59 protein-coding genes, 1 pseudogene and 1 riboswitch (1 of these 61 running past the window's edge) are annotated in these 54749 nt (G+C 75.0%); of the genes and pseudogenes, 27 read left to right on the top strand and 33 right to left on the bottom strand.

The window, feature by feature from the left end; translation table 11 throughout:
- Positions 1-851, top strand: partial view of a hypothetical protein gene (locus QSK03_RS00305; protein WP_285647967.1) — the 3' portion only. It extends 49 nt beyond the left edge of the window; the window shows 851 of its 900 coding nt (coding positions 50-900); the start codon falls outside the window, past its left edge; the stop codon is at positions 849-851.
- A gap of 81 nt (positions 852-932) precedes the next feature.
- Here QSK03_RS00305 and ligD read toward each other — a convergent pair whose 3' ends face one another.
- From ligD to QSK03_RS00280, 4 genes and pseudogenes are all read right to left on the bottom strand, one after another.
- On the bottom strand, positions 933-2360 hold the full coding sequence (ligD, locus tag QSK03_RS33070; RefSeq protein ID WP_352231924.1) for a non-homologous end-joining DNA ligase: 1428 nt from the start codon (positions 2358-2360) through the stop codon (positions 933-935).
- Positions 2361-2370: 10 nt separating this feature from the next.
- The gene (locus tag QSK03_RS00290; protein ID WP_285647966.1) at positions 2371-3399 is read right to left on the bottom strand and encodes an extracellular catalytic domain type 1 short-chain-length polyhydroxyalkanoate depolymerase; all 1029 of its coding nucleotides are present in this window, start codon (positions 3397-3399) and stop codon (positions 2371-2373) included.
- A gap of 14 nt (positions 3400-3413) precedes the next feature.
- A complete protein-coding gene (locus QSK03_RS00285; RefSeq protein ID WP_285647965.1) occupies positions 3414-3809 on the bottom strand; it encodes a ribbon-helix-helix domain-containing protein in 396 nt (131 codons plus the stop codon).
- Between the two features lie 57 nt (positions 3810-3866).
- Positions 3867-4199, bottom strand: a pseudogene (locus QSK03_RS00280) (dihydrofolate reductase family protein); the annotation flags it as partial.
- Between the two features lie 38 nt (positions 4200-4237).
- On the opposite strand from QSK03_RS00280, the gene QSK03_RS00275 reads away from it, so the two are divergent.
- The 5 genes from QSK03_RS00275 to QSK03_RS00255 all read left to right on the top strand — a co-directional run bounded on the left by QSK03_RS00275 (position 4238) and on the right by QSK03_RS00255 (position 9958).
- A complete protein-coding gene (locus QSK03_RS00275) occupies positions 4238-5674 on the top strand; it encodes a hypothetical protein (RefSeq protein WP_285647964.1) in 1437 nt (478 codons plus the stop codon).
- Complete coding sequence (locus QSK03_RS00270; RefSeq protein ID WP_285647963.1) at positions 5674-6216, top strand: UGSC family (seleno)protein; 543 nt, start codon at positions 5674-5676, stop codon at positions 6214-6216. Before QSK03_RS00275 ends, QSK03_RS00270 begins: the two co-directional genes overlap by 1 nt.
- A gap of 51 nt (positions 6217-6267) precedes the next feature.
- A complete protein-coding gene (locus QSK03_RS00265) occupies positions 6268-7203 on the top strand; it encodes a YihY/virulence factor BrkB family protein (RefSeq protein ID WP_285647962.1) in 936 nt (311 codons plus the stop codon).
- 113 nt (positions 7204-7316) lie between these two features.
- Positions 7317-8708, top strand: a complete 1392-nt coding sequence (locus tag QSK03_RS00260; protein WP_285647961.1) for an FAD-binding oxidoreductase — start codon at positions 7317-7319, stop codon at positions 8706-8708.
- An 11-nt stretch (positions 8709-8719) separates the two neighbouring features.
- Positions 8720-9958, top strand: a complete 1239-nt coding sequence (locus QSK03_RS00255) for an SAM-dependent methyltransferase (protein WP_285647960.1) — start codon at positions 8720-8722, stop codon at positions 9956-9958.
- Here the strand turns inward: QSK03_RS00255 and QSK03_RS00250 are convergent.
- A complete protein-coding gene (locus tag QSK03_RS00250) occupies positions 9906-10559 on the bottom strand; it encodes a sigma-70 family RNA polymerase sigma factor (protein WP_285647959.1) in 654 nt (217 codons plus the stop codon). The genes QSK03_RS00255 and QSK03_RS00250 overlap by 53 nt on opposite strands.
- 484 nt (positions 10560-11043) lie before the next feature.
- Here QSK03_RS00250 and QSK03_RS00245 point away from each other — a divergent pair, with 484 nt between their 5' ends.
- From QSK03_RS00245 to QSK03_RS00235, 3 genes are all read left to right on the top strand, one after another.
- Complete coding sequence (locus QSK03_RS00245; RefSeq protein WP_285647958.1) at positions 11044-12234, top strand: MFS transporter; 1191 nt, start codon at positions 11044-11046, stop codon at positions 12232-12234.
- 11 nt (positions 12235-12245) lie between these two features.
- On the top strand, positions 12246-13334 hold the full coding sequence (locus tag QSK03_RS00240) for an AbrB family transcriptional regulator (protein WP_285647957.1): 1089 nt from the start codon (positions 12246-12248) through the stop codon (positions 13332-13334).
- 70 nt (positions 13335-13404) lie between these two features.
- Entirely contained in the window at positions 13405-15639 is a 2235-nt protein-coding gene (locus QSK03_RS00235; RefSeq protein ID WP_285647956.1) for a protein kinase domain-containing protein, read from the top strand.
- A gap of 3 nt (positions 15640-15642) precedes the next feature.
- Here the strand turns inward: QSK03_RS00235 and QSK03_RS00230 are convergent, their stop codons facing one another.
- The 4 genes from QSK03_RS00230 to QSK03_RS00215 are packed head-to-tail and all read right to left on the bottom strand — an operon-like array spanning position 15643 to position 17823.
- Entirely contained in the window at positions 15643-16212 is a 570-nt protein-coding gene (locus tag QSK03_RS00230) for a Uma2 family endonuclease (RefSeq protein ID WP_285647955.1), read from the bottom strand.
- 32 nt (positions 16213-16244) lie between these two features.
- Complete coding sequence (locus tag QSK03_RS00225) at positions 16245-16652, bottom strand: hypothetical protein (protein ID WP_285647954.1); 408 nt, start codon at positions 16650-16652, stop codon at positions 16245-16247.
- 59 nt (positions 16653-16711) lie between these two features.
- Complete coding sequence (locus QSK03_RS00220) at positions 16712-17476, bottom strand: 5-formyltetrahydrofolate cyclo-ligase (protein WP_285647953.1); 765 nt, start codon at positions 17474-17476, stop codon at positions 16712-16714.
- 20 nt (positions 17477-17496) lie between these two features.
- The gene (locus QSK03_RS00215; protein WP_285647952.1) at positions 17497-17823 is read right to left on the bottom strand and encodes an antibiotic biosynthesis monooxygenase family protein; all 327 of its coding nucleotides are present in this window, start codon (positions 17821-17823) and stop codon (positions 17497-17499) included.
- Positions 17824-17883: 60 nt separating this feature from the next.
- Between QSK03_RS00215 and QSK03_RS00210 the strand changes: the two genes are divergently transcribed.
- Positions 17884-18342, top strand: a complete 459-nt coding sequence (locus tag QSK03_RS00210; protein WP_285647951.1) for a MarR family winged helix-turn-helix transcriptional regulator — start codon at positions 17884-17886, stop codon at positions 18340-18342.
- Here the strand turns inward: QSK03_RS00210 and QSK03_RS00205 are convergent.
- The 3 genes from QSK03_RS00205 to QSK03_RS00195 are packed head-to-tail and all read right to left on the bottom strand — an operon-like array spanning position 18311 to position 21328.
- On the bottom strand, positions 18311-19678 hold the full coding sequence (locus QSK03_RS00205; RefSeq protein ID WP_285647950.1) for a pyridoxal phosphate-dependent decarboxylase family protein: 1368 nt from the start codon (positions 19676-19678) through the stop codon (positions 18311-18313). The genes QSK03_RS00210 and QSK03_RS00205 overlap by 32 nt on opposite strands.
- A gap of 11 nt (positions 19679-19689) precedes the next feature.
- Positions 19690-20388, bottom strand: a complete 699-nt coding sequence (locus QSK03_RS00200) for a DUF998 domain-containing protein (RefSeq protein WP_285647949.1) — start codon at positions 20386-20388, stop codon at positions 19690-19692.
- A gap of 37 nt (positions 20389-20425) precedes the next feature.
- Positions 20426-21328, bottom strand: coding sequence for a hotdog family protein (locus tag QSK03_RS00195; protein ID WP_285647948.1), 903 nt, complete (start codon positions 21326-21328; stop codon positions 20426-20428).
- A gap of 98 nt (positions 21329-21426) precedes the next feature.
- Between QSK03_RS00195 and QSK03_RS00190 the strand changes: the two genes are divergently transcribed.
- Entirely contained in the window at positions 21427-22041 is a 615-nt protein-coding gene (locus QSK03_RS00190; RefSeq protein ID WP_285647947.1) for a class I SAM-dependent methyltransferase, read from the top strand.
- Between the two features lie 21 nt (positions 22042-22062).
- Here QSK03_RS00190 and QSK03_RS00185 read toward each other — a convergent pair whose 3' ends face one another.
- Entirely contained in the window at positions 22063-22860 is a 798-nt protein-coding gene (locus tag QSK03_RS00185) for an MmyB family transcriptional regulator (RefSeq protein WP_285647946.1), read from the bottom strand.
- A 49-nt stretch (positions 22861-22909) separates the two neighbouring features.
- Positions 22910-23656, bottom strand: coding sequence for a YqjF family protein (locus tag QSK03_RS00180; RefSeq protein WP_285647945.1), 747 nt, complete (start codon positions 23654-23656; stop codon positions 22910-22912).
- A gap of 92 nt (positions 23657-23748) precedes the next feature.
- On the opposite strand from QSK03_RS00180, the gene QSK03_RS00175 reads away from it, so the two are divergent.
- Both QSK03_RS00175 and QSK03_RS00170 read left to right on the top strand, forming a co-directional pair.
- A complete protein-coding gene (locus QSK03_RS00175; RefSeq protein ID WP_285647944.1) occupies positions 23749-24402 on the top strand; it encodes a GOLPH3/VPS74 family protein in 654 nt (217 codons plus the stop codon).
- A gap of 61 nt (positions 24403-24463) precedes the next feature.
- Positions 24464-25261, top strand: coding sequence for a DUF427 domain-containing protein (locus QSK03_RS00170; RefSeq protein WP_285647943.1), 798 nt, complete (start codon positions 24464-24466; stop codon positions 25259-25261).
- Here QSK03_RS00170 and QSK03_RS00165 read toward each other — a convergent pair whose 3' ends face one another.
- The 4 genes from QSK03_RS00165 to QSK03_RS00150 form a co-directional block, all read right to left on the bottom strand.
- Positions 25262-25828 (bottom strand): mycothiol transferase, encoded by a 567-nt coding sequence (locus QSK03_RS00165; protein WP_285647942.1) that lies wholly within the window; start codon positions 25826-25828, stop codon positions 25262-25264. It lies immediately after the preceding gene.
- Between the two features lie 59 nt (positions 25829-25887).
- On the bottom strand, positions 25888-26355 hold the full coding sequence (locus QSK03_RS00160; protein ID WP_285647941.1) for a MarR family transcriptional regulator: 468 nt from the start codon (positions 26353-26355) through the stop codon (positions 25888-25890).
- Between the two features lie 85 nt (positions 26356-26440).
- Positions 26441-27415 (bottom strand): type I pantothenate kinase, encoded by a 975-nt coding sequence (coaA, locus tag QSK03_RS00155; RefSeq protein ID WP_285647940.1) that lies wholly within the window; start codon positions 27413-27415, stop codon positions 26441-26443.
- Positions 27416-27509: 94 nt separating this feature from the next.
- Positions 27510-28253, bottom strand: a complete 744-nt coding sequence (locus QSK03_RS00150) for an SDR family oxidoreductase (protein WP_285647939.1) — start codon at positions 28251-28253, stop codon at positions 27510-27512.
- 52 nt (positions 28254-28305) lie between these two features.
- On the opposite strand from QSK03_RS00150, the gene QSK03_RS00145 reads away from it, so the two are divergent.
- From QSK03_RS00145 to QSK03_RS00100, 10 genes are all read left to right on the top strand, one after another.
- Positions 28306-28770 carry a PPOX class F420-dependent oxidoreductase gene (locus QSK03_RS00145; RefSeq protein WP_285647938.1) on the top strand — a complete coding sequence of 155 codons (465 nt, stop codon included), beginning with the start codon at positions 28306-28308 and terminating at the stop codon, positions 28768-28770.
- Positions 28771-28786: 16 nt separating this feature from the next.
- Positions 28787-30145 carry a hemolysin family protein gene (locus QSK03_RS00140; RefSeq protein ID WP_285648563.1) on the top strand — a complete coding sequence of 453 codons (1359 nt, stop codon included), beginning with the start codon at positions 28787-28789 and terminating at the stop codon, positions 30143-30145.
- Complete coding sequence (locus QSK03_RS00135) at positions 30142-31320, top strand: hemolysin family protein (RefSeq protein ID WP_285647937.1); 1179 nt, start codon at positions 30142-30144, stop codon at positions 31318-31320. Before QSK03_RS00140 ends, QSK03_RS00135 begins: the two co-directional genes overlap by 4 nt.
- Entirely contained in the window at positions 31317-32288 is a 972-nt protein-coding gene (locus QSK03_RS00130; RefSeq protein ID WP_285647936.1) for an NAD(P)/FAD-dependent oxidoreductase, read from the top strand. The genes QSK03_RS00135 and QSK03_RS00130 overlap by 4 nt, the downstream gene beginning before the upstream one ends.
- Positions 32289-32603: 315 nt before the next feature.
- The gene (locus QSK03_RS00125) at positions 32604-33380 is read left to right on the top strand and encodes a VldE C-terminal domain-containing protein (protein ID WP_285647935.1); all 777 of its coding nucleotides are present in this window, start codon (positions 32604-32606) and stop codon (positions 33378-33380) included.
- 128 nt (positions 33381-33508) lie between these two features.
- A complete protein-coding gene (locus tag QSK03_RS00120; RefSeq protein WP_285648562.1) occupies positions 33509-34813 on the top strand; it encodes an MFS transporter in 1305 nt (434 codons plus the stop codon).
- A gap of 114 nt (positions 34814-34927) precedes the next feature.
- On the top strand, positions 34928-36322 hold the full coding sequence (locus QSK03_RS00115; protein WP_285648561.1) for an APC family permease: 1395 nt from the start codon (positions 34928-34930) through the stop codon (positions 36320-36322).
- Positions 36319-37122: a universal stress protein gene (locus QSK03_RS00110; RefSeq protein ID WP_285647934.1), complete on the top strand. Its 804-nt coding sequence runs from the start codon at positions 36319-36321 to the stop codon at positions 37120-37122. Before QSK03_RS00115 ends, QSK03_RS00110 begins: the two co-directional genes overlap by 4 nt.
- Before the next feature lie 87 nt (positions 37123-37209).
- Complete coding sequence (locus QSK03_RS00105) at positions 37210-37425, top strand: helix-turn-helix domain-containing protein (protein WP_285647933.1); 216 nt, start codon at positions 37210-37212, stop codon at positions 37423-37425.
- Positions 37426-37447: 22 nt separating this feature from the next.
- On the top strand, positions 37448-38020 hold the full coding sequence (locus tag QSK03_RS00100) for a Clp protease N-terminal domain-containing protein (protein ID WP_285647932.1): 573 nt from the start codon (positions 37448-37450) through the stop codon (positions 38018-38020).
- Between the two features lie 96 nt (positions 38021-38116).
- On the opposite strand, the gene gcvP is transcribed toward QSK03_RS00100, so the two are convergent.
- From gcvP to QSK03_RS00060, 8 genes are all read right to left on the bottom strand, one after another.
- Positions 38117-41050, bottom strand: a complete 2934-nt coding sequence (gene gcvP / locus QSK03_RS00095) for an aminomethyl-transferring glycine dehydrogenase (RefSeq protein WP_285647931.1) — start codon at positions 41048-41050, stop codon at positions 38117-38119.
- A gap of 207 nt (positions 41051-41257) precedes the next feature.
- Positions 41258-41361, bottom strand: a riboswitch (glycine riboswitch).
- Positions 41362-41423: 62 nt separating this feature from the next.
- Positions 41424-42038 (bottom strand): MerR family transcriptional regulator, encoded by a 615-nt coding sequence (locus tag QSK03_RS00090; RefSeq protein ID WP_460378044.1) that lies wholly within the window; start codon positions 42036-42038, stop codon positions 41424-41426.
- A gap of 155 nt (positions 42039-42193) precedes the next feature.
- A complete protein-coding gene (locus QSK03_RS00085) occupies positions 42194-42667 on the bottom strand; it encodes a bifunctional nuclease family protein (protein ID WP_285647930.1) in 474 nt (157 codons plus the stop codon).
- Positions 42668-42916: 249 nt separating this feature from the next.
- Positions 42917-43819, bottom strand: a complete 903-nt coding sequence (locus tag QSK03_RS00080; protein WP_285647929.1) for a MerR family transcriptional regulator — start codon at positions 43817-43819, stop codon at positions 42917-42919.
- Positions 43816-44283 (bottom strand): glycogen accumulation regulator GarA, encoded by a 468-nt coding sequence (gene garA, locus QSK03_RS00075; RefSeq protein ID WP_285647928.1) that lies wholly within the window; start codon positions 44281-44283, stop codon positions 43816-43818. Before garA ends, QSK03_RS00080 begins: the two co-directional genes overlap by 4 nt.
- A gap of 263 nt (positions 44284-44546) precedes the next feature.
- Positions 44547-44933: a glycine cleavage system protein GcvH gene (gene gcvH / locus QSK03_RS00070; RefSeq protein ID WP_285647927.1), complete on the bottom strand. Its 387-nt coding sequence runs from the start codon at positions 44931-44933 to the stop codon at positions 44547-44549.
- Positions 44934-45017: 84 nt separating this feature from the next.
- A complete protein-coding gene (gene clsA / locus QSK03_RS00065; protein ID WP_285647926.1) occupies positions 45018-45599 on the bottom strand; it encodes a cardiolipin synthase ClsA in 582 nt (193 codons plus the stop codon).
- 72 nt (positions 45600-45671) lie between these two features.
- Positions 45672-46433 carry an SDR family oxidoreductase gene (locus QSK03_RS00060; RefSeq protein WP_285647925.1) on the bottom strand — a complete coding sequence of 254 codons (762 nt, stop codon included), beginning with the start codon at positions 46431-46433 and terminating at the stop codon, positions 45672-45674.
- A 25-nt stretch (positions 46434-46458) separates the two neighbouring features.
- On the opposite strand from QSK03_RS00060, the gene QSK03_RS00055 reads away from it, so the two are divergent.
- Positions 46459-47562, top strand: a complete 1104-nt coding sequence (locus QSK03_RS00055) for a glycosyltransferase family 9 protein (RefSeq protein WP_285647924.1) — start codon at positions 46459-46461, stop codon at positions 47560-47562.
- A 32-nt stretch (positions 47563-47594) separates the two neighbouring features.
- Here the strand turns inward: QSK03_RS00055 and selD are convergent, their stop codons facing one another.
- The 3 genes from selD to QSK03_RS00040 all read right to left on the bottom strand — a co-directional run bounded on the left by selD (position 47595) and on the right by QSK03_RS00040 (position 49904).
- Positions 47595-48596 (bottom strand): selenide, water dikinase SelD, encoded by a 1002-nt coding sequence (gene selD, locus QSK03_RS00050; RefSeq protein ID WP_285647923.1) that lies wholly within the window; start codon positions 48594-48596, stop codon positions 47595-47597.
- A 9-nt stretch (positions 48597-48605) separates the two neighbouring features.
- Entirely contained in the window at positions 48606-49277 is a 672-nt protein-coding gene (locus tag QSK03_RS00045; protein ID WP_285647922.1) for a DUF742 domain-containing protein, read from the bottom strand.
- A gap of 405 nt (positions 49278-49682) precedes the next feature.
- Positions 49683-49904 (bottom strand): RNA-binding S4 domain-containing protein, encoded by a 222-nt coding sequence (locus QSK03_RS00040; protein WP_285648559.1) that lies wholly within the window; start codon positions 49902-49904, stop codon positions 49683-49685.
- An 85-nt stretch (positions 49905-49989) separates the two neighbouring features.
- Between QSK03_RS00040 and QSK03_RS00035 the strand changes: the two genes are divergently transcribed.
- Positions 49990-50733 carry a sulfite exporter TauE/SafE family protein gene (locus QSK03_RS00035; protein WP_285647921.1) on the top strand — a complete coding sequence of 248 codons (744 nt, stop codon included), beginning with the start codon at positions 49990-49992 and terminating at the stop codon, positions 50731-50733.
- A 183-nt stretch (positions 50734-50916) separates the two neighbouring features.
- Here the strand turns inward: QSK03_RS00035 and QSK03_RS00030 are convergent, their stop codons facing one another.
- The 4 genes from QSK03_RS00030 to QSK03_RS00015 are packed head-to-tail and all read right to left on the bottom strand — an operon-like array spanning position 50917 to position 53209.
- On the bottom strand, positions 50917-51642 hold the full coding sequence (locus QSK03_RS00030) for an SDR family NAD(P)-dependent oxidoreductase (protein ID WP_285647920.1): 726 nt from the start codon (positions 51640-51642) through the stop codon (positions 50917-50919).
- A complete protein-coding gene (locus QSK03_RS00025; RefSeq protein ID WP_285647919.1) occupies positions 51639-52094 on the bottom strand; it encodes a GatB/YqeY domain-containing protein in 456 nt (151 codons plus the stop codon). Before QSK03_RS00025 ends, QSK03_RS00030 begins: the two co-directional genes overlap by 4 nt.
- 13 nt (positions 52095-52107) lie before the next feature.
- The gene (locus QSK03_RS00020) at positions 52108-52848 is read right to left on the bottom strand and encodes an SDR family oxidoreductase (protein ID WP_285648558.1); all 741 of its coding nucleotides are present in this window, start codon (positions 52846-52848) and stop codon (positions 52108-52110) included.
- 10 nt (positions 52849-52858) lie between these two features.
- On the bottom strand, positions 52859-53209 hold the full coding sequence (locus tag QSK03_RS00015) for a VOC family protein (RefSeq protein WP_285647918.1): 351 nt from the start codon (positions 53207-53209) through the stop codon (positions 52859-52861).
- Positions 53210-53298: 89 nt separating this feature from the next.
- Here QSK03_RS00015 and QSK03_RS00010 point away from each other — a divergent pair, with 89 nt between their 5' ends.
- Together QSK03_RS00010 and QSK03_RS00005 are read left to right on the top strand one after the other, a co-directional pair.
- Positions 53299-53859 (top strand): RNA polymerase sigma factor, encoded by a 561-nt coding sequence (locus QSK03_RS00010; RefSeq protein WP_285647917.1) that lies wholly within the window; start codon positions 53299-53301, stop codon positions 53857-53859.
- A complete protein-coding gene (locus tag QSK03_RS00005; protein WP_285647916.1) occupies positions 53856-54599 on the top strand; it encodes a methylated-DNA--[protein]-cysteine S-methyltransferase in 744 nt (247 codons plus the stop codon). The genes QSK03_RS00010 and QSK03_RS00005 overlap by 4 nt, the downstream gene beginning before the upstream one ends.
- Positions 54600-54749 lie beyond the last annotated feature (150 nt).

Below are 54749 nucleotides of genomic sequence, written 5' to 3'. Positions count from 1 at the left end.
TCCCCGACGACCTGCCGGCCTGGGCGCGCCGCGGCCTCGACGAGGCCCCCGAGGAGCTCGCGCCCTCGCCCGCCGCTCCGTCCGACACCGGTCGGCACCGCACGGCGGGTCGTGGCGGTCGCCGCCGCGCCGGGGCTGCCGCAGGGGCCGCCGGGGCCGCCGGCACCGGTGGCGCCCCCCGGCTCCGGGGCTGGGGCCTCGCCGCCGCCTCGGTCGCGGCCGCCGCGGCGGCCGTGCCGCTGGCCATCTCGACGCTCTCGCACTCGGGCGAGAACACCGCCCTGCCGCGCGTCGGCACGTTCCCGGTCGTCGCGCCGGGCGAGCTGCCCGGCGGACCCCAGGCCGCCCCGTCGCGGGCTCCGGGCAGCGCCGCGCCCGGCGGCTACGGCGACGCCACCGCGCTCCCGCCCCTGCAGGACCCGACCGCGGCGCCGCCCATCGTGCCCGCCCGGCCGCCGAGCCGGGAGACCGTCACGCCGCGCGCCATCGCGCGCGACGCCGACGAGAGGACCACCCGCACCTCCCGGCCGACCACCACGACCTCGGCCGACGACGACGAGTCCACCGGTGCCACCGAGACCCCGACGACCCGTGGCGACGATGACGACGACGGCGGCTCCTCGGGCGGCGGCTCGGGCTCCGCGGGTGGCGGCGGATCGTCCGGTGGCGGCTCCGGCAGCTCCGGCAGCTCCGGCAGCTCCGGCGGCTCCTCCGACGGCGCATCCGACAGCGGGTCTTCGGGCGGCTCGTCATCCGGCCGGTCCGGCGGCCTCTCGGGCGGCCTCGTGGGCACGGCGAACCGGGCGGTCGGCGGTGTCACCGGCGCGGTCGGCTCGGCGCTCGGCGGCTGACCGTCCCCGTTGCGGTGATCAACGGGGACTTCACGCGCGTAGAAGCAGCGAACAGCACGTTCGCTGCGACGACGCCGGTCCTCAGGCGCCCGACGGGCGCTCCGGCAGGTCGGGGCGGGTGACGCCGTCGCCCAGGGCCGCGGCGTAGAGGTCGCCGTCCCGGTCGATGCGGTCCAGCACGTCGGCGGGGGAGAAGGTCAGGTCCCGGACGTCGGCCGCCGCCTCGACCTCGTCCCAGGTCAGCGGGGTCGACACCGTCGGGGCGCCGTGAGCGGCACGGGCGCGCAGCGAGTAGGGCGCGACGGTCGTCTTGGCGGTGTTGTTCTGGCTCCAGTCGACGAAGATCTTCCCGCGGCGCCGCTCCTTGGCCATGATCGCGGTGACCGCCCGCGGGGTCTCCCGCGCCAGGTGCTCGGCCACGGCCTTCGCGTAGGCCGAGGTGCGGGCGGGGTCGTCGACGTGCACCGCCGCGCTGACCTGCATCCCCTTGCTGCCGCTGGTCTTGGGGCAGAGCTCGAGGCCGTCGGCGGCGAGCAGGTCGCGCACGCGGACCGCGATCCGGGCGCAGTCCACGACGGTCTGACCCTCGCCGGGGTCGAGGTCGAACACCAGCTCGTCCGGGGTCTGCACCCGGTCCTCGTCGTCGACCCGCCACTGCGGAACGTGCAGCTCGAGCACCGCGAGGTTGGCGAGGTAGACGAGCGTCGCCAGCTCCTCGACCACGATGAACGTCGCGGTGGTCGAGCCCCGGCTGCTCCCCGGCGTGGGCACGGTGACGCTGCGCATCCACTCCGGGGCCTTGGCGCCCGCGTTCTTCTCGTAGAACCACGGGGCGGCGATGCCGTCGGGGAAGCGGCGCAGCGTCAGCGGCCGGCCGGCGAGGTGGGGGAGGAGGGTGTCGGCGACGCGGGCGTAGTAGTCGATCACCGACGCCTTGGGGACGTCCGGGTAGAGCTCCTTGTCGAGGTTCGACAGCCGCAGGCTCCGCCCGCCGACCGCCACGCGCGGCGACTGGGCGGCCTTGTCCCGCGAGGGGGCGGCGGTGTCGTTCCTGCGCCGCTGGACGAGCCAGTCCTTGGCGTCGTGGTCGCTGCTCTCCGGACGGAAGAACACGAACCGGCCCTCGACCCGCTCGCCGTGCAGCGTCACGGCGACCTCGTGGTCGGACCACTTCTCGGTCTCGTACCGACCCGAGTCCCAGATCGTCATCTCCCCGCCGCCGTACTCGCCGGCCGGGATCTCGCCGTGGAACTCCAGGTACTCCATCGGGTGGTCCTCGGTGTGTACCGCGAGCCGGGGCGCCCCGGGCTTGTCGGGCAGGCCCTTGGGCACCGCCCAGCACACGAGCACGCCGTCGCGCTCGAACCGCACGTCGTAGTGCAGTCGCCGGGCGTGGTGCTCCTGCACGACGAAGCGGTCGCCGGTCGGCGCACCGGTGTCGACCTCCCCGAACGGCTCCGGCGTGCGCGCCGGATCGCGCTTCGCGTTGTACTCGGAGAGGTCGGGCATGACGAGAGGTCTACCCGACGCCCGCGCCGGGGGTGAAGCCGAAGAACGCGAGCATCGCCGCGGCCGCGTCGGGCCCCGCGGGATCGGCGTAGGCGGCGCCGGCGGGGCCCCCGGACCAGGCGTGGCCCATCCCGTGCACGGTCCACGACTCGGCGAGCACCCGCCCGCCGGGCTCCGACCACCGATCGCGGGTCCAGGCCCGGCCGGCGCGCCCGGTCGCCCGGCGGTGCTCGGTGCGCCCCGCACCGGTCAGCGCCGAGCGCACGACGGCGTGGCCGTTGCCGGGCGCCACGGTGCGGTCGGCGTCACCGTGCACGACCACGAGCGGCACCGGGCCACCGTCCGCCACGACGGTCGGCGGGGTGGACATCGCCGCGAACGCCGAGCCGACGTCGTGAGCGGCGCCGTGGGGCAGGCCGGAGTGCACGCCCGCGCCGCAGAACAGGTCGGGGTACGCGGCCGCCATCACCGCGGCCATCGCCCCGCCGGCGGAGAACCCGGCGACGGCCACGCGGGCCGGGTCGGTGTGCTGGTCGGAGGCCACCGCGCGCACCACGGCCGCGATCGACGCCGGCTCGCCCGCGTCGCGGGCCTGGTCGCCGGGCCGGAACCAGTTCCAGTAGCCCATCGGGTTGGCTGCGCGCGACTGCTCGGGGTAGACGACCACGACCCCGGCCCGCCCGGCGGCCTGGTCCATGCCGGTGCAGGCGGCGAAGGCGTCTGCGTCCTGGGTGCCGCCGTGCAGCATGACCAGCAGCGGCGCGCCCGACCCGACGCCGGCGGGGACGTACCGCCGATACGCGAGGCCGCCGGCGGCACCGCGGGTCACCGTCCCCGTCGCGCGGGACGACCCGGCACCCCCGGCGCGCGGGTCCGGTGCGGTCACGGGCGGGGTCGGCAGGGTCGGACCCCCGAGACGCTCCTGGATCGCGGCGGTCGCCTCGAGGAGCCGGCCCTGCCGCACGAGACGGGTGGCTTCCAGCGACCTGGGCGCGCCCGCCCGCAGGGTCTCGCGGATCAGCTTGCCGGTACCGAACACGGTGACCTCCGGGGTCAGACGATGCGGGGGCCGAGCGCGGCCTTCACGGCCCGGCTCGCGCGGAAGGCGCCGAGCACCTCGACCGACGCGATCGTGGCCAGCGCGAGGTCGGGCGGGACGTCGTCGGCCACGCTCGCCAGCCCGAGCACGCGGATGTGGACCTGCTCGCCCGCCTCCCGCAGCCGTTCGAGGTCGCGCCGCGCGAAGTGCTGCGTGCCGAGGACGAGCGTGCGGCGGGCGACCGTGTGCTCGATCGCCGGACCGCTCGCCGCGAGCTGGTTGCGCACGGCGGTGCGGATGAAGTCGGTGCGGTTGGTGAAGTGCCCCTCCTGCACGAGCAGGTCGATGCGCCCGAGGTCGACGGGACCGATGTTGATCGTGATCTTCTCCGTGCCCGGTTCGCCGACCATGGACCCTCCTCCCACCATCCAGTGGGATGGTGCACGGAAGGTCAGCCCGCTCGCAAGTCAGCCACGGGCGTCGTAGCGGTGCAGCACGAGCAACGAGTCCGGCAACGGGCGGGCGTCTATCAGGCGCAGCGGCACCCTGGTCGCCTCGCCGAGCAGGGGGAGTCCGTCCCCGAGCAGCGCCGGCCCGACCATGACGTGCAGCTCGTCGACCAGGCCCGCGACGAGCAGCGGGTTCCAGGTCGTGGTGCTCCCGAAGGCGAGGATCTCGGCGCCGTCGCCGGCCTTGAGCTCCGTGACCGCCGCCGCCGCGTCGGCCCGGGGCACCACGCGGGTGATGTCCGCCCACGGCGAGCCCGGGTCGACGACCAGCGAGTCGGAGACGACGACCTTCTCGAGCGAGTTGTGGAATCTGGGATAGCGTCCAGGACGTGAGCGCGCCCGCCGCGTCCTCGACGCTGCCCGACGACGGGCTCGTCGTGGTGGTGAAGCAGGACTGCCCGACCTGTCAGCTGGTCGCGCCCGTGCTCGGCGGGCTCGGCGCGGTGGTGTTCAGCCAGGACGACCCGGCCTTCCCCGAGGGCGTCGCGGTGCGCGACGACACCGACCTCGACGTCAGCCTCGCCCTGGGCATCGACGTCGTCCCGACACTCCTGCGCCGCACCGGCGGGGCCGAGACTGCCCGCGCCGAGGGCTGGGACCGCGAGCGCTGGCGGGAGCTCTCCGGCCTCGCCGACCTCGGCGCCGACCTGCCGGACTGGAAGCCCGGCTGCGGTTCGCGCATCCACGACCCGGCCGTCGCCGACGCGGTCCTGGTGCGCACCCGTGGCCACGAGCTGGCCGCCCGGCACATCGACCTGGCCGGGCTGGAGGACGAGGCCGAGGCCCTCTACGACCGGGGCTGGACCGACGGGCTGCCCGTCGTGGCGCCCACGCCTCCCCGGGTCCTGCGGATGCTGGCCGGCACGACCCGGGCGCCCGACCAGGTCGTCGCGGTCGTCCCGCCGAACCTCGTGCCCGCCACCGTCGAGAAGGTCGCCATCAACGCGGTGCTCGCGGGGTGCCGGCCCGCCTACCTCCCGGTGGTGCTCGCCGCGGTCGAGGCGGCGTGCGCCGAGGAGTTCAACGCCCACGGCCTGCTCGCCACCACGTGGGGCGCGGCGCCGGCGGTGCTCGTGCACGGGCCGGTGGCGCGCCGGATCGGCGTGAACGCCCGCGGCAACGTCCTCGGCCAGGGCGCGCGGGCGAACTCGACGATCGGGCGGGCCCTGCAGCTGGTGATCCGCAACGTGGGCGGCGGGCGCCCCGGCGAGGTCGACCGCGCGACCCTGGGCCAGCCCGGGAAGGTCGGGCTGTGCTTCGCCGAGGACGAGGACGGCTCGCCCTGGGAGCCGCTCTCCGTGTCGCGCGGCGTGCCGGCCGGGGCGTCGGCGGTGACGGTGTTCGCCGCCGAGGGCGCGCACGGGGTCGCCGACCAGATCTCGCGGACCCCCGGGTCACTGGCCCGCTCGCTCGCCGCCGCCCTGCGCGGCGTCGCCCACCCCAAGCTCCCGCGGGGGTTCGACGCGACGCTCGTGCTCAGCCCGGAGCACGTCGCCGTGTTCGCCGCCGCCGGGTGGGACCGGGCACGCTTCCACGCCGAGATCGACGAGCTGCTCCTGCTGCCGCCCGAGGAGCTCGCCCGCGGCGCCGGGGGCATCGAGGAAGGCGTGCCCGCCCCGTCGAAGCCGCTCCCGAAGTTCCGTCCCGGCGGCCTGCTGGTGGCCGTCGCGGGCGGGGGAGCGGGCAAGTTCTCCGCCGTGCTGGGCGGCTGGGTCGGGGGACCCGGCGGCAGCAGCCCGGTCACCCGCGTCATCGAGGAGGTCTGATGGTCCCGCAGGTCACGACCGTGCTCGACCCGACCGACGAGTCCCGCCCCGCGGCCCGCACCGTGGGCCCGCGGCCCGGCGACCTCGCCGGGCGCACCGTGGGCCTGCTGGACATCTCCAAGCCGCGCGGGGAGGTGTTCCTCGACCGGCTCGCGACGCTGCTCGGCGAGCACGGCGCGACGGTCCGGCGCTACGCCAAGCCGACCTTCACGAAGCCGATGCCCGCCGACCTGCGCGCGGAGATCGCCGCGGAGTGCGAGGTCGTGATCGAGGCCCTCGCCGATTGAGGCTCGTGCACGTCGTGCAGTGTGCACGACCTCGCCGCCCTCGAGGCCGACGGCATCGCCGCCACGTTCGTCGCGTCGACGGAGTTCGTGGCCGCCACCGACGCGCAGTCCCGGGCGCTCGGGTTCGCCGCGGTGCCCGCCGTCTACGTCGCGCACCCGATCCAGGACCGGACGGACGCCGAGATGTCCGCGCTCGCCGACGAGGCGCTGCCGCGGGTCCTGGCCGCGGTCACGGGGGACGCCGCCGGCGGCTGAGTGCGGGACCCCCGGTGCCGCGCCCGGACGTGGGCGTGGTTGCCTGATCGGATGGCACCGGCGGGGTGGCGGCGGCAGGTCCGCCGGCTGACGCCCCACCGGATGGCGCCGTCGTGGCGACGTCTGCGCGAGACCCGGCGGGTCTACCGCGCCCGGCACGGCGACCACCTCGCCGCGGCGGTCACGTTCTTCACCGTGCTCGCCCTGGTGCCCCTGCTGATGCTCGCCGTGTCGGCGGTCGGGTTCGTGCTGTCCTCCAGCCAGACCGTGTTCGCCCAGCTGGAACAGCTCCTCGCGGACGCGCTGCCCCAGCCGGTGAGCACCCAGATCGTCGCCGTCGTCCACGTCGTCGTCGCGGAGCGCGGCACCCTCGGCGTGCTCGGGCTGGCGGCCGCCGCCGTGACCGGGTGGAGCTGGATCAGCCACCTGCGCGACGCCGTCACCGCCCTGCTGGGACGGCCGATCCCGGAGCGCCGGCTGCGCCACGCGTTCTCCGACGCCGGGGCCCTGCTGGGCATCGGCATGGCGCTGGCCGTGTCGTTCGCGCTCGCCGCGCTGACCGGGGTCCTGGGGCGGTGGCTGCTCGACCTGCTCGGCCTCGCCGGGACGGGTGGCGCCCGGGCGCTGCTGTCGGTCGGCTCCCTCGTGATCGGGTTCGCCGCCAACTGGCTGGTGGTGGCGTGGTGCCTGGCCCATCTGCCGCGCCCGAAGCGCGCCCTGCACCCGTTGCTGCCGGCGGCGGCCGCGGCCGCCGTCGGACTCGTCGTGCTCCAGCAGATCGGCGGCCTGTACCTGCGCCTCATGGGCGGCTCACCCACGGTCACGGCGCTCGGCACACTGGTCGGCTTCCTGCTGATCGTCTACCTCGTCGTGCGCTGGTTGTTCCTGGTCACGGTGTGGACCGAGACGGACACGCCGGACGCCGTCTCGGACCGCAGCGAGGCCGGTCGCGCCGGGCTCGAGTTCGTGGCCGACCTCGTCGGCTGACCCGCTCCGTGCGCGTCGGTCGCCGTTCGGGTGGCCCACCCCACGGTGGAACACCGGTGCTCCCGGCTCACCGCAGGCATACGCTGCGGCCAGAACCGGGAGGAGGCACGCGGATGAGCGTCGCGGTTGACGCCGAGACCGAGCACCGCCAGGCGGTGGACGCGGTGCGGCGGGGCCTCGCCGCACTCCCGGCGGACGCGCCGGTGCGGCTGCGCAAGAAGACCTCCAACCTCTTCCGCTTCCGCGGCGGCGCGGGCGGTCTCGCCGTCGACGGGCTCGACCACGTCCTGTCCGTCGACCCGGTGGCCCGCACCGCCGACGTCGGCGGGATGACCACGTACGAGGACCTGGTGGCGGCCACGCTGCCGCACGGCCTGATGCCGCTCGTGGTCCCGCAGCTCAAGACGATCACCCTGGGCGGCGCGGTCGTCGGGCTCGGCATCGAGTCGTCGTCGTTCCGCGACGGTCTGCCGCACGAGTCGGTCGTCGAGGCCGACGTGCTCACCGGCACAGGCGAGGTGCTGTCCACGCGGGAGCACCCCGACCTGCTCGCCGGGCTGCCCAACTCCTACGGGACGCTGGGCTACGCGCTGCGCCTGCGCATCGAGCTGGCGCCGGTCCGGCCGTTCGTGCGGCTGCGCCACGTCCGCTTCGACGACGCCGACGACGTCGCGAAGGCGTTCGCCGAGGTCTCGACGTCGCGGAGCTGGGCGGGTGAGCGGGTCGACTTCCTCGACGGCGTCGTGTTCGGCGCGGACGAGCACTACATGACGGTCGGCGAGATGGTCGACACGGCGCCGTACCTGTCCGACTACACCGGCCAGGGCATCTACTACCGGTCGATCCAGCAGCGGGACGGCGACTACCTGACGATCCACGACTACCTGTGGCGCTGGGACACCGACTGGTTCTGGTGCTCGCGGGCCCTCGGCGTCCAGCACCCGGTGGTGCGCCGCCTGTGGCCCGCGCGGTACCGGCGCTCGGACGTCTACCGCCGGCTCGTGGCGCTCGACCGCCGCGTCGGGCTCTCGCAGTCGGTGGCGCGCCGCGGCGGGGCCGCCGGCGTCGAGCCGATCATCCAGGACGTCGAGGTGCCGGTGGACCGGCTGCCGGAGTTCCTCGCGTTCTTCCACGACGAGATCGGGATCAGCCCGGTCTGGCTGTGCCCGCTGCGGCAACGACGCACGGAGCGGAGCGGAGCTGCGCAGACACAGCGACCGTCGACATGGCCGCTGTATCCCTTGGACCCCGACCTCACGTACGTGAACGTCGGGTTCTGGTCGGACGCCGAGCTCGCCCCGGGCCAGGCGCCGGACCACCACAACCGGCGCATCGAGCAGGTTCTCCTCGGCATGGGTGGACACAAGTCGCTGTACTCGACGTCCAGCTACCCGCGCGAGGAGTTCGACGCGCTGTACGGGGGAGCGACATACGGCGAGCTCAAGGCCCGCTACGACCCGGACGGCCGCCTCCCCGACCTCTACACCAAGACCGTGACGGGTTAGGGAGGATCGCCGTGCAGGTCGCTGAGATGTTCCGGCCGGTGCTGGGGGAGCAGGCCCCCGTCGCCATCCGCGCGTACGACGGGAGCTCGTCGTCGCCGACGGGAGTGCAGCCCGTGGCCACCGTCGACATCCGGAGCGAGACGGCGCTGGCCTATCTGGCCGGCGCCCCGAACACGCTGGGGCTGGCGCGGGCGTTCGTGTCCGGCCACCTCGACGTCGAGGGCGACCTCTACGAGGCGCTCTCGGCGATGGGCGAGCTGACCGTCTCCGACGTCTCGCCCGCGACGCTGGTCAGCACCGCGGCGCGTCTCGCGCCGCTGCGGTTCAAGCACCGGGTCGCGCCGCCGCCCGAGGAGCACCGCCAGCACGGCCGGCGCCACTCCAAGGAGCGCGACTCGTCGGCGATCGAGCACCACTACGACGTCTCGAACCGCTTCTACGAGATGGTGCTGGGCCCGTCGATGGCCTACACCTGCGCGGTGTACCCCTCCGAGGGCGCGACCCTGGAGGAGGCCCAGTTCACGAAGCACGCGCTGGTCGCCGAGAAGCTGCACCTGGAGCCGGGGATGCGGCTGCTGGACGTCGGCTGCGGCTGGGGCCAGATGGCGATGCACGCCGCCGAGCACCACGGGGTGCAGGCGCTCGGGGTCACGCTCTCGCGCGATCAGGCGACCTGGGCGCAGAAGGAGGTCGCGCGCCGCGGCCTCGGCGACCTCGTCGAGATCCGTCACGGGGACTACCGGGACGTCACCGAGACAGGCTTCGACGCCGTCAGCTCGATCGGTCTGACCGAGCACATCGGCCGGCGCAACATCGGAGGCTACTTCCGCTTCCTCTACGGCAAGCTGCGCCCGGGTGGCCGGATGCTCAACCACTGCATCACGCGCCCGGACGCCCACCACCGCGCCGGCGCCGACCCGTTCATCAACCGGTACGTCTTCCCGGACGGCGAGCTCCTGCCGATCGGCTGGCTGATGTCGCGGATGAACGCGGCGGGCTTCGAGATCCGCCACGAGGAGAACCTGCGCGAGCACTACGCCAAGACGCTCGCGGGCTGGTCGGCGAACCTCGACGCGAACTGGGACGAGTGCGTCTCCGAGGCCGGGGAGGGGCGGGCCCGCGTCTGGCGGCTCTACATGCCCGCGTGCCAGGTGGGGTTCGACCTCAACAACATCCAGCTCCACCAGGTGCTGGGGGTCAAGCTCGGCCCCTCCGCGCGGTCCGGGTTCCCGCTGCGGCCCGCGTACTGAGGAAACCCCGGGCCGGGGTGTCGTCCGGGCCGGGCGGCACCTCCGGCTCGCCCAGCACGCCCCGCAGCTTGGCGACCGCCCGGTGCTGGGCGACCCGCACCGCACCGGGCGTCGAGCCGACCGCGAGGGCGGTCTCCTCGGCCGAGAGGCCGACGACCACGCGCAGCACGAGGATCTCGCGCTGCTTGGGCGGCAGCTGCTCGAGCAGGGCGCGCATCTCCTCGCTGGCCGACATCTCCAGCGCGGCCTGCTCGGGGCCGATCGCGTCGGCGAACCCTTCGGGGACGTCGTCGGTGGGCTCGGAGCGGTCGCGGCCGGCGTGGCGGTGCGCGTCGACGACCTTGTGCGCCGCGATGCCGTAGACGAACGCCAGGAAGGGCTTGCCCTGGTCGGTGTAGGTCGGCAGGGACTTGAGGACGGCCAGGCAGACCTCCTGGGCGACGTCGTCGGCCGCCACGCCGCCGCGCTCGGTGCCCAGCCGGGACCGGCAGTAGCGCACGACCAGCGGGCGCAGGATCACCAGGAGCTGGTTCAGCGCGCGCCGGTCGCCGGCCACCACCGCGGCGACCAGCCGGTCGATCTCGTCGGACTCCTCGGTCACCGGTGATCTCCACGCCGGGCCCGCGGCGCCCCCACCGCGTTGCGTCCTGACACCTCGTCCCCCCACGGTGTGCCCGGTCGGGGACCGAGCACGTCCACTGTCAGTGACCGGTCGATCACGCTCCGAACAGAGACGGTTCGATACGCGACCCGGTCGTGATCCCACCGTGCTCGATCAGGTGGCCCGTGGGAAGGAGGCGCGCGGTCGGCGGGCCGACGGGCCGCTCAGCGGCCGTTCGGACGGACACGATGCACCCTGCGTACGCCGTTCACCGGTCGCCTGCGGCCGCCGAGCGGATCTCGCTCACTCACGTGGAGCAGAGCGGGAGGGCCGGACCGCGGGCAGGCGTTGAGTGAGAGGAAACGCCACCGCGCACGATGTGCTCCGGCCCGCCCCGGCGGACCGCCCGCGCGATCCGATAATCGACATTATGTCACTTTGTCAGGAGGACCCCCGCCCCTAGCGTCCGTGCCGTGGAGATGCCGTGGTGACACGCAGCCGCTGGGCGGTGCTCGCGGCGTTCACGCTGCTCGTCGCGTCGACGCAGCTGCTGTGGCTCGGCTTCGCCCCGGTGACGTCCGAGGTCGGCCGGGCACTGATGGTCTCCGACGGCGCCGTCGGCAACCTCGCCGCCGTCAATCCCCTCGTCTACGTCCTGCTCGCGCTCCCGGCCGGCCGGCGGGCCGACAGACGGTTCGGCCCGGCGCTGGCCCTCGGCGCGGTGCTGACCGCGGGCGGCGCGCTGCTGCGCCTCGTCGACCCGGGCTCCTACGGCTGGGTGCTGGCCGGGCAGGTCGTGATGTCGTGCGGCCAGCCGCTGGTGCTCAACGCGACGACGAAGGTCGCTGCCCGGTGGTTCCCGCCCGGCGAGCGCACCACGGCGATCTCGGTGGGCAGCGCCGGGCAGTTCGTCGGCATCCTGGTCGCCGCGCTGTCCGGGGCGCCCGTGGTGGCCGCCGGCGGCGTGGGCGCGCTGCTGGTCGTGGGCGCGGCGGTGAGCCTGGTGGGCGCCCTGGCCACCCTGCTCGCGCTGCGGGTGCCGGCCGCGTTCGCCGACGGGACCGAGGGCCGCCGCGCGCTCCCCCGTGACCGCGTCCTCTGGCTGCTCGCCGGGCTGCTCTTCGTCGGTGTCGGGATCTTCAACGCCACGGCCACCTGGCTCGACGTGCTCCTCGCCGGCCTCGGCCTGCCCGACGCCGGCGGGCCGCTCATCGCGCTCATGACCGTCACCGGCATCGCCGGTGCGGCGATCGTCCCGGGGCTCGCCGCCCGCCACGACCGCCGCCGCGCCGCGCTGGTCGTCACCCCCGCCGCGCTCGTCGTCGCGTTCGCGGTGATCGCCCTCGGGCCAGGCCTCGCCGTCACCGCCGTCCTGCTCGCCGTCGCCGGGTTCTTCCTGCTGGCGGGGCTGCCGGTGGCCCTCGACTGGTCCGAGCAGCGCGTCGGCGCCGGCGACGCGGCCACCGCGACCGCCCTGCTCCTCCTGGCCGGCAACCTGGGCGGCGTGGTGCTCGTGGCGGCGATCGAGCCCCTCATCGACGTGCCCGTCGCCGGGCTGCTCGCCATCGCCGTCCTCGCCGTCCCGGGTCTCGTGCTCGCCGCGTTCCTCCCCGGCCGCCGCACCCCGGCTGTGACGCCGTCGGCGGGCCACGACGGACCGCCCGTCGACGCTTAGGCTTGCCAACGATGTCGGACCGCACCCCGGGCGCGCCGGCGCGCTGGGCGCTGCTGGCGGTGCTCACCGCCGCGGCCACCGTCGGGCTCGCCGCGCTGTCCGTGCCGTCGGCGGCGCTGTTCGCCGGGCTGGCGGTCGCGACGGCGCTGGCGCTCGCCGGGCTCGGCCCGGTCGCCGTGGACAAGCGCGCCACGGCCGGCGCCCAGGCCGTCATCGGCGTCGTCATCGGGCTGCTCGCGCGCCCGGAGACGCTCGGCGCGGTGGCCGCCGACTGGCTGCCCGTGCTGGCCATCAGCGTCGCCACCCTCGTCGCGAGCATGGGCGCCGGGCTGGCGATGGGCCTGCAGCGCGGCGTCAGCCCGCTGACCGGCATGCTCGCGCAGACCGCCGGCGGCGCCTCCGGTCTCGTGGCGATCAGCCGCGAGCTCGGCGGGGACGAGCGCGTGGTCTCCGTCGTGCAGTACCTGCGGGTCGGCCTGGTGACCGCCACGATGCCGGTGGTCGCCGTCGTCGGGTACGGCGCCGGGCACGTCGGCGCGGGCGGCGCCGGAGGTGCGACCGACACGGGCGGGACGGCACCGTGGTGGGTCGGGCTGCTCGTGGTGGCGGGCTGCTCGATCGTCGGCATCCCGATCGCCCGCCGGCTGCACGTGCCCGCCGGCGCGCTGCTCGGGCCGATGGTCCTGGCGGCCGCCCTGAGCCTGTCGGGCGTGCTCGTCGGGGTGAGCGTGCCGAGCCTGCTCGTCGACGTCGCCTACGCCGTCATCGGGTGGCAGGCGGGGCTGCGGTTCACCCGCCGGGCGCTCGCCACCGTGCTGCGCGTGCTGCCGCTCGCGACGGCGCTGATCCTCGCGGTGATCGCCGTCTGCGCGGGTCTCGGGCTGGTGCTGTCGTGGGCGACCGGCATGACGCCGCTCGAGGGCTACCTCGCGACGACGCCCGGCGGCGTCTACGCCGTGCTCGCCACCGCGATCTCCTCGGGCGTCGACGTGACGTCGGTCGTCGCCGTCCAGGTGCTGCGCGTCCTGCTGATGCTGATCGTCGCTCCCCTGCTGGCCCGGGTCGTCGGGCGCCGGACGGCGGGCACGCCGCCCGCCTGATTCGTCCGCCGGATCACGCCCACCGTCGTACTCGATCTCCTACGATGCGCACGGGCCGGAGGGGGGCGCGGTGCAGGGCGAGGAGTTCGGTCGATACCGCCTGGGACGGCTGATCGGCTCCGGCGGCATGGGCGACGTCTACGAGGCCGTCGACACCGAGCGCGACCGCGTCGTCGCGCTCAAGCTGCTCCCCCCGCTGTTCAGCGGGCACACCGAGTTCCAGGAGCGGTTCCGGCGCGAGTCGCGGGTGGTGGCCCGCCTGCGCGACCCGCACATCATCCCGATCCACGACTTCGGCGAGATCGACCAGCGCCTCTACATCGACATGCGCCTGGTCGACAGCGGCACCTCGATCGCCACGCTGCTGCGCGACGAGGGCCCGCTCGACCCCGCCCGGGCGGTGCACCTCGTCGGCCAGGCCGCCGACGCCCTCGACTCGGCCCACGCCGACGGGCTCATCCACCGCGACGTGAAGCCCTCCAACGTCCTCGTGACCTCCCGCGACTTCGTCTACGTCGTCGACTTCGGCATCGCCCACGCCGTCGGCCAGACGCAGTTCGGGCTGACGCTGACGGGGTCGACGGTCGGCACGCTCGACTACATGGCGCCGGAGCGGTTCACCAACGGCGCCATCGACCGCCGCGTCGACGTCTACGCCCTCGCGTGCCTGCTCTACCAGTGCCTCACCGCGCGGACGCCGTTCGAGGGCTCCGAGGTCCCGGCCCTCATGTTCGCGCACGTGCACACCGACCCGCCCGTACCGAGCGCCCTGTCCCCCGACGTCCCGGCGGCCCTCGACGAGGTCGTCGCGACGGGCATGGCGAAGGACCCCGACGCGCGCTACGCCACCGCGGGCGCCCTGGGCGAAGCGGCGTACCGGGCCCTCGGCGACGCCTCGGCCACCCGTCCGGCCCCGCGCCCCGTCGCGACGCCGCCGCGCCGGACGAAGCCGGAGACGGTCGACGAGCCGGGCGGCGGCACACCCGGCTCCCCCGACGACTCCCCCGCCGCGGAGCGCGCCCCCGAGCCCGCTGCGGGCGTTGCTGCCGGCGTTGCCGCCGGCGTTCCTGCGGGCGTCGCAGAGCCCGTCGCGCCGTCTGCGCCGGCCGGCCCGCCGCCGCCCGTCGACGGCCCGACCGAGCCGCACGCGATCGGCCCGCCGACACCCGCGCCACCCCCGCCACCGGTGCCGCCCCCGCCGCCGCCGTCGGGCGGTGCGGGCCGGGCACGGGCCTGGTTCACCGACCCCGGTCACCGCGTCCCCCTCCTCGTCGTGGCCGCGGTCCTGGTGGTGGTCGTGATCGCGGGGGTGATCGTGTCGCTGACCGGCGGCGTCACCCCGGCGGCCGCCCCCAGCGGGCACGTGCACGACCACGCACCCGTCACGCCGGCGGCGAGCGTGGCGACGCCCGCGGTGGTCGGCTCGGTGCCGACGCCGCCGACCCCCGGGACGTTCGCGGTCGCGCCGGGCGCCCGCGAGGGGTGGGTCGTCAACCGCGACCCGCGGGTGCTCACCGTCCTCGACCTCGCGACCGGGGCACCCGTCGCGACGATCCCGGTGCCGGACGCGCCGCCGCGGTTCATCACGTTCGCCGCCGACGGCTCGCGGGCCTACGTCAGCGCGTACACCGACGAGGACGCGGTCAATGTCGTGCACGTCGTCGACACCCGCACCCGGACCGTCGTCGCCACGGTCCCGGTCGACCGCCGCCCCTACGCGCTGGCCATGGCGCCGGACCAGCGCACGGTCTGGGTGCCCAGCCACGACGACGGGGCGATCGACCTGCTCGACACCGCCACGAACACCGTCACCCGGCGCATCCCGGTGGCCCCGAACCCGCACTACATCGCCTTCAACGGCGCGCGCGCTTATGTGGCCAACCACGAGTCGAACGTGGTCTCGGTGATGGACACGGCGACGGCGTCGGTGATCACGACCGTGCCGGTGGGCGTGAGCCCCCACGCGCTGGCGGTGTCCCCCGACGGCCGCCGCGTCGCCGTCGCGAACTACGACGGCGCCTCGATCTCGTTCATCGACACGGCCTCGAACCGCGTGGCCGCGACCGTGCCCGTCGGCCGCGGCCCCCAGTTCGTCTCCTACGCCGCCGACGGCCGCCACCTCTACACTGCGAACGTGCGGGACGGGACGGTCTCGGTGATCGACACGGGCACCGACGCCGCTACGGCCACCCTGCCCGTGTGCTCCTCCCCCACGAGCGTCGTGGTGGTGCCGCCCGACAGCGCGACGGTCCGGGTGTCGTGCCTCGACGAGTCCCGGCTCGCGGTGCTGCGGATCGCGGGCTGACCGTCAGGGCCGACGGAGGCCGGCCAGGAGGGCTGCCGGCGACACGGCAGCCGGGAACGGGCGGTGCACCTCGAGGATCCCGTCGCCCGCGGCCCGGGCGACCGTCGCGTACCGTCCGTCGGCGCCGAGCTCGAGCACGTCGAGCCCGCCGTCCCCGTCCGGGTCCAGGAGCCAGTACGAGGCGACGCCCAACCGCTCGTAGTGGGCCTTCTTGGTGTTCCGGTCGTGCAACCGGGTGCTGCGCGAGGCCACCTCGGCGACCATGACCGGCGCGACCGGCAGGTTCGCCCGCGTGAGATCAGCGAACCGTGCGACGAGGACGTCGGGCTGCACCTCGTCGACCTCGCTGGTCGTCACCCCGAACGGCGCGGCCAGGACGTGGAGCTCGGGCGGGCACGCCGCGTGCAGGAGCCGGTAGAGCGCGAGCCCCATCTCCTGGTGCGGCCAGCCCGGCGCCGGCGTGACGAACAGCATCCCGTCGATGAGCTCACGGCGCCGGCCGTCGTCCGGCATCGCGTGCAGGTCGGCCACGGTGTACTCCGCGGTCGAGGCCTGGTTGCTCACGAGCGCCATCGTCCCGCTCCTCCCCTGCCTCGGCCAGCGGACTACCGCACCCGGCGCACATCGACCGGCGTGCTGAGGAAGACCCCGAGCGACCCGAACCCGGCGCCGACGGCGGCGGCCGTGAGGGCCTCGGCCCACTCCTCGTCGGCGGGCTCGATCGCTGGCGTGCCGAGGCGTTCGAGGACGAACACGCACGATCCGGGGCCGGCGTCGGTGGTGAGGTGGTCAGTCAGGTGGGCGAGCATGTCCCGCAGGCCGTCGGCCTCCCGGCCGGGACGTCGGGGCGCGTCCTCCATCGGGATGAGCAGCGGCACCTGGCGGCGGTCACCGTCGACGAGCACCAACCAGACGCAGCGGTCCCGCACGGCGGGCCCGACGAGCGCCTCGACGCGTTCGTGCACGTCGGTGTCGGTGAGCAGGGGCGAGGCCGACTCGGGTGAGAGTGTCATGCGGCCACGGTGACGCCCAGCGCCGTCGCCGTGGTGCCGCTTCGCAGAAGCAACCGCGATCAGGGTCGCAGGCGCCGCAGCAGCGGGATCGCCGCGATCTTCTCCTCGGTGAGGTCGTCCCAGACGATGCGCCCGGGGTGGCGCGCCTCTCGGGTGCAGGTGATGACGCGGTCGGCGGTGACCAATAGGTCGAGGCGCACGTCGTGATCGGTCACCGGGATGTCGCCGACGGGCACCACCTGCTGCTCGTGCACCGTCGTCACCACCGGGGTGTCCGGCGCGACGAGCCCGGCCTCGCTCGCCACGGCGAACTCGAGGTCGGAGAACCCGCCGCCCTTGCCCAGCCGCGCGCCGTCCTCGGCGACCGCGACGCAGCCGGTGACGACGAGGTCGACGGGCTCGAGGTCCTCGACGGCGACGGTGCGCCCCGACGCGGAGGCGCCCTTGATCGACGAGGCCTTGCGGGGCGTGTCGGCGAGGTGCTCGGGGTCGAGCAGGAAGAACGGCGCCTCCTCGGCCAGGCGCGGCACCGCCATGTAGACGGTCTTGCCGTCCTCGAGCGCGCGCTGGCGCACCGGCCACTGCGCGGCGTCCGGGTTGCACTTGAGGGTGCGCGCCCGCTGCCAGACCTCGGTCCCCCGCAGCCGCTCGGCCGCGGCCTCGGCGCCGGTGACGTTCGGGATGCGGCCGTGGGCGCCCGGGAACCGCGCGAGCCCGCCGTCCTTCAGCGCGTCCCACACCCGCTGCCGGATCGCCGCCTTCGCCTCGTTGACCTCCGCCGAGCCGCCGGCGTCCGCGTCGTGCCGTCTCGGGGACCGTGCCACGCGTGCCACCGTAGGACGCGCTACGCGTGGTGCACCGAGGCGACCCGGTAGAGCCGCGGTTCCGCGGTCGCGAGCGCCAGCGCCGCGTCCATGTGCTCGCGACAGGCCGGGTCGGCCCACATCCCGCCGAGCGCCTCCTCGCTCTCCCACTGCGCGTAGTTCACGACGTGGGTGCCGTCGAGGCTCGCGTGCAGGTTCGCGGACACGAAGCCCGGGACGTGGCGGATGACGTCCTCGGTCGCCTTCTCCAGCAGGGCGACGAGCTCGGCCTGGCGCTCCGGCTCGACGGTGAAGTGGTTGATCAGCGTGGTGACGGTGGTCGCGGGGTCGATGGTCGACGTGGTCACGATGTCCTCCCTTGTGTCAGGTTCCTGACGAACAAATCCATGGTGTGTAAGGTTCCTGTCATGAGTCAAGCCCCGGTCGGCGACCGACCCGGCTACCGGGTCAAGCAGGTGCAGCAGGCGCTGCGGCACGCCGGCGACGCCGCGCTGCGCGGGATCGGGCTCTCGGTGAGCCAGTACGCGGCGCTGCGGGCGCTCGCGGATCAGCCCGGGGCCTCGTCCGCCGAGGTCGCCCGGCGCTGCTTCGTCACCCGGCAGTCGGTGGCCGACGTCCTCGCCCCCCTGCGGATCGCCGGGGCGGTGGAGGACGGGGAGCCGGGCCGGGGGCGGGCCCGGCCGATGACCCTCACCGCGGTGGGACGCGCGCGGCTCGCCGCCGCCGAGACCACGATGGCGGAGGTCGAGGAGCGCATGCTCGCGGGCCTGAGCGCCCGCGAGGTGGCGACGCTGACGGAGCTGCTCACCCTCTGCGCCGCGAACCTCGAGGACGTCAGCGCGACAACCGGTCCACCAGCGCCGTGATCGCGGCGGTCGACCGCGTGATGTCCTCGGGGGTCGTCGACCAGTTCGACACCGAGAGCCGCACGACGGAACGGCCGTGCCAGACGCTGGTGCCGGCCCAGCACGTGCCGTCCTCGGCGATCGCCCGGGCCAGCACGCCCGCGTCGACGTCGCGCGGCGCGACCAGGACCTGGTTGAGCTCGACGTCGTTGAGGATCGCGATCCCGGGGTGCCGGCCGAGCTCGTCGGCCGCCTGCCGGGCCAGGACGCAGCACCGCTCGACCAGGTCGGCGACACCGGAGCGCCCAAGGTGGCGCAGCGCCGCGTGCACCGGCAGGGCGCGGGCGCGCCGGGAGCTCTCGGGGACACGGCCGGACGGGTCGTCCGCGCCCATCGTGATGTAGGCGGCCGTGCTGGAGAACGCGGCGGCCAGCGCGGCGGGGTCCCGGACGACCGCCATCGCGCCGTCGTAGGGGACGTTGAGCCACTTGTGCGCGTCGACCGCCCACGAGTCGGCCCGCTCGACACCGGTGACGAGGTGCCGCCGCGCCGGGGCGGCCGCGGCCCAGAGCCCGAACGCCCCGTCGACGTGCAGCCAGGCGCGGGAGCGCTCCCCCACGACGTCGGCGACCGCGTCGAGGGGGTCGGACGCCCCGGTGTCGACCTGCCCGGCCTGGGCGCAGACGAGCACCGGCCCGTCGATCGCGGCGAGCAGGTCGCGCAGCACGTCCGGGCGCATCCGCCCCTGGTCGTCCGCCGGCACCCGGACCGCCCGGTCCGCGCCGAAGCCGAGCAGCCGCAGGGCCTGCAGCACCGTGGCGTGCGCGTGCGCCCCGACGAGGACGGTCGGCACCGGCGCGCCCGCGAGCCCGTCCGCCCCGACGTCCCAGCCCTCGGCGGCGAGCAGCGCGTGGCGTGCGGCGGCCAGGCCCGACACGGTGGCCATCTGCGCACCGGTGACGAACCCGACCGCGGCCTCGGCGGGCAGGCCGAGCAGGTCGAGCACCCATCCGGCCGTGACGTCCTCGATCGCCGCCATGGCCGGGGACATCACCCGCACCGCGACGTTCTGGTCGGCGGCGGCCACCATCCAGTCCGCGCCGAGCGCGACCGGCAGCGCCCCGCCGGTGACGAACCCGAAGTACCGGGGCCCCGCGCTCGCCACCAGCCCGGGCTCGAGCGCCGCCGCCAGCTCCGCGAGGACCGACTCGGCCGGCGCGCCGGCGTCGGGCAGACGGTCGTCGATCCGCGCCCGCATCGCCGTGTCCGCCACGGGTCGCCCGACCGGCCGCTCCCCCAGCCCGGCGAGCCAGCGGTCGGCGAAGCGCCGGGCCTCGTCGAGCGGCTCGTCCCACACCCGACGGGACGCTACGGGGCGCCGGCGGACTGTGCCGTGAGCGGCCGCGGCTCCGGCGGACCCGCCGCGGCGTCCCGGCGGGCGTGGGCCAGCGCCCACAGCCCGAGCAGGGCCACGACGACCACCTCGGCGAGGGCCAGGCCGCGCTCGAGCAGCCCGAGCGGGACGGCGCGCCACCACGGCACGCCGAGCACCCCGCGGAACGCGATGGCCCCGACGATCGGGAGGAACGAGGCCAGCGCCAGCCACGACAGCACACGCACCCCGAAACGGAACGGGCGCGCGTCGGGGTCACGACGACGGCGGCGGGCGATCAGCAGGGCCCCGACCGGCAGCGCGACGAACGCCACCAGGCTCGCGTAGCGATGGACGTAGCCCGAGACGCTGGGCCCGATCGACCAGTTCGTCTTCTCGAACGCCACCACCAGCAGCAGCCCCGCGCACCAGGCCCCGACCAGCGCCGAGGGCCAGGAGCGTGCCGGGACCATGCCCGCCGCGACGAGGGCGGCGAGCACCCCGGCCGACCCGAGCGCCAGGCCGACCACGGCGACGTCGAAGACCCATCCGCCCGGCAGCAGCGCGTACTCGCTGATCGTGCGGCGGACCGGGTCGACCCGCGAGGACGGTCCGACGAGGTGCATCACCCCGATCAGCACCAGCGCCAGGGCGACCGCGACCACGCCCATGCGGGCGCCGATCCTCGTCGTCACGACCGGGCCAACGTCCGGGGAGCCCGCGGCGTTCCGATCACGCCCGCCACGCCGAGCGGGGGCCCAGGCCGCGGCCGGCGAACGGGCCCGCCGCGCCGAACCCGTCGGCCAGGCCCACGCACCGCTCCCCCGCGAAGATGCCCGCGCGGTAGTGCAGCCCCCCGTCCGGGGCGGGGTCGACCGCCAGGGCGACGTCGTAGGTGCGCGGGTGGGCGACCTCGGCGACGAACTGCACCTCCCAGGCGGTCGCGGCGAGCTCCTCGGGCGGACCGCCGTCCGGGTCGTCGAGCCGCGCCGACTGCCACGCGGCCACGGCGTCGGCGTACCAGGACAGGACGGCGGCGTTGTTGACGTGCCGGTTGGTGTCGACGTCGCCGATGCGCGAGACCACCGCGTGGCCGACCGGGTAGCGCGCGCGCTCGTGGCGGGCGCTCTCCGGTCGCGGCGGGGCGCCGCCGGGCTCCTCGAGCACCAGCGCGGCGAGGTCGGTGCGCAGGGCGTCGGGCAGTCCCGACGGGCCCGACCCGGTCGCGAGCACCGTCACGGAGTCCGAGACCGCGACGCACCGGTCGCCGTCGAACACCCCGTGGCCGTAGGAGTACGAGGACCCGCCGATCCGCCGGACCCCGGTGCCGACCCGGTACTCCCCGCCGTGCGTCAGCGGCGCCAGGAGCCGGAGCCGCTGCGCGGCGAGCAGCACCCGGAACGGGGCGAAGCCGCCGTCGGAGACCAGCCGCCGGAACCGGGGCAGCGCCGCGGCGACCCGGGCCTCCTCGAACCAGCGGCTCAGCGCCACCGTCGTCACCCGGCCGTCGCCCCCGAGGTCGGCGTAGCGCGGCACCACCGGGTGCAGGACCGGGAACACGGCGGGATCGGTGAGCCCGGCGGCGTCCTCGGCCAGCGACGGGCCGGCGGGGAGCACCGGTGCGTGATCGGCCATGGGAGCCATGGAGACCATGGTCCCCACCGCGACCGGCCACGACCCCGTCGCGCCGCCCGGATCACATGTGACGGCCGACCGCGGGATACCCGGGGGCCGTGACCGACTTCCCGCCCGGGTTCTTCGACCGCGACGACGACGGCGACGACGCCCGCTTCTACGGCCCGCCGCGCCTCGTGCAGCACATCGACGACGGCGCGATCGCGGCGGTCGGCGCGTTCTACGACGAGGTCGGCGTGACCGGCGACGTCCTGGACCTCATGGGCTCGTGGGTCTCGCACCTGCGCACCCGGCCGCGGCACCTCACGGTGCTCGGGATGAACGCCGCCGAGCTCGACGCCAACCCGATGGCCGCCGCGCGGGTGGTCCACGACCTCAACGCCGACCCGACCCTGCCCTTCCCCGACGCCGCCTTCGACACCGCCGTCTGCACCGTCTCGGTCGACTACCTCGTCCGGCCGGTCGCGGTGTGCCGCGAGGTCGGACGGGTGCTCCGCCCGGGCGGCACCTTCGCGCTGACGTTCTCGAACCGCTGCTTCCCCACCAAGGCGATCCGGGGCTGGCTCGCGGCCGACGACCGGCAGCGGGCCGCGATCGTCGCGACGTACCTCCGGGACGCGGGCGTGTTCGACGAGCCGGTGGCCCAGCAGCGCGCGTCCACCGACGACCCCGTGATCGGCGTGTACGCCGTCCGGCGCCGGGCGGGCGGCTGACGCTCTGGAGAGGTCCCCGGATCAGCCCTCCCCCACGAGCCGCTCCAGCGCCGCGCGGGTCGCGGCGTCTGCCGGCACGAACGACTCGAGCGAGAGCTCGTCGAGGGTGACGTCCCACGCCGCCCCGAAGTGCGTGATCGTCGAGTAGAGGCGCAGGTCGCCGTGGGGGTGGGCGAGGTGCAGCGGCAGCATGACGTGGGCGGTGCGGGCGGCGGCACCCGTCGGGGCCGCCGGCGCGTACCCGGCGAGCTCCTCGCGCAGGGCGGCCAGGCGCGGGTCGCCCGTGAGGTCGGCGAGGCGCTCGAGGCGGTGCAGCAGGTGCCCGGCCCACTCGGGCAGGTTGCGGACGTGCGGGGCCAGGCCGTCGGGGTGCAGGCTGAGCCGGTAGATGTTCATCGGCGGCGCGAGCAGGGCCGGGTCGAGCCGCGCGAGCAGCGCGCCGACCGCCCGGTTGGCCATGACGACGTCGCCGCAGCGGTCGGCGACGAGCGCGGGGAACGGCTCGTGCCCCGCGAGGAGGTGCTCCAGCGCGCCACGGACGGCGTCGAGGGCCGACGCGTCGAGACGCGACTCGCTGTAGGTCGGGGCGAAGCCCGCGGCCAGCAGCAGGGTGTTGCGCTCGCGCAGCGGGACGTCGAGGTGCTCGCAGAGATCGACGAGCAGCTCCCGGCTCGCCCGCGACCGGCCGGTCTCGACGAAGCTCAGGTGCCGGGTCGACACGCCGACGTCGAGCGCGAGGTCCATCTGGCTGCGCCGGCGCCGGGTGCGCCAGCCCCGCAGCAGGTCACCCGGGGCCGGACGGTCGAGCGTGCTCGTCACACGGGCAGACGGTAGGCCCGCCGATGCACGGCGGCCATGACCTCGGAGGTCATGGCCGGCGTGACCCGGGGCGTCGCCAGGGCCGCGGGAAGCCGAAGCGCACCGACACCCCCGGCGAGCAGGTCACGTGGTCGGGCGGGCGGTCGGCGAGGTCCGCGAAGCCCGCGCGGGCGAGCAGGGTGTCGTCCAGCTCGAGCAGCTCGGCGCGGTGCAGCGGCCAGGGCTCGTGGACGTTCGGGACGTACCAGTCGACCCCGAGGTGGCGCTCGTGCAGCCCCCAGCGCGCGGTGAGGAAGTCCTCCAGCTCGCCCGACGCGACCGGTGCCCCGACGCGCACGCGCACCCGGCTCGCGTGGGGGCGCCGGGTCACGTAGGTCCTCTCCCCCGCCGTCTCCGCGATCGACATCGACGCCCAGCGGTAGGGCAGGCCGAAGGCCGCCCGCGCGCCCGCCACGACCGCCAGCCGGGTGGCGTCGAGGCTGCGGAAGACGATCCCGCGCACGCCGCGCGCGTCGACGGTGTAGAGCCGGACGTTGGTCTCGGGGAACGTCCCGAGCCACGGGATGGACGGACCGCGCAGCACGCCGGCGCCGACCATCCGGAACGGCACGAGCCCCACCCAGGTCGCGCCGTCGTGGACGTCGGGACGGACGCCGGGCGGCAGCAGCGGGGCCACGGTGTCCGGGTCGACCGCCCAGTGCAGGAAGGCGACGTCGCACCAGCGCTGGGTCATCATCGTCGGCCCGGTGTAGCCCGGGGCCGCGCGGGTCACGGGCTGGGTCCCGGGCTCGGTCACGTCCCCCGCATCCCCGCTGCGGAGGAGCGCCACGCCCGATCTCCGTCGCACGGAGGAGGCGGCGCCGTCGCGCCGGACGCCACGATGAGCCCATGCGCACCGCCGAGGACCTGGCCCTGCTCCTCCACGACCCCGCGACCGGCGCGCCGCTGGTCGACTCGACCGCCCTGCCCCGGGCCCTCGCGGGCGCGGTCGTCCTGCAGCTCGTCCTCGACCGCCGGGCGCACCTGGCCGAGGGCCGCTGGCGCACCCACCTGGTGATCGACGACCGCGGGCCGACCGGCGACCACGTCCTCGACCTCGCGCTGGGCCGTCTGCCCGACGACCTCGCCCCGAAGAGCGCCATCGAGAAGCTGCACGGGCGCGTCCGCGACCCGCTCATGGCCGGGCTGGTGCACGACGGGTCCCTGCGCGTCGAGGAGCGCTCGTTCCTCGGGATCCCGCGCAGCCCGCGCTACCCCGCGGCGGACACGACCCGGCGCGACGCCGCGATCGGGCGGCTGTGGGCCGTGCTCGTCGACGGTGTCGCCCCGAGCACCGACGACGCCGCGCTGGTCGCCCTCGTGCGGGCGGTCAAGGCCGAGCACAAGCTGCTCGAGGCCCCGCGCCGGGACCTGCGGGCGCGGAGCAAGGAGGTGGCCGAGGGTGAGTGGGCCGGCGAGGCGGTCCGCAAGGCGATCGCCGACATCCACGCGGCCGTCGCCGCCACGGCCGCGGCGGGCGCCGCGGCCGCCGGGTCGACGTGACGGGAACAACGCCGCCGACGGCCGGGGTTGTACCGTCTACGCCCACCCCGAGGAGGTCGTCATGGCCCTGACCATGTTCGGTGGCCCGCTGTCCCGGAAGCTGCCCGAGACGCGCACGTTCACGGTGGAGGGCCCGGCGCACTCGTTGCTGCTCCAGCCGTTCACCCGCCGGGTGCGCGCCGAGGTCGACGGGGTGACGGTGCTGGACACGACCCGCGCGAACCTGCTCTTCGAGACCGGGCTCCCGCCGCAGCTCTACGTGCCCGAGGAGGACTTCCGGGCCGACCTGCTCGAACCCAGCGACACCACGACCCACTGCCCGTTCAAGGGCGACGCGACCTACCGCAGCGTCCGGGTGGGCGACCGGGTCGTCGCCGACGCGGTCTGGGCCTACCCCGACCCCAAGCCCGACGCGGCGTGGCTCGCGGGCCTGGCCGTGCTCTCGCCGAAGGCCGCGGACCGCTGGCTCGACGAGGACGACGAGGTGATCGGACACCTCACCGACCCGTACCACCGGGTCGACCTGCGCCACACGAGCCGCCACGTCACCGTCGCCACGACCGACGGCGTGCCCGTGGCCGACGCCGCGGGCGGCGTCCTGCTCGGCGAGACCGGCCTGGTCGACCGCCTCTACGTCGCCCGGGACGCCGTCTCCGCGACGCTCGAGCCGTCCGGCACCCGCACGGTCTGCCCGTACAAGGGCCACGCGACCTACTACTCGGTGCGCCTGCCCGACGGGCGCGTGATCACCGACGCCGCCTGGTCCTACGAGGAGCCCACGGACGAGTCGCGCGCCATCGAGGACCTCGTCTGCTTCGCCCACGACGACCTGGTCGTGCGCGCGGACGTCACCGGCTGATCAGGAGGGGCTGAGGTCCTCGGGCGCCGGGGTCTCGAGCACGGCCGCGCGCAGCGTCTCGGCGCGCCCGGCGTGGCGGGCGGTCTCGGTGATGACGTGCAGCAGGATCCAGCGCAGCTCGATGTGGCCGCGCCGGTCGTCGCGCACGGTGTCGTCGAGCGACTCGGCGCCCGCCAGGGCGTCCCGCCCCTGCTCGCACACCGTGAGGTAGGTGCCGACGACCTCGTCGGCCGGCTCGGTCTCCGCGATGCGGTAGCCGGCGTCGTGGTCGTCGAGGTAGCTCGGGACATGCCGGCCGCCGCGCCCGCCCCAGCGCTCCACCAGCCAGGTGCGCTCGAGCTCGGTGAGGTGCTTGACGATCCCCAGCAGGCTCGGCCCGGCCTCCGCGGGGATCCGGCGGTGCAGGTTCGCCTCGTCGAGGTCGTCCAGGGCCAGCACCACGAGCGAACGGAAGTAGTCGAGCCAGCCCTCGAGGGCCTCGCGCTCGTCGGCCACCTCCGGCGGGGACGGACGGCGTTGCAGGGGTGCCTGGAACCGCACCGGCTCTCCCGGGGTCGTCGTGCTCACTCCTGACACACGGTGTGTCGTCGCCCGGACGCGCAGTGTTACTCCGTCCGGTCTCGCACCTACTCCTCCACGAGGATCTCGAGCGCCGGCAGCGCCGCCTCGAGCGCCGCGCGCTGCTCCGCGTCCAGACGATCCAGCCGGTGGGCGAGCGACGCCGTGCGCTCCGTGCGGATGCGGCGGATCGCGTCGTGCCCGGAGTCCGAGAGGTGGATGAGGGCGGAGCGGGCGTCCTGCGGGTCGGGCGTGCGCACGAGCAGACCGGCGTCGTCGAGCGCGGCGAGGACGCGGCTCATGGTCGGCGGCGTCACCGCCTCCCGGCGCGCGAGCTCGGAGAGCCGCAGCGGCGCGTGGTCCTCGAGCGTCGCCAGCACCGACGTCTGCAGCGGCGGCAGGGCGGCGGCGGTGTCGACGCGGATGCGGCGGTTGAGACGGCCGATGGCCAGCCGCAGGCGCGAGGGGAGGTCGGGATCGGACGATCCGGACCCACCGGACGGCCCGGCCTGCGTCCCGGTGGCGGAGGTGGTCATGCCTCATGGTCCCATCCGGGCGCCCCTCACGGACGGGTAGTGGCCGAGGGTCACCCTTGCGACCTGCTGACGACGGCCGGACGGGTCAGAGTTTCCGGAGCCGGATGCGCCGGACGGAGTGGTCACCACCCTTGGTGAGCACGAGCCCGGCCCGCGAGCGCGTCGGGGCGATGTTCTCCCGCAGGTTCGGGCCGTTGATCGTGTCCCAGAGGGTCGCCGCCTGCGCGCGCGCCGCAGACTCGTCCATCTCCGCGTAGCGCCGGAAGTACGACGCGGGGTCGCGGAACGCCGTCTGCCGCAGGGCGAGGAAGCGCTCGACGTACCAGCGCCGGACGTCGGCCGGGTGGGCGTCGACGTAGATGGAGAAGTCGATGAGGTCGGAGACCGCCAGCGCGCTCGCCCGCTCGCCCGTCGACGGGGCCGGCTGCAGCACGTTGAGGCCCTCGAGCACGAGGATGTCCGGGCGGGACACCAGGCGCTGCTCGGAGAGGACGTCGTAGGTCAGGTGCGAGTACGTCGGCACCGGCACCTCGGGCTTGCCGGCCTTGATGTCGGCGACGAAGCGCAGCAGCGCCCGGCGGTCGTAGGACTCGGGGAAGCCCTTGCGCCGCATGAGCCCACGCCGCTCGAGCTCCGCGTTCGGGTAGAGGAAGCCGTCGGTGGTCACCAGCGCGACGTCGGGGTGGTCGTCCCAGCGCGCGAGCAGCAGGCGCAGCAGCCGCGCGGTCGTCGACTTCCCCACCGATACCGACCCGGCGATGCCGATGACGAACGGCGTCGCCACCTCGTCCTGGCGCAGGAACGTCCGGTAGGCGTCGAGCAGGCCCGACGTCGCCCGCACGTGCAGGTCCAGCAGGCGGGAGACGGGGAGGTAGACGTCGCGGACCTCGTCGAGGTCCACCGGGTCGCCCAGCGAGCGCAGCTCCTCGAGCTCGTCGGCGGTCAGGGGCACGGCACGCGTGTCGCGCAGCTGCGCCCAGGACGTCCGGTCGAAGTCGACGAACGGGCTCCCGCTCACGAGGCCGGCCCCGCGCAGGCTCCGTCGCACATGGCGCGACATTGTTCACGCGCCCGCCCGGTCGCCCGCCACTCGCTGCGGCGCAGGTCACCGAACCGAGAACTCATCGCCCTCCCCTGGTCGAGCTCCGGCTCCGCTACGTCTCCCGCTGCTGGGCCGTCGCCATGAGGGCGTACTCCACGACCGTCACCTCGGGCGGCAGGCCGAGCACGTGCACCACGGCGGCTGCCACGTGCTCCGCGGTCAGCCCGAGGGTGTGCATGCGCTCGCGGAAGGCGACGACGTCGCCGCGACCGGGCTCGTCGTGTTCCAGGGAGGCCATCAGGTCGGTCGCGACGAACCCGGGCGCGACGGTCGTGACGCGCACCCCGCGCGGGCCGGCCTCGCGGCGCAGGGTCTCGTCGACGGCGTGCGCGGCGTGCTTGCTCGCGGCGTAGACCCCGCCCGCGGCCGACGGGACCCGCCGCCCGGACATCGACGACACCGTCACGAAGCTCGCGCCCTCGCCGAGGTGGGGCAGGGCGGCGCGGGCGGTCGCGAGCAGGCCGCCGACGTTGACGTCGAACACCTCGCGCCACCGCGCGGGGTCGGTGTCGGCGACCGCCCCGAGGTGCATGGTCCCGGCGGCGGCCACCACGGCGTCGAGACCGCCGAGTGCGCCGGCCAGCCGGTCGACCGCGGTGGTGAGGGCGTCGGGGTCGGTGACGTCCGCGGCCGCCGCGTGGCCCCCGATCCCGCCGGCCACCTCCGCGAGGCGGTCGGCCCGGCGGGCCAGCAGCCCCACGCGCGCGCCGGCGTCCGCGGCCGCCCGGGCCACCGCGGCCCCGATGCCCGAGGACGCCCCGGTGACGACGACCCGCTTCCCGTCCAGCGCACCCACGGTGATCACCGTAGAGCGGGGCGCGTCGGACCCCGCAGCTAGGCTCGTGGGCATGGCGAACGTCGCGACGACCGACCGGGTGGGGCGCGAGGAGCTCGACGCGTTCCTGCGCACGCGGCACAAGGCGATCGTGGTCACGCGTCGCTCCGACGGGGGCGACCAGACGTCGCCGGTGACGCTCGGCATCGACGCCGAGGGCCGCCTGCTCGTGTCGACCTATCCCGAGCGGGCCAAGGTCACCAACGTCCGGCGCGACCCGCGGGTCGCAATGTGCGTGCTCTCCGACGACTTCGACGGCCCGTGGGTGCACGTCGAGGGCACCGCCGAGGTGCTCGACCTCCCCGACGCGCTCGAGCCGCTGGTCGAGTACTTCCGCTCGATCTCGGGTGAGCACTCCGACTGGGACGAGTACCGCGAGGCGATGGCCCGCCAGGGCAAGTCGCTGATCCGGCTCACCGTGGAGCGCTGGGGTCCGATCGCCACGGGCGGGTTCCCCGCCCGGTTGGCCACCGGCTGAGACGGGGACACGGTCGATCGTGAACGTCCTGCTGTCGGTGCTGGGCCTCGTCGGGTTCGTCGCCGTCACCTTCGGTACGGCGATCTTCGTCGCGGCCGAGTTCTCCCTGACCAGCCTCGAGCGCAGCCAGATCGACAACCACGTCGACGAGGTGGGCGACCGCCGGTCGAAGATCGTGCAGCGCGCGCACCGCAACCTCTCGTTCGAGCTCTCCGGCGCCCAGCTGGGCATCACGATCACCACGCTGGTCACCGGCTACCTCTCCGAGCCGGCGATCGCGACACTGATCTCGCCGGTGCTGGAGGACGTCGGGCTGCCGCCGGGCGCGGCGACGGGCACGGCCGCGGTCATCGCGCTGGTCGTCGCCACGGGGCTGTCGATGACGTTCGGCGAGCTGGTCCCCAAGAACCTCGCGATCGCCCGCCCGATGGGCACCGCGCGCATGGTCGCGGGCATCCAGGCCGGATTCTCGCGGGTGTTCTCGTTCTTCATCGGCGGGCTCAACGGGTCGGCCAACTGGATCGTGCGGCGCCTCGGGGTCGAGCCGGCCGAGGAGCTGCGCTCGGCGCGCTCACCCCAGGAGCTCGGCTCGCTCGTCACCACCAGCGCCCAGCAGGGCACGCTCGACGAGGGCACCGCGCAGGTGATGGCCCGCTCGCTGCGGGTGGGCGAGCGCCGCGCCGACGAGCTGATGACCCCGCGGGTCCGGGTCGAGTCGCTCTCGCAGGACGACACGGTGGACGACCTGCTCGCCGCCACCGTGCGCACGGGCTTCTCCCGGTTCCCGGTCGTCGACCGCGACCTCGACGACATCCGCGGGGTCGTGCACGTGAAGCAGGCGTTCTCCGAGCCGCGGTCACGACGCGCGACCACCAAGCTGCGCAACCTCATGCGCACGGCCACCACGGTGCCGGACTCCCTCGACGGCGACGAGCTGCTCGACCGCCTGCGCGGCGCCGGGCTGCAGATGGCGCTGGTGGTCGACGAGTACGGGGGCACCGCCGGGATCGTCACCCTCGAGGACCTCGTCGAGGAGATCGTCGGCGACGTCCGCGACGAGCACGACCGCGGCGAGGCCGCCCGGGTCCGCGGCGCCGGCGAGGACATCTGGATCGTCTCGGGGATGCTGCGCCCCGACGAGCTCGCCGACGTCGTGGGCTGGTCGTTCCCCGAGAGCGACGTCTACGAGACGCTCGCCGGCTACATCGTCGCCGAGCTGCAGCGGCTCGCGAACGTCGGCGACGCCGTCACCCGCGACGAGTGGCAGCTCATCGTCACGCGCGTCGAGGGGCGGCGGATCGCCGAGGTCCGGGTGGTGCGTCCGCCGAAGGTGCCGGCCGCGGTCGAGGTCGAGGGGACGGAGGCACCGGCATGAGCGACACCGTCGCGCTGCTGCTCATGCTCGCGCTGCTGCTGGCCAACGGCTTCTTCGTCGGCGCGGAGTTCTCGCTGATCTCGGCGCGCCGCGACCGCCTGGAGGCGATGCTCGCCGAGGGCGCGACCGGGGCCGGCACGGTGATCCGTGCGTCGGAGCACCTGTCGATGATGCTCGCGGCCGCCCAGCTCGGGATCACGATCTGCTCGCTGGCGCTGGGCTCGCTCGGCGAGCCCGCGGTGGCCCACCAGCTCGAGGCGGTGCTGGAGCCGGTCGGCGTGCCCGAGGTGCTGATCCACCCGATCGCCTTCGTGGTCGCGCTGACGATCGTCACGATCCTGCACATCGTGATCGGCGAGATGGTGCCCAAGAACATCGCCATCGCCGGGCCCGAGCGCACCTCGCTCTGGCTCGTGCCCGCGCTCGTCGCGTTCCTCAAGGTGACGCGCCCGGTCATCGTGGTGCTGAACTGGTGCGCCAACCACGTGCTGCGCCTGTTCGGGGTGACACCGGTCGACGAGCGCGAGTCGGCCTACACCCCGCAGGAGATCGCGCAGATGCTCTCCGAGTCGCGGCGCGAGGGCCTGCTCGACGCCTCGCAGACGCGGCGGCTCACCCAGGCGCTCAGCTCGGCCGAGCACACCGTCGCCGACGTGATGATCCCGCTCGAGCGCGTCACCGTGCTGCCGCCGCACCCGACGGTCGGCGCGGTCGAGGAAGCGGTCGCCCGCACCGGGTTCTCCCGCTTCCCGGTGCAGGCCGCCCAGGCCCCCGACGTGCACCCGCGGTTGTCCACCGACGCCCTCGAGCCCGGGACGACACCGATCACCCCGCGCGGCGACGCCGAGCACGCGCCGGTCGTCGCGCTCGACGGGTACCTGCACGTCAAGGACGTGCTCGACCTCGGTGACGTCGACGGCGACGGCGCCTCCGACGACGAGGCCGGCGACCTCCCGGTGCCGGCCGAGCGCGTGCGGCCGCTGCCCGAGCTCGCGCTCTCGGCGCCGGTCGACGAGGCGCTCGCGGCGCTGCGCCGGGAGGGGTCGCACCTCGCCCGCGCCGTCGACGAGGAGGGCGCGACGGTCGGCCTCGTGGCGCTCGAGGACCTCGTCGAGGAGTACGTCGGCACGGTGCGCGACAGCACGCACGTCTTCCGGTCCGGGACGCGGGCGTGACGCCCCCGGTCCGGAACGAGGTCCTCGTCGTGGGCGGCGGGATCAGCGGCGTCGCGTGCGCGCGTGCCCTCGACGCCGCGGGCACGCCGGTGCGGGTGCTGGAGCGCTCGCACCGGGTCGGGGGCCGCATGGCGTCGCGGCCGCTGCCCGCGGGTGCCGAGCACGTCGTCGACCTGGGCGCCGCGTACTTCACCGTCCGCGACGAGGGCTTCGCCGCCCTCGTCGAGGGCTGGCGCGCGCGGGGCCTCGCGCGGCCCTGGACCGACACGCTCGCCGCGCACGACGCCGACGGCACCTGGTCGTCGACCTCGGGCCCGCAGCGCTGGGCCGCGCCGGGCGGGCTGCGCTCGCTGGTCGCCGACCTCGCCGAGGGCATCACCGTGAGCACCGGCCACACCGTGGGTGCCGTCGAGCCGGGACCCGCCGTCGACGGGATCCCCGCCTGCGCCGTCGTGCTCGCGATGCCCGACCCGCAGGCCGCCCGGCTGCTGCACCCCGCCCTGCGCGCGGGCCCCCTGGTCGCCGACCGGGCCTGGAACCCGGTGATCTCTGTGGCCCTGGGCTACGGGCACCGCGTGTGGACGCCGTTCCCGGCCGCCTTCGTCAACGGCCACCCCGACCTCGACCTGATCGCCGACGACGGCGACCGCCGCGGAGACGGCGCCCCCGTCCTCGTCGCGCACACGAGCGCGGAGCGCGCCCGCCGCCACCTCGACGACCCGGACGGCGCGATCGCCCCGGTGGTCGCGGCGGCCACCGAGCTGCTCGGGCTCGAGCAGGCGCCGGCGTGGACCCACGCGCACCGCTGGTCCTACGCGAGCCCGGCCGCGCCCCGCGACGACGACTTCGCGCTCACCGACGACCTCGTCGGGCTCTGCGGCGACGGCTGGGGCAGCCCGAAGGTCGAGACGGCGTGGCGCTCGGGCACCCTGCTCGGCCGGGCGATCGCGGGCCGGGTCGCCTGCTGACCGCCTGATCGTCCACCCGCCCGTCGGCCGGCGTGATCCGCCGACCGCATCGGGCCACCCGCTCGTCGTCGCGGGAACAACCTGCCTGCCTGTCCGTTCTGCCCGCGTCTACTCTCGCTCACGGAACGGTCACGAGAAGGTCACGGCTCCCCCGCGACCGACCTCCTCACCCCGAGCGGTGCCCGCCGACCCCGACGGCGTCACCAGGCCGTTCCGTGACCTGGAAGGCAGTACGTGACACGGCAACGCTCCCCCTGGGGCCGTGACGCGTCGGCCAGCACGGCCCGGCGCGAGCCCCGCACCGTCCCCTTCGTCATGCCCGAGGGCGCCCCCCGCGGCGGCTCCCGGCACCGCTCCCCCGGCCGCTCGGCGGTCCGGCACGGCGCGGTCGCGGCCGGCCTCACGGGCAGCGCGCTCGCGCTCGTCGGCCCGGCCGTCATCGCCCTGCCCGACCAGGGGGCGCCGGACGCGACCGCCGCCCTCGCGCTCTCCGCCCAGGGCGCGACCCTGGACGACGGCGCTCCGTCGTCGACCCCGAGCGCCGGCGTGACCCCGGTGAGCGGCACCGGCGGCGGCGCCGTGGCCGCGGACCTCATCAAGGCCACCGAGCGGGACCGCGCGGCCGACGCGGCCACCGCGCGCGAGGCGGAGGCGCAGGCCGCCGCCCAGCAGCGCGACCAGCAGGCGGCCGCCGAGGAGCAGGGCACGGCGTCGGTGACGAACTGCGGCGCCTCGGGCTCCTACGGCGGTGTCGCCGACTCCGTGCAGGAGGTCGGCAACGCGATGGAGTGCGTGTTCCCCGGCCACGACGTGCTCGGCGTCGGCAGCCGCGGCAACGCCTCGGACCACCCCGACGGCTACGCGCTCGACTTCATGACCACCGACGGCGACGCCATCGCCGACTGTGTGATCGGCAACCGCGGCGACCTCGGCGTCTCCTACGTCATCTGGAACCAGCGGATCAACACCGGGTCCGGCTGGGAGAAGATGGAGGACCGCGGCGGCACGACGGCCAACCACGAGGACCACGTGCACATCTCGTTCGAGCACGGCGGGTCGCCGGACGTCTCGGCGCTGCGCAGCTGCGGTTGATCCCCTTCGCGTCCTTCACACGCGCCTGACCGACCTGGTCCACTGAACGGGTGTCGACGGAGACGAGCGGATCGAGCACCGAGAGTGACGTCGGCCGGCGGACGCTGCGTCGGGTCGCCTGGCGGCTGATGCCCCTGTTGGGGCTGCTCTACTTCGTCAACTACCTGGACCGCGTCAACATCGGGTTCGCCGGGCCGAACGGGATGAACTCCGAGCTCGGGCTCACCGCGACGGTGTTCGGGCTCGCCTCGGGGATCTTCTTCGTCGGCTATCTGCTGCTCGAGGTGCCCAGCAACCTCGCGCTGCACCGCTTCGGGGCGCGCCGGTGGATCACCCGGATCCTCGTGTCGTGGGGGATCATCGCGACGATCATGGCGTTCACCCCGAACGCCACCGTGCTGATCATCCTGCGGTTCCTGCTCGGCGTGGCCGAGGCCGGCTTCTTCCCCGGCATCATCCTGTATCTGACCTTCTGGTTCCCCGCGGAGTACCGGGCCCGGGCGGTCGGCTGGTTCATGGTGGCCGTGCCGATCTCGACCGCGGTCGGGTCGACGGTCAGCGCCCTGATCATCGCCCACGGCGACGGGCTGTTCGGGCTCTCCGGCTGGCGGGTGATGTTCCTGGTCGAGGGGATCCCGGCGATCGTGCTCGGGATCGTCACCCTCTTCGCCCTCACCGACCGTCCCGAGCAGGCGCGCTGGCTCGCCGAGGACGAGCGCCACTGGCTGCGCCGCCGGCTCGACGCCGAGGCCGCCGAGGTCGAGGCCGCCGGGCACTGGCCGCTGCGCCGGGCGCTGACCGCCCCGCGCATCCTCGTGCTCGCCTTCGTCTACTTCGGCGTCACCTACGGGCTCTACGCGCTGGGCTTCTTCCTGCCCACCATCGTCTCCGGGTTCGAACAGCAGTACGGGACCAAGCTCGACATCGTCGAGAAGGGCCTGGTCACGTCCGTGCCCTACGCCGTCGCCGCGATCGGCATGGTCGTCTGGAGCCGCGCGGCCGACCGCGCCGCCGCCCGCCAGGGCGACGGTTTCCTCGCCGGCGAGTCCGGGCGGCGCTGGTGGCTCGCGCTCCCGATGCTCGTCGGCGGCATCGCGATCCCCATCGCGCTCTACCTGCAGGACCCGTACTCGGCCATCGCCGCGGTCACCGTCTGCGCGGTCGGCACGTGCGCCGCGCTGCCCACCTTCTGGCCGCTGCCCTCGCAGTTCCTCACCGGGGCCGCGGCGGCCGGCGGTATCGCGCTGATCAACTCGCTGGGCAACATCTCGGGCTTCGTCGCGCCCTACGTCACCGGCGGGCTCGCCGACCTCACCGGCAGCCAGCGCGCCGGGCTCTGGGTGGTCGGCATCGTGACCGTGCTGGCCGCGATCACGGCACTGGTCGTCGGACGGCGGACGAGTCGCTCCACGGCCGGCGCGCCGTCGGGTTAAGCTCCCGATCACCCGCTCGAGGCCGAGGGGACACGACCGCACCACACCTCGAGGGGGACCGCCGTGCCCGCACCGGACCGTTCCGCCTGGTTGCGGCGCAAGCCGGTGGCCACCATGGCCGCCGAGACCGGCGCCGACGCCTCCGCCGGCCACGAGGGCGGCGACCTCAAGCGCTCGATCGGCCTCGGCCAGCTGGCCGCGATCGGCATCGGGTCGACCGTCGGCACCGGCATCTTCTTCGTGCTCTCCGAGGCGACGCCGGAGGCCGGGCCCGCGGTGGTCCTGTCGTTCGTCATCGCCGCGATCACCGCCGGGCTCACCGCGCTGTGCTACGCCGAGCTCGCCTCCGCCGTCCCGGTGTCGGGGTCGTCGTACTCCTACGCCTACGCGACGCTCGGCGAGGCCGCGGCGATGGGCGTCGCCGCCTGCCTGATCCTCGAGTACCTGGTGTCGTCGGCGGCCGTCGCGGTGGGCTGGTCGGAGTACCTCAACGCCCTGCTCGAGGCCGTCGTCGGCCTCCGCTTCCCCGACGCGCTCTCCGGCGCGCCCGGCGCGGGCGGCGTGTTCAACCTGCCCGCCGTCATCCTCGTCGTGCTCTGCACGCTCCTGCTGATCCGCGGGGTGAGCGAGTCCGCGACCGTCAACGCGATCATGGTCGTGATCAAGCTCGCGGTCCTGCTGCTGTTCGTCGTCATCGCCTTCACCGCGTTCAACGCCGACAACTTCGCGCAGTTCGCCCCGCTCGGTGTCGGCGGCGTCGGGGCCGCGGCGGGCACGGTGTTCTTCTCGTTCATCGGGCTCGACGCGGTGTCGACGGCCGGCGAGGAGGTCAAGGACCCACGGCGCACCCTCCCCCGGGCCCTCATGCTCGCGCTCGTCGTCGTCACGGTGATCTACCTGCTGGTGGCCGTCGCCGCGGTCGGCGCGCAGCCGTGGCAGGAGTTCGACGGCCAGGAGGCCGGCCTCGCGGCGATCATGGGCGAGGTCACGGGCGCCGCCTGGCCGGGCATCGTCGTGGCGGCGGGTGCGGTCATCTCGATCTTCAGTGTCACGCTGGTGACGATGTACGCGCAGTCCCGCATCCTGTTCTCGATGAGCCGCGACGGCATGCTGCCCCCGCTGCTCTCCCGGGTGAACCCCCGCACGCTCACCCCGGTGCCCACCACGCTGATCGTCGGCGTCGCCGTCGCGATCCTCGCCGGTCTGATCCCGCTGGACGTGCTCGCCGACCTCGTCAGCGTCGGCACGCTGGTGGCGTTCGCGGTCGTCTCGCTCGGCGTGATGATCCTGCGGCGCACCGCCCCCGACCTGCCCCGCGGGTTCCGCGTCCCCGGCTACCCGGTGACGCCGATCCTCTCGATCGCCGCCTGCATCTACCTGATCACCGGGCTGCACTGGATCACGCTGCTCGTGTTCGTGCTGTGGCTCGGTGCCGCGCTGCTGTTCTGGTCGTTCTACGGCGCCCGGCACTCGCGCCTGCGCACCCCGACCGGCGAGGAGGCGTCGTGACCGTCCTGGTGGGCGTGATGCCGGGAGCGGACCCCGGCGGCGGGGCCGTCGTGCTCGGCGCGCGCCTGACACGAGCCCTCGGCGGCCCGCTGGTCGTGTGCACCGTGACGCCGCCCGACGAGACGCCGCCCGCCGACCCCGTGCCCGACCCCGCCGTCGTCGACGGGCTCGCCGTCGAGGTCGACCACGTCACCGACCGCTCCGTGCCGGGCGGGCTCGCCCGCGCGGCCCACGCCCACGGCGCCGGGATCGTTGTGCTCGGCGACGCCCCGCCCGGCCCCGGATCGGTGGGCTCCCGCCTCGCGCGGGCCGCCGACGTCCCGGTCGCCCTGGCCGGTGACGCCGCCGTGCACGACGGGCCGATCCCCCGGGTGACCTGCGCGTTCAACGGGGGGCGGCACGCCGGGATGGTGCTCGCGGCGGCCGCCGACCTCGCCCGCCACACCGGCGCGGCCCTGCGCGTCGCCTCGTTCGCCCCGCAGCGCGGACCCACCGTGCCGCCCGAGGCGGGCCTGCACGCCGAGCAGGTCGTCGTCGAGCAGTGGCGCGAGCAGATGCTCGCGGCCCAGCGCGCGGCGCTCGCCGAGCTCGACGTGACCGACGCCGAGACCCTCGCCGTCGCCGGCGCCACCGTCGAGGAGGCGGTGGCGGGCATCGGGTGGGACGACGGTGAGCTGCTCGTCGTCGGCGCCAACGCGGTCGGCGCCGCGACCCGGGTCCTGCTCGGCGACCCCGGCGCGGCGGTCCTGCGCGCGGCCCCGGTGCCCGTCGTCCTCACCCCGGGGACGACGACCCTCTAGCGCGCCCGCACGTCGTCGTCGTCGGCGCCCGCGCCGCGACGTCAACTTCGGTTGACACAGCGAGCCCGTCAACCTAGATTGACACGCATGGCTGATGCGACGGCGGTGGCGGCGGCGGCGTCCTCGCGGGACCCGTCCACGGGGCTCGCGGCGGTGTCGTCGCTGCGCACGCTCCTGGAGTCGCTCGAGGAGCTGCAGGTGCGCAGCGCGCGCGACCAGGGATGGTCGTGGCAGCAGATCGCCGACGGGCTGTCGGTCAGCCGGCAGGCGGTGCACAAGAAGTACCGCCGCCACATCCCCTGATCCTTCTCGGCGGGAGGCCGACGTGTTCGAACGATTCACCGACCCGGCGCGCCGGGTCGTCGTGCTGGCGCAGCAGGACGCCCGGGAGCGCGCCGACCAGAGCATCGGCAGCGAGCACCTGCTGCTCGGGCTCTGCCGGGCGAGCGACACCCGCGGCGCGGCCCTGCTCGCGACGCACAGCGTCACCGCGGCGACCGTCGAGGAGGATCTCCGGCGCGCGGCGCCGCCCGATCCCCCCGAGCTGCCCGACCGCGACGCCCTCGCGAGCGTCGGGATCGACCTCGACGAGGTCCGCAGCCGCATCGAGGACGCGTTCGGACCGGGCGCGCTCGAGAGCACCCGGGCGGCCGGTCGCGGGCGGAAGCGGCTCTGGGGTCACACCCCGTTCGAGGCCGGCGCCAAGAAGGTCCTCGAGCTCTCGCTGCGCGAGGCGATCCGCCGCGGCGACCGGTCGATCGGCTCCGAGCACGTGCTGCTCGGCATGCTCCACCGCGAGACCGGTCGTGCCGCGGACATCCTCCACGGTCGCGGCGTCACGCTCGACGGCATCCGCGCCGCCCTCGACGACGGCGCGCCGGGAGCCGCCAGCGGGTGACGGCTCCCGGAGCGCGGCGGTGATCGAAGTACCGATACAGACGCTCTGAGTGTCATCAGGGTGAGGACGCCGATAGGGGCACTTCGCTGACAACTTCTAGGACTCGGCGAGCTCCTCCAGCGGGGGGCAGGAGCAGACGAGGTGGCGGTCGCCGTGGGCGGCGTCGATGCGGCGCACCGGCGGCCAGATCTTCGTCGGACGCCCGCCGGCCGGGAAGGCGGCCTCCTCGCGGGTGTAGGCGTGGTCCCACTCCGCACCCAGCACCGAGCGCGCCGTGAACGGGGCGTGCACCAGCGGGTTGTCGTCCGCGGGCCACTCCCCCGACTCCACGCGGGCCACCTCGCCGTGGATGGCGATCATGGCGTCGCAGAAGCGGTCGATCTCGGCGAGGTCCTCGGACTCGGTCGGCTCCACCATCAGCGTGCCGGCCACCGGGAACGACATCGTCGGCGCGTGGAAGCCGTAGTCAGCGAGGCGCTTGGCCACGTCGTCGACCGTGATGCCCGAGGACTTCGTCATCGGGCGCAGGTCGAGGATGCACTCGTGGGCGACGAAGTCGTCCGGCCCGGTGTAGAGCGTCGGGAAGAAGTCGTGCAGGCGGGTCGAGACGTAGTTCGCCGCCGCGACCGCGGTCAGCGTGGCCCGCCGGAGCCCGTCGACGCCCATGAGCCGGACGTAGGCCCAGGAGATCGGCAGGATCGACGCCGACCCCCACGGCGCGCCGGCCACCGGCCCGACGCCCGTCGCGGGGCCGGCCGAGGGCTGCGCCGGGTGGTTCGGCAGGAACGGCGCCAGGTGCTCGGCCACGCCGACCGGCCCGACGCCGGGCCCGCCGCCGCCGTGCGGGATGCAGAAGGTCTTGTGCAGGTTCAGGTGGCTGACGTCGGCCCCGAAGCGACCGGGACGGGCGAGCCCGACGAGCGCGTTGAGGTTGGCGCCGTCGACGTAGACCTGCCCGCCGGCGTCGTGCACGGCCGCGCACACCTTGCGCACGTGCGGCTCGTACACCCCGTGCGTCGACGGGTACGTGATCATGATCGCGGAGAGCGCGTCCCCGGCCGCGGCGATCACCTCGTCCAGGTCCTCGCGGTCGACGTCGCCGCGCTCGGTGGTCTTCACGACCTTCACCCGCATGCCCGCGGAGATCGCGGACGCGGCGTTGGTGCCGTGGGCCGAGGACGGGATGACGCAGATGTCGCGGTGGGTGTCGCCGCGGCTGTGGTGGTAAGCGCGGATCGCCAGCAGGCCGGCCAGCTCACCCTGCGAGCCGGCGTTGGGCTGCAGCGAGACCGCGTGGTAGCCGGTGAGGTGCACCAGCCAGTCCTCGAGGTCGTGGATCACCTGGAGCATCCCGGGCGCGTCGGACTCCGGGGCGAACGGGTGCAGCTCGGCGAAGCCGGGGTAGGTGATCGGCTCCATCTCGGCCGTGGCGTTGAGCTTCATCGTGCACGAGCCCAGCGGGATCATGCTGCGGTCCAGCGCCACGTCCTTGTCGGAGAGCTCGCGCAGGTAGCGCAGCAGCTCGGTCTCGCTGCGGTGGCGGTGGAACACCGGGTGGGTGAGGTACGACGACGAGCGCCCGAGCGCCGCAGGCAGGGCGTCGTCCGTGGCCGCGTCGAGGTCCTCGACGTCCATCTCCCCGGCGCCCAGCGCGCGCCACAGCGCCCGCAAGTGCTCGCGGGTGGTGCGCTCGGAGCAGGAGATGCCGACGTGCTCGGCGTCGACCTCGCGCACGAGGATGCCCGCGTCGCGGCACGCGGCCACGGCGCCCGCGGCGCCCTCGGGGATGCGGACCAGCACCGTGTCGAAGAACTCTCGGTGCACGACCTCGACCCCGCCCTTGACCAGGCCCGCGGCCAGGACGGCGGCCATGCGGTGGGTGCGCCGGGCGATGGTCTGCAGGCCCGACGGCCCGTGGTGCACGGCGTACATCGCGGCGATCACCGCGAGCAGGACCTGGGCGGTACAGATGTTGCTCGTCGCCTTGTCGCGGCGGATGTGCTGCTCACGGGTCTGCAGCGCCAGGCGGTGGGCGGGGTCGCCGTCGGCGTCGATCGACGTGCCGACGAGCCGGCCCGGGAGCTGGCGGGCGAGCTTCTGCCGCACCGCGAGGAAGCCGGCGTGCGGGCCGCCGAAGCCGAGCGGCACACCGAAGCGCTGGGTGGAGCCGACCGCGACGTCGGCGCCGATCTCGCCGGGCGGGGTGACCATCGTGGCGGCGAGCAGGTCGCACGCCACGACGACCGCGGCGCCGCGCTCGTGGGCGGCCTCGACCACCGCGCGGTGGTCGCGCAACGCGCCGGAGGCGCCGGGCGCGGCGAGCAGCAGGCCGAAGAAGTCGTCCGCGGGCAGCTGGGCCCCGGCCGTCCCGCCCGCGACGTCCACGACCTGCACCTCGATGCCGAGCGACGCCGCGCGCGTGCGCAGCACCGCGATCGTCTGCGGCAGCGTGTCGGCGTCGACGAGGAACACGTTGCTCTTCGTCTTGTCGGCCCGGCGCAGCAGCAGCATCGCCTCGGCCGCGGCGGTCGACTCGTCGAGCATCGAGGCGCCGGCGACGTCGAGGCCGGTGAGGTCGCAGACCATCGTCTGGAAGTTCAGCAGCGCCTCGAGCCGGCCCTGGGAGATCTCGGGCTGGTAGGGCGTGTAGGCGGTATACCAGGCCGGGTCCTCGAGGACGTTGCGGCGGATCACCGGCGGCGTGATCGTGCCGTGGTAGCCCAGCCCCAGCATCGGCTCGAGCACCGTGTTCCGCGCGGCTATCCCGCGCAGCTCCTCCAGTACCTGGGCCTCGGTCGCGGGCGGCGGCGGGGCGTGGCCGGTGGCGTCCTCGGACCAGTCGGCCGGGTCCGTCCGGATCGAGGTGGGCATCGCGCGGTCGGCGAGCTCCTCGAGCGACCCGGCCCCGATCGTCTCCAGCATCCGGGCGAGACCCCGGGCGTCGGGACCGATGTGGCGGTCGGCGAACGGCACCCCGTGCTCGAGCGCGGCGAGCGGTGCGGATTCCCAGGACGAGTGCTGTGTGGTCATCGACGCCTCCGGCGACTGGGCGGGCTGGGGCCTCGCGCGGCGCGGACGTCACCGTCCGACTCGCGCGGCCTCCCCCTCTGCCGCTGCCCGCTACCGTGCGGACGCCTGAGAGCTTCGCCGGTGAGGTGGGCTCACCTTCGGCTTGCACCATCGGCGGGTGGCCGGGACCGGCGTGTGCCGGATCGGACACCTCTTTCCAGAGGTCGTCTCCTCCGCGCGGTCAGGGTGCCTGAGAGGTTCCGGGGAGGAGTTGCTCCTTCGGCGCCTGCGACCAGAGGCTTCTGACTGCAGGTCTCTCCCGCGCGGTGTCCAAGTACGACGCGGCGAGGGTACCGCAGGGGGCCGGTCCGTCCCAGGACCTCCGTGGCCCGTGTCACCCGGCCGAGCGCGCTCCGCGGGCCCGGCGCGAGGCCAGCTCGTCCTCGGGGGCGTGGTCGATGACCGCGGCGTCGGCCCGCTCGGCCGGGAACCGCGAGATGGTGCCCGAGATCTCCCGCATGGCGCCGCCGACGGCGATGCCGAAGACGCCCTGGCCACCCTGCAGCAGGTCGACGACCTCTTCGGGCGAGGTGCACTCGTAGACGGTGACCCCGTCGGAGAACAGGGTGATGCGCGCGAGGTCGCGCACGCCGTGGCGGCGCAGCTGCTCGACGGCGACGCGGATGTTGTTCAGCGAGACGCCGGTGTCCAGGAGGTTCTTGACCACCTTGAGCACCGCGAGGTCCTTGAAGGAGTACAGCCGCTGCGAGCCCGACCCCGTCGCGGTGCGGATGCTCGGGACGACGAGCTTGGTGCGCGCCCAGTAGTCGAGCTGGCGGTAGGTGATGCCGACGATCTGGCAGGCGGCGGGACCGCGGTAGCCGACGACGTCGCCCGACGGCGGGCCGTCACCGAACACCTCGTCCGCGAACAGGGAACCCTGCTCACCTTCCGGGCCGAGGGGCTCGAGCTCGGGGCCGGCGGGACCGCCGTCCTGACCACCGCTCACCGATTGCCTCCCTCGTGCCGTTGTGGCGCCGACGGTACGAGCGGCGGAGACGGGGGTCAACGCGACGCGCGGCAGCCCTCGACCTCGACTCGAGGGTCAGCGTACTGGCCGGTGACCAGGGGTGTTTCTCGACCCCTGGCCCGCGTGACACGACACTAGGTGTCGGCGCCGCGGAAGTCCTCCGGCGAGACCGAGTCGAGGAACTCGCGGAACTTCTCGACCTCGTCCTCCTGCTCGTCGGGGATGACGAGACCGGCCTCGGAGAGGACGTCCTCCTCGGCGTGGATCGGCACGCCGACACGCAGCGCGAGGGCGACGGAGTCGCTGGGGCGGGCCGAGACGCGCACGTCGCCGTCGAACACGAGCTCGGCGTAGAACGTGCCCTCCTGCAGATCGATGATCCGGACCTGCTCGAGGCGCCGGTCGAGGGCGCCGAGCACGTCCTTCAGGAGGTCGTGGGTCAGGGGCCGGGCCGGCTTGACGCCCTGCTGCTCGAGGGCGATGGCCGTGGCCTCGACCGAGCCGATCCAGATCGGCAGGTAGCGATCACCGTCGGCTTCCCGCAGCAGGAGGATCGGCTGGTTCGCGGGGAGCTCGACCCGAACGCCCACGACACGCATCTCGCTCATGCGACTCGCCCTCCTCGACTGGTCGAGCTCCGCAGGTCCGTCGCCGGACCTGGCGGTCGAGCTCCGCGGGCTCCGTCTCCGGGGCCTTCGGTCGACGGAGACGCTACACGCTCCGACACCCCTTCGCGCGCGTCCGCGGGAGCGCCGGGGGACGCGTCGCTCAGCGGCCCGGAGGCCGTGTGACGGCCGCGTGACGGGCCGGTCAGCGCCGGGGTCGGCGCCGAGTCGGCGGCGGGGTCAGCGGCGGGATCAGCGCCGGAGACCGGCGCGCAGACCGGCTCCGACGAGCAGGGCGTGCAGGCGCCCGGACAGCGCCGCGAGCTCGGAGGAGAGCTCCTCGGCGCGCTCGGTCGCCTCGGGGCCGCGGCTGCGGGCGACCGGGGTGACGAGCTGGGTGAGCAGGCCGACCTCCCGGTCCGCGCCGGCGCGCAGCGAGCGCAGCAGGCGCGGCTCGACGCCGAGGCGCGCGAGCCCCGCGGCGGTGCGGGCGACGAGGACGTCCTCGGGCTCGTAGCGGCCGTCGGCGTCGGCGCGCAGGATCCCGTGGTGCTCCAGGCCGTCGAGCAGCGCGGCGTCCACGCCGTCCTCGGCGAGCAGCACGTCGCGGGCGACGGTGTCGCCGCGGCGTGCGCCCGGCCGGACGCCGTCGGGGTCTTCATCGGGCTCGGCGCGGTCGGCCACCGAGGCGAGGCTGCGCACCCGGGCGGTCGCCGCCGGGCTCGGCCCGGGCGGCGCCCCGGTCGGGCCGGCCGGACCACCCGGTCCCCCGGGACCGCCGGTGACGGGGGGCGCGCCGGGCGCCGGTCCGGCCGGCGAGCCGGACAGCATCGCGGGCTCGCCCGCCACCTCCCCCGGCAGCGTGGGGCCGCCGGCGGTGGGGTCGCGGTCGAACTCCTCGAGCCGGGCCCGGATGACCTTGAGGGGCAGGTAGTGGTCGCGCTGGGCGGACAGCACGAACCGCAGGCGCACGACGTCGGCGTGCGAGAACTGGCGGTAGCCGGCCGGGGTGCGGGCCGGCCGGATCAGGCCCTCGGACTCGAGGAACCGGATCTTGGAGATCGTGATCTCCGGGAACTCGGCGCGCAGCGCGTCGAGCACCGAGCCGATCGAGAGGGGGGCTCCCCCCGGCTCGGGCAGCCCGGCGGCGGTCACTCCAGCCCCGCCCCCGCCCCGGCCGACCCGCCGTCGCGGGGGCCGGTGAGGAAGACGAGGCGGAACTTGCCGATCTGCACCTCGTCGCCGTTGGCGAGCACGGCCGTGTCGACCGGCTCGCGGTTCACGTACGTGCCGTTGAGGCTGCCGACGTCGACGACGACGAACTCGGCACCGTCACGGCGGAACTCCGCGTGCCGGCGGGAGACCGTGACGTCGTCGAGGAAGATGTCGCTGTCGGGGTGGCGCCCCGCGCTCGTGGTGTCGCGGTCGAGCAGGAAGCGCGAGCCCGCGTTGGGGCCGCGCTTGACCACCAGCAGGGCCGAGCCCGCGGGCAGGGAGTCGACCCCGGAGACCGGGGTGCCGCGCGACTCCGTCTCGGGCTCGGCGAGGAAGTCGGCCCGGAAGACCGACGTCGTCTCGCCCTGACGCTCGGGGGGGACCGGGGGACCGCCTGTGCTCACCGTGCTCCTCCGTCGTGTCGTGCTCGGTCGTCGTGGCCCGCCCGTCCCGCCGGCGCCGCGGCCGCGGTCAGGGCGCCGACGAGGGCGCGGTGTCCGGGCTCGGTGACGGATCGTCGCGAGGTGGCCGTCACGGTACCGGTCCCCGTCACGGGGTCGAGGCCCTCCCCACCCACCGTGAGCGATGACGGTCGTGCCGTGGCACAGCGTCGTCGGGAACGTCTCGCGGCGGGCCGGGAGGAGGCCTCGTGACCGGCTCGGCCGCGTCAGCCGTCGAGGATCTTCTGATAGCCCGCGGCGTCGAGGAGACCGTCCAGTGCGCCGGCGTCGGCGAGCCGCAGCTCGAACATCCAGCCCGAGCCGAAGGGGTCGGAGTTGATCAGCTCCGGGGTGTCGGAGAGGGCGTCGTTGACGGCGGTCACCTCGCCCGCGAGCGGTGCGTAGATCTCCGAGACCGACTTGGTGGACTCCACCTCGGCGATCGAGTCACCCGACGACGGGGACGCGCCGACGTCGGGCAGCTGGACGAAGACGACGTCGCCGAGCTGGTCCTGGGCGTAGTCGGTGATGCCGACCCGGACGACCGAGGGGTCACCCTCCGTCGCGGTGATCCACTCGTGCTCGGCGGTGTAGCGCAGGCCCTCGGGGACCACCGGCGCCTCCTCAATCGTCACTGGTACGGGCCGCGGCAGGCTAGAGGGCCCGGGACGGCAGGGCCAACCGGCGCGGGGCGCGCGTCACGTGACGGCCGCGACGGGACTCCGCACGAGCTGCACCAGGTACAGCGCCCCCGACCACAGGTGCAGCGCGATGCCCCAGGCGGTGAAGGCGTAGGCGACCGGCTCGGCGATCCACGCCCCCGGCCAGTCCATCTGCGCGAGCAGGAGCAGCGGGAAGGCGTAGAGCAGGTTCAGCGTCGCGGCCTTGCCGATGTAGAGCACCGGGAACGCCAGGTACCCCTTGCGCCGCAGCAGCGGCAGGGCGAGCGAGACGACGAGATCCCGCCCGATGATCAGCGCGAGCACCCACCACGGCACGATCCCCCGGATGAGGAAGGCCACGAGCGTCGCGACGGTGTAGAGGCGGTCGGCGAGCGGGTCGAGCAGCTCGCCCAGCCGGCTGTACTGGTCGAGCGCGCGGGCGATGCGCCCGTCCAGCCAGTCGGTGATCCCGCTCGCGACGAGCACCACGAGGGCCCAGCCGTCCGCCTGCGGGCCGAGCAGCAGCCACAGGAACAGCGGGACGCCGAGCAGCCGGACGAAGCTCAGCGCGTTGGGGACGGTCAGCCACCGTTCCTGGGCGAGCTCCCGGAGCGTCACGGCGCGCAGTATCCCTGCCGGGCCCTCAGCGCGCTCCGAGCTCCCCTATCGGCGTGCTCCCCTTGATGCGTCTCACCGGGCCGTCCAGCCGAGGTCCATCGTGACCGGCGACCCACTGAACGCCGACCCCGCGCGCGTCTGCAGGAACGCCACGACGTCGGCGACCTCCGCGGGCTCGATGAGCCGCTTCACCGCGTGCGGGGTGAGGATGACCTCCTCCAGCACCCGGTCCTCGCTGATGCCGTGCGCGCGGGCCTGGTCCGCGATCTGCTTCTCCACCAGCGGGGTCCGCACGTAGCCCGGGCACACGGCGGTCGCGGTGATCCCGTCCTCGGCGCCCTCGAGCGCGAGCGTCTTCACCAGGCCGAGGACGCCGTGCTTCGCCGACACGTAGCCGGCCTTGAACGGCGAGGCGGCGAGGGCGTGCGCCGAGGCGATCGCCACGAACCGGCCGCCCTCCGGCGCCGCGCGCAGCGAGGGCCACGCGTACTTCGCGAGCAGGAACGGACTGGTCAGCAGGATGCCGAGCAGCGCGTCCCAGCGGTCCTCGTCGAAGTCGGCCACCGGCGACACGTGCTGGAAGCCGGCGTTGGCCACGACGAGGTCGAGGCGCCCGAAGTGCTCGAGCGCGGTGTCCACCGCCGCGCGGTTGCCCTCGCGGGTGGTGAGGTCGGCACCGAGCGACGGACCCGGGAGCATCTCAGCCAGATCTCCTTCGGGGGCTTTCAGATCCACCCCGAGGACCGACCACCCGTCGCCGTGGAGCCGGTCGACGATCGCGCGCCCGATGCCGCTGCCGGATCCGGTCACCAGTGCTGCTCGCTGCTCGCTCATGGCCCCGACCGTAGGCTCTCGCGCCGTGATCGGCCCCGCCCTCGGCCTCCCCGCACTCCCCGCTCCCCCGGTCCCCGACGTGCGCCGCATCGCGGTGCTGCGCGCCAACGGGCTCGGCGACTACGTGGTCGCCGAGCCGGCTCTCGCCGCCCTGCACCGGGCCTACCCCGACGCGGAGGTGACGCTGCTCGGCGCCGGCCACCACGAGGCCCTCCTGGCCGGGCGGCGCTCGCCGGTCGACCGCGTCGTGACCGTCCCGCTGATGCCCGGGGTGCGGGTCGGTCCCGACGAGGACGCGTCCGAGGACGAGGTCGAGGCCTGGTGCGCGGCCCGGCGGGCCGAGGGCTACGACCTCGCGGTCCAGATGCACGGCGGCGGGCGCAACTCCAACAAGCTCCTGCTGCGCCTCGGCGCGCGGGTCACGGTCGGCGCCGCCACCCCGGACGCGCCGCGGCCCGACCGCTGGGTGCCGTACTGGCCCTACCAGCACGACACGGTCCGCTGGCTCGAGGTGGCCGCCGCGGCGGGTGCTCGCGCGACCCGGGTCGAGCCACGCGTCGAGGTCACCCCCGCCGACCTCGAGGCATCCCGGGCGGTGGTCCCGCCCGGTGATGCGCCGCTGCTCGTCGTGCACCCCGGGGCGACCGACGCGCGGCGCTGCTACCCCGAGGAGCGCCTGGGGGCGGTGGCCCAGGACCTCGCCGACCGGGGCGCCCGCGTCGTCGTCGCGGGCGGTCCGGGCGAGGCCGACCGCGTCGCCCGGGTCGCCGCCGGCATGCGCGACGCGCCCGAGACCGCCGTCGGCACCCTCGACCTGCCCGCCCTGATCGGCCTGCTCGCGCGGGCGTCGCTGGTGCTGGGCAACGACTCGGGGCCGCGGCACCTGGCGGGCGCGGTCGGCACGCCCACGGTCGCCGTGTTCACCTACGCCAACCTCGCCGACGTCGCGCCGCTGACCCGCGTCTGGCACCGCGTGCTGGTCTCGTGGCACGGCGGTTGCCAGGTGTGCGGTCTGCGGGTGCTCGAGGGCTGGTGCGGGCACGGCGCGAGCGCCACCCACGACGTCGACGTCGCCGAGGTCCGCGAGGCCGCCGTCGACCTGTGGGACCAGACCCTCGCCACCATGTGAGCGGTTCCTGACCCTGGAGGGGCGGAAACCGCTCACGTGACGCGGAGCGTGGTGCCCTCCTCCGGGGCGACGATCTCGCCGATCACCGGGTGCCCGGGGATCTCGCCGGCCAGCAGCAGGCCGCCGGAGGTCTGCGCGTCGGCCAGGAGCAGCGCCGTGACCTCGTCGACGTCGAGGCGGGCGTGCGGGCGGATCCAGTCGAGGTTGCGCCGCGAGCCGCCCGGGACGTAGCCCGCGGCCGCGGCCTCCCGCGCGCCGTCGAGGAACGGCACCGCCGAGCTGTCGATCACGGCGGTGACGCCGGAGGCGCGCGCCAGCTTGTGGGCGTGGCCGAGCAGGCCGAAGCCGGTGACGTCGGTGCCGGCGCGGACCCCGGCGGCGAGCGCGGCCCGCGAGGCCTCGGCGTTCAGCGTCGTCATGACCTCGATCGCCGCCGCGAACGACTCGCCCGTGGCCTTGTGGCGGTTGTTGAGCACGCCGAGCCCGAGCGGCTTCGTCAGCGTCAGCGGGGTGCCGGGACGGGCGGCGTCGTTGCGGATGAGCGCGTCGGGGTCGCCGGTGCCCGTCACCGCCATGCCGTACTTGGGCTCGGGGTCGTCCACGGAGTGCCCGCCCGCGACGTGGCAGCCGGCGAGGTCGGCGACCGCGAGGCCCCCGCGCAGCACCTCGGCCGCGAGGTCGTAGGGCAGGACGTCGCGGGGCCAGCACAGCAGGTTGAGCGCGATCACCGGGCGCCCGCCCATGGCGTAGACGTCGGAGAGCGCGTTCGCGGCGGCGATGCGTCCCCAGTCGTAGGGGTCGTCGACGACGGGCGTGAAGAAGTCCGTGGTCGCGATGATCGCGAGGCCGTCGCGGATGCGGACCGCCGCGGCGTCGTCGCCGTCGTCGAGCCCGACGACGAGCTCGCCCGCGCGCGGCGTCGTCGGCGAGGGCACGAGACCTCTGACGACGTCCTCGAGCTCTCCCGGCGGGATCTTGCAGGCGCAGCCGCCGCCGTGGGCGTATCCGGTGAGGCGCGGGGTCGTGGCCGTCATGCCTCTGTTCTACAGCCGGTGCAGCCCGTCCAGCACCCGCTGCATCATGTCCCGCGACGGGGCGCCGGTGGCGGCCACCGCGCGGGGGTGCACGAGCAGCAGCCCGGCGCCCGCCATGTCGTCGATGATCACGCGGGCCACCCCGAGCGGCACCGAGAGCAGCGCGGCCACCTCGGCCACCGACCGCGGGTCCGCGACGACGTCGCCCAGCGCGACGTGCTCGGGGTCCTCCAGCGGCGGGCGCGGCGACGGGATCGACACGAGGGTCTCGACCGCGAGGTCCGACCGCGACCGCGTGCGTCCCCGGGTGCGGACGTACGGGCGGACCCGGGTGCGGGTGCTCTCCGGCGGCGCGGTCGACGTGACGAACAGCGGCAGGGTGGGCGCGTCGTCGGGCTCGGGCTGGCGCCGCGCCGGCGGCAGCGCCTGGGCCGGGACGGCGGCGTCCTCGGCGGCGGTGCGCTCGGCCTCCCGGCGCGCGCGGCGGCCGCGGGAGTTGAACCGGGCGCCGGTGCGCCCGATGCGGTCGTCCGACGGGACGGTCCCCCCGGGCGGCTCGGGCGGCTCGGGCAGGTCCGAGACGAGCTCGGCGAGCTGGTCGTCGGCGATCCGGGGGAAGCGGGCCCCGGTGCGCCCGACGCGCGCGCGACGGCGGCGCTGATCACCGTCGCCCTCGGTCACGCGCTGCCCCCTCCCGGCGTCCCCGATCGGGTGATGCGCCGCCACGCCTCCGGCCCTGGGGAGCCGCTGATCGTCACCCCGGATGGACCGGACGGACCTCACGATAGTGCAGGTCTCGGTCCGATCACACGGCCCGCGGAGGGCGCGGGCGGAGAGCGTCACCACGCTGACCCTCAGTAACGGGACGGTGACGCGGTGACGGGGCGGTCACGGCCCCGAACCGACCCGGTTCCGACCGGATCGGACGGCACGTCCGGCCCCTCCGCGCCGGGTCCGGAGGGCTAGGCTCGGCGCCAGCCCCACCTTGACCTCTCTCCGTGGGGCTGTTCCCACCGAGGCTCGGGGTCGTCGTCGTTCCACCCGGTTCGCCGGGACGTCGACCCCGAGCCTCGTTGCATGTACACATCAACCGTCGGGTGGGCGACGGACCCGGATGCGCTCCCCGGCGAGCGCGACGACGTCGCCCGGGACGAGCTGACGCCCGCGCCGGTCCTCGTCGCGGCCGTTGACGGTGACCTCGCCGGCGTCGAGCACCTGCCGCGCCGCGGCGCCGTGCTCGACGAGCCCGGCGAGCTTGAGCAGCTGGCCGAGGCGGATGCTCTCGTCGCGGATCTCGACGTCCCGGATCGGCGTGCGCTGCTCCACCCGGCGAGTGTGCAACGCGTCTCGGGACTCCGGCGACGCGGCGCGCGCGGTGGTGGGATGAGCGGTGATGGTCGCCGTCCTCCTCCTCGCCGGTGTCGCCGCGGGGCTCACGGGCTCGATGGCCGGGCTGGCGTCGCTGTTCTCCTACCCGGCGCTGCTCGCCGCCGGACTCCCGCCCGTCGTCGCGAACCAGACCAACACCATCGCGCTCGCGGTCAGCAGCGTCGGCTCGATGCTCGGCTCGCGCCCCGAGCTGCGGGGGCAGGCGCCGCGCGTGCTGCGCCTGCTGCCGCTGACGGTCCTCGGCGGCGCGATCGGCGCGGGGCTGGTGCTCGTCACCCCGTCCGACGCCTTCGCGCTCATCGTCCCGTTCCTCGTGGCCGGCGCCTCGCTGGTGCTGCTGTGGCGGCCCGGCACCGACGCGAAGCCGGTGTCGTCCCGGTTCGGGCGGGCCGCCACCGTCGTCGGCGTCGTGCTGGTCGGCGTCTACAGCGGCTACTTCGGCGCCGCGGCGGGCGTGGTGATGATGGCGATGCTCGTGCGAGCGCTCGCCGACTCGCTGGTGCGCGTCAACGCGGTGAAGAACGTGCTGCTCGGGGCGTCGAACGCCGTCGCCGCGATCGGGTTCGCGGTGCTCGGGGACGTGGCGTGGTCCTCGGCGCTCCCCCTGACCCTCGGGCTGCTCGTCGGGAACTACTGCGGGCCCGCGATCGCCCGCCGGCTGCCCCCGACCGTGCTGCGCGTCGGGATCGCGCTGGCGGGCCTGGTCCTCGCGGCGGTGCTGCTCCAGCGCGCGCTCGCGACGCCCTGACCCGGGGCGTCGTGGTGGGGTGGGGCGGAGCGAAGGCGTCCCTCGCTGCGTCCCACGCAGCGAAGGCGCCCCTCGCTCCACTGAGCACGCCGGGCGGGTCCGGAGCGAAGGCGTCCCTGGCTGCGTCCCACGCAACGAGGGCGTCCCTCGCTCCACCCGGGCCGGGCGCCACCGACCCCGGAGCTACAGCGTCTGCCCGCCGTCGACGGTGATCGTCTGCCCGGTGATCGCGCGGCTCTCCACGACGCCGAGCACGGCGCGGGCGACGTCCTCGGGCGTGGTCTCGCGGTCGAGCAGCGCCGAGGACGCCAGCTGGCGGCCGCGCTCCTCGTTGCCCGCCCACCAGCGGGTCAGCACCAGGCCCGGGGCGACCTCGTTGACGCGCACCGGGGCCAGCGCGCGGGCCAGCGAGCGGGTCAGGCCGTGCAGCGCGGACTTGCTCACCGCGTAGGGCAGCGAGGAGCCGTTGCCCGTGAGCCCGGCGATCGAGCCGATGTTGACCACGCAGCCGTCGTCGGCGGCGCGCAGGTCGTCGGCCAGCGCGCGGGCGCAGTACCAGGGCGCCATGAGGTTGATCGCGAGCATCTGCTGCCAGACGTCGTCGGTGGCGCCGTCGAGGTCGTCGAGGGGCAGCGGGACGGTGGCGCCGGCGTTGTTGACGAGCACCGCGACGGGCCCCAGCCGCTCGCGGACCTCGGCGGCCATCGCCCGCACCGCGGCGTCGTCGGTGACGTCGGCCCGCACGGCGACCGCGCGCCCGCCGTCGGCGGAGATCTCGGCGACGGTGGCCTCGGCGTCGTCGGCGGAGCGGCGGAAGGAGATCGCGACGGGACGGCCGGCGCGGTGCAGCGCGAGGCTGCAGGCGCGCCCGATCCCGGTGCCGCCGCCGGTGACCAGCGCGGCGGTCACGAGCTCAGCTGCCGCTTGACCTCGCCCGACACGCGGCGACCGTCGGCGCGGCCGGCCACCTGCGGTTGGACCACCTTCATCACCGCGCCCATCTGCTTCGGGCCGTCGGCGCCGGTCTCGGCGATCGCCGCGGCGACGAGCGAGGTCAGCTCCTCGTCGGAGAGCTGGGCCGGCAGGTAGTCGGTGAGCACCGCCTGCTCGGCGCGCTCGCGCTCGGCGAGCTCGGTGCGCCCGGCGCCGTCGAACGCCTCGGCGGACTCCCGGCGCTTCTTCGACTCGCGGCCCAGCACGGTCACGACCTCGTCGTCGGTGAGCTCGCGGTGAGCGTCGCCGGCGACCTCCTCGGTGTTGATCGCCGAGAGCGCCATGCGGATCGTCGACACCCGCACCTCGTCGCGGGCCTTCATCGCGGTGGTGAGATCGCTGCGCAGTCGTTCCTTCAGCTCGGCCACGGCTCCACCGTAGTCACGTGACGCGGCGCAGGAGCGCCGTCGGCATCACCCGCAGCGCGCGCCCGAGCAGCGCCCACGGCCAGGTCGGGATGTAGGCGAACGCCGGGGCCTTCTCGATCGCGTCCGCCATGGCCTTCGTGCCGGTGGCGGCGTCGACCGACATCGGCCGGCGCATCCCCCCGTTGAGCTCGGTGCGGATGTAGCCGGGGGCGAGCGTCGTGACCCGGATCGGCGTGTCCGCGACATCGACCCGGATGCCCTCGGCGAGGTGCGAGAGCGCCGCCTTGGTCGCGGCGTAGGTGGTCTGGGCGCCCTTCAGCCCGCGGTCGGCGGCCACCGAGGAGACGACGACGAGGTGCCCGGCGTCCTGCGCGCGGAAGATCTCCATCGCAGCCTCGCACTGGGCCAGCGCGGAGACGAAGTTGGTGCGCGCGGTGGCGAGGTTCGCGTCGAAGCGCCCGGTGCCGATCGGCGCGCCCCTGCCGACCCCGGCGTTGACGACCACGCGGTCGAGCCCGCCGAGCTCGTCGCGCATCGCGCGAAACGTCGCGAACACGGCGTCGTGGTCGTCGACGTCGAGGGCGGCGACGGCGATCCGCACGCCGGTCGGCGCCAGCTCGTCGCGCAGGGCCTCGAGGCGGTCGAGGCGACGGGCGACGAGCGCCAGGTCGTGGCCGCGCCGCGCGAGCTCGCGGGCCATGCCCTCGCCCAGCCCCGCGCTCGCACCGGTGATCAGTGTCCGCACGGGTGGGATGCCTACCAGCTCACGGGTGGGCGAGCACGTTCACCACGACGCCCTGCGGGGTCCGGACGAAGAACCGGCGCACGCCCCACTCCTCGTCGGTCAGCGGGTGGACGATCTCGTAGCCGGCGGCCACGGCCTCGGCGTACACCGCGTCCAGGTCGTCCAGGCCCTCCACCTCCACCGACACACGGCTGTCCTCCGGGGCCGTGGCGTCGTGGCTGATCAGCTGCACCTGGGCCGTCCCGCTGCGGTGGTTGACGATCCAGCCGAGGTCCATCGGGGTGTCGAGGCCGAGCAGGCCGGTCCAGAACGGGGCGTCGGCCGGCGGGTCGGCCACGGCGAGGTTGGCGACGATGCGCGTGACGGTCATGGTCGCGAGCCTGCCGCCGCCGGGCCGGGAGGTCTTGTCGGAATCGGAGCGCGCGCCACGGATCGCGCGGCTGTGGTGTTCTCCCCGACGTGGCCGACGACGAGCAGCTGCGCACCGCGCTGGTCGAGGATCTCGACGCGGGGTTCGAGGCGGTGGTGCGCACCCACGGCGACGTGGTGCACGCGGTCGCGCGGCGGACCTCGGACCGCGCGGCGGACGCCGAGGACCTCGCCGCCGAGGCGTTCCTGCGCGCCTACCGCGCCCTGCGCGGCTACGCCCCCGCACGGATCGAGGCCCTCGACCTCCGGCCCTGGCTGTTGACGATCCTGCTCAACACCGCCCGCAACGACCGCCGGTCCGCCGCCCGGCGACCCCGCACCGACGGGGTCACGCCGGTGCCCGACCGCCCCAGCCCGACACCCGGGCCCGCCGAGCGCGCCGAGGCCTCGGACCTCGGCGACCGCCTCGCCACGCTGCTCGCCGACCTGCCCGTGGCCCAGCGCACCGCCGTGGTGCTGCGACACGTGGTCGACCTGCCCGTCGCCGAGGTGGCCGCCGTCCTCGAGTGCACCGAAGGCACCGCCCGCTCGTACGCGGCCCGGGGGCTCGCGGCGTTGCGCACACGCCTCACACCGGAGGAGACGTCATGACCGACTCGCTGCTCACCTCACTGCGCGACCTGGCCGGGCCGGCGCCGACGACACTGGCCGACCGCGTCATGGACGGCTGGGTGCGCGCACCGAGCCCGCTGGGCGAGGTGTACGCCGTGGTCGGCGACCGCGGCGTGCGCCTGCTGCGCCCGGCCGCCTACGCCGGCGACCTCGACGCCTTCCTCGAGGGTTACCGCGAGCGGCACGGGCGCCCGGTCCGCCCGGCCGCGCGCCCGCCGCGGGGGCTGCTGCCCGCCCTGCGGGGCCGTGGCCCCGGCCCGGCGGTCGACCTCGGCGAGCTGACCCCGTTCGCCCGCGACGTCCTCGCCGCCACCGCCCGCATCCCGTCCGGTCAGACGCGGCCCTACGGCTGGGTGGCGCGCGAGATCGGGCACCCGAAGGCCGTCCGCGCCGTGGGCACGGTGCTCGCGCGCAACCCGGTGCCGCTGCTGATCCCCTGCCACCGCGTGACCCGGGGCGACGGCCAGGTCGGGCAGTACCTCTCCGGTGTCGCGGACAAGGTGTCGCTGCTGGAGGGCGAGGGCGTGGACCTCGGCGGGCTGGCCGACCTCGCCGCCGGGGGCGTGCGCTACCTCGGCAGCGACACCACCGGTGTCGTCTGCTTCCCGACGTGCCACCACGCGCGCCGGATCACGGCGGCGCACCGGCAGCGGTTCGCGAGCCTCGCCCGCGCCCGCGACGCCGGCTACCGCCCCTGCCGCGACTGCCGCCCCATGTGAGTGGAATTCCCGGCTACAGCCGGTGTCTAGTCCCATGAGTTCTGTCTCGGGTCGTGTCTCACCGTATGTGTCGCCTGATCATCGCCGAGGGTGTGCCCATGGCGGGGAAGCGGCAGGCCAGGATGCGACTGATGGACGCGATGCTGGAGG

Source organism: Actinomycetospora sp. NBRC 106375 (assembly GCF_030269665.1).
In the GTDB taxonomy this organism is placed as follows: domain Bacteria; phylum Actinomycetota; class Actinomycetes; order Mycobacteriales; family Pseudonocardiaceae; genus Actinomycetospora.
Note: the sequence above shows the minus strand (reverse complement) of the source record. Positions and strands in the feature narration are given on the sequence as shown.

Excerpts from the sequence above, each read along its gene's own strand:
- ligD (WP_352231924.1), bottom strand. The coding sequence starts at position 2,360 with ATGCCCGACCTCTCCGAGTACAACGCGAAGCGCGATCCGGCGCGCACG.
- QSK03_RS00285 (WP_285647965.1), bottom strand. The coding sequence starts at position 3,809 with ATGGTCGGCGAACCGGGCACGGAGAAGATCACGATCAACATCGGTCCC.
- QSK03_RS00265 (WP_285647962.1), top strand. The coding sequence starts at position 6,268 with ATGGCACCGGCGGGGTGGCGGCGGCAGGTCCGCCGGCTGACGCCCCAC.
- QSK03_RS00260 (WP_285647961.1), top strand. The coding sequence starts at position 7,317 with ATGAGCGTCGCGGTTGACGCCGAGACCGAGCACCGCCAGGCGGTGGAC.
- QSK03_RS00240 (WP_285647957.1), top strand. The coding sequence starts at position 12,246 with ATGTCGGACCGCACCCCGGGCGCGCCGGCGCGCTGGGCGCTGCTGGCG.
- QSK03_RS00230 (WP_285647955.1), bottom strand. The coding sequence starts at position 16,212 with ATGGCGCTCGTGAGCAACCAGGCCTCGACCGCGGAGTACACCGTGGCC.
- QSK03_RS00225 (WP_285647954.1), bottom strand. The coding sequence starts at position 16,652 with ATGACACTCTCACCCGAGTCGGCCTCGCCCCTGCTCACCGACACCGAC.
- QSK03_RS00210 (WP_285647951.1), top strand. The coding sequence starts at position 17,884 with ATGAGTCAAGCCCCGGTCGGCGACCGACCCGGCTACCGGGTCAAGCAG.
- QSK03_RS00195 (WP_285647948.1), bottom strand. The coding sequence starts at position 21,328 with ATGGCCGATCACGCACCGGTGCTCCCCGCCGGCCCGTCGCTGGCCGAG.
- QSK03_RS00175 (WP_285647944.1), top strand. The coding sequence starts at position 23,749 with ATGCGCACCGCCGAGGACCTGGCCCTGCTCCTCCACGACCCCGCGACC.
- QSK03_RS00170 (WP_285647943.1), top strand. The coding sequence starts at position 24,464 with ATGGCCCTGACCATGTTCGGTGGCCCGCTGTCCCGGAAGCTGCCCGAG.
- QSK03_RS00160 (WP_285647941.1), bottom strand. The coding sequence starts at position 26,355 with ATGACCACCTCCGCCACCGGGACGCAGGCCGGGCCGTCCGGTGGGTCC.
- coaA (WP_285647940.1), bottom strand. The coding sequence starts at position 27,415 with ATGTCGCGCCATGTGCGACGGAGCCTGCGCGGGGCCGGCCTCGTGAGC.
- QSK03_RS00145 (WP_285647938.1), top strand. The coding sequence starts at position 28,306 with ATGGCGAACGTCGCGACGACCGACCGGGTGGGGCGCGAGGAGCTCGAC.
- QSK03_RS00135 (WP_285647937.1), top strand. The coding sequence starts at position 30,142 with ATGAGCGACACCGTCGCGCTGCTGCTCATGCTCGCGCTGCTGCTGGCC.
- QSK03_RS00125 (WP_285647935.1), top strand. The coding sequence starts at position 32,604 with ATGCCCGAGGGCGCCCCCCGCGGCGGCTCCCGGCACCGCTCCCCCGGC.
- QSK03_RS00120 (WP_285648562.1), top strand. The coding sequence starts at position 33,509 with ATGCCCCTGTTGGGGCTGCTCTACTTCGTCAACTACCTGGACCGCGTC.
- QSK03_RS00115 (WP_285648561.1), top strand. The coding sequence starts at position 34,928 with ATGGCCGCCGAGACCGGCGCCGACGCCTCCGCCGGCCACGAGGGCGGC.
- QSK03_RS00105 (WP_285647933.1), top strand. The coding sequence starts at position 37,210 with ATGGCTGATGCGACGGCGGTGGCGGCGGCGGCGTCCTCGCGGGACCCG.
- gcvP (WP_285647931.1), bottom strand. The coding sequence starts at position 41,050 with ATGACCACACAGCACTCGTCCTGGGAATCCGCACCGCTCGCCGCGCTC.
- QSK03_RS00085 (WP_285647930.1), bottom strand. The coding sequence starts at position 42,667 with ATGAGCGAGATGCGTGTCGTGGGCGTTCGGGTCGAGCTCCCCGCGAAC.
- QSK03_RS00060 (WP_285647925.1), bottom strand. The coding sequence starts at position 46,433 with ATGAGCGAGCAGCGAGCAGCACTGGTGACCGGATCCGGCAGCGGCATC.
- selD (WP_285647923.1), bottom strand. The coding sequence starts at position 48,596 with ATGACGGCCACGACCCCGCGCCTCACCGGATACGCCCACGGCGGCGGC.
- QSK03_RS00035 (WP_285647921.1), top strand. The coding sequence starts at position 49,990 with ATGGTCGCCGTCCTCCTCCTCGCCGGTGTCGCCGCGGGGCTCACGGGC.
- QSK03_RS00015 (WP_285647918.1), bottom strand. The coding sequence starts at position 53,209 with ATGACCGTCACGCGCATCGTCGCCAACCTCGCCGTGGCCGACCCGCCG.
- QSK03_RS00005 (WP_285647916.1), top strand. The coding sequence starts at position 53,856 with ATGACCGACTCGCTGCTCACCTCACTGCGCGACCTGGCCGGGCCGGCG.